The organism is Pantoea coffeiphila, from assembly GCF_016909495.1.
Taxonomy (GTDB): Bacteria; Pseudomonadota; Gammaproteobacteria; order Enterobacterales; family Enterobacteriaceae; genus Erwinia; species Erwinia coffeiphila.
Genome location: NZ_JAFBFW010000006.1, coordinates 401,895 through 459,173, shown reverse-complemented (window position 1 = coordinate 459,173; position 57,279 = coordinate 401,895). Strand labels below are relative to the sequence as shown.

At 57.1% G+C, this 57,279-nt stretch carries 49 protein-coding genes (1 of these 49 cut by a window edge); 20 read left to right on the top strand and 29 right to left on the bottom strand.

Annotated elements, in window-relative coordinates; translation table 11 throughout:
- On the top strand, positions 1 to 218 hold a 218-nt coding region (locus tag JOE09_RS20845; RefSeq protein ID WP_205067126.1), incomplete at its 5' end, for a hypothetical protein.
- A 554-nt stretch (positions 219 to 772) separates the two neighbouring features.
- On the opposite strand, the gene JOE09_RS20840 is transcribed toward JOE09_RS20845, so the two are convergent.
- The gene (locus JOE09_RS20840; protein WP_205067125.1) at positions 773 to 1,744 is read right to left on the bottom strand and encodes a ParB family protein; all 972 of its coding nucleotides are present in this window, start codon (positions 1,742 to 1,744) and stop codon (positions 773 to 775) included.
- A gap of 8 nt (positions 1,745 to 1,752) precedes the next feature.
- The gene (locus JOE09_RS20835; protein WP_200545069.1) at positions 1,753 to 2,946 is read right to left on the bottom strand and encodes an AAA family ATPase; all 1,194 of its coding nucleotides are present in this window, start codon (positions 2,944 to 2,946) and stop codon (positions 1,753 to 1,755) included.
- A gap of 774 nt (positions 2,947 to 3,720) precedes the next feature.
- Here JOE09_RS20835 and JOE09_RS20830 point away from each other — a divergent pair.
- Positions 3,721 to 4,746 carry a RepB family plasmid replication initiator protein gene (locus JOE09_RS20830; RefSeq protein ID WP_105591681.1) on the top strand — a complete coding sequence of 342 codons (1,026 nt, stop codon included), beginning with the start codon at positions 3,721 to 3,723 and terminating at the stop codon, positions 4,744 to 4,746.
- A 513-nt stretch (positions 4,747 to 5,259) separates the two neighbouring features.
- On the opposite strand, the gene JOE09_RS20825 is transcribed toward JOE09_RS20830, so the two are convergent.
- Both JOE09_RS20825 and JOE09_RS20820 read right to left on the bottom strand, forming a co-directional pair.
- Positions 5,260 to 6,156, bottom strand: coding sequence for a substrate-binding domain-containing protein (locus JOE09_RS20825; protein WP_239553206.1), 897 nt, complete (start codon positions 6,154 to 6,156; stop codon positions 5,260 to 5,262).
- 329 nt (positions 6,157 to 6,485) lie between these two features.
- Positions 6,486 to 7,574 (bottom strand): oxidoreductase, encoded by a 1,089-nt coding sequence (locus JOE09_RS20820; RefSeq protein ID WP_205067124.1) that lies wholly within the window; start codon positions 7,572 to 7,574, stop codon positions 6,486 to 6,488.
- Positions 7,575 to 7,748: 174 nt separating this feature from the next.
- On the opposite strand from JOE09_RS20820, the gene JOE09_RS20815 reads away from it, so the two are divergent.
- The gene (locus JOE09_RS20815; RefSeq protein ID WP_200545007.1) at positions 7,749 to 8,813 is read left to right on the top strand and encodes a sugar ABC transporter substrate-binding protein; all 1,065 of its coding nucleotides are present in this window, start codon (positions 7,749 to 7,751) and stop codon (positions 8,811 to 8,813) included.
- Between the two features lie 49 nt (positions 8,814 to 8,862).
- Positions 8,863 to 10,068, top strand: coding sequence for an LVIVD repeat-containing protein (locus JOE09_RS20810; RefSeq protein ID WP_205067151.1), 1,206 nt, complete (start codon positions 8,863 to 8,865; stop codon positions 10,066 to 10,068).
- 203 nt (positions 10,069 to 10,271) lie between these two features.
- On the opposite strand, the gene JOE09_RS20805 is transcribed toward JOE09_RS20810, so the two are convergent.
- The 8 genes from JOE09_RS20805 to JOE09_RS20770 form a co-directional block, all read right to left on the bottom strand.
- A complete protein-coding gene (locus JOE09_RS20805) occupies positions 10,272 to 11,114 on the bottom strand; it encodes a VOC family protein (protein ID WP_205067123.1) in 843 nt (280 codons plus the stop codon).
- Positions 11,115 to 11,157: 43 nt separating this feature from the next.
- Complete coding sequence (locus JOE09_RS20800; RefSeq protein ID WP_205067122.1) at positions 11,158 to 12,261, bottom strand: alkylhydroperoxidase domain protein; 1,104 nt, start codon at positions 12,259 to 12,261, stop codon at positions 11,158 to 11,160.
- A complete protein-coding gene (locus JOE09_RS20795) occupies positions 12,258 to 13,289 on the bottom strand; it encodes a putative FMN-dependent luciferase-like monooxygenase (protein ID WP_205067121.1) in 1,032 nt (343 codons plus the stop codon). The genes JOE09_RS20800 and JOE09_RS20795 overlap by 4 nt, the downstream gene beginning before the upstream one ends.
- The gene (locus tag JOE09_RS20790) at positions 13,286 to 14,908 is read right to left on the bottom strand and encodes a dipeptide ABC transporter ATP-binding protein (RefSeq protein ID WP_205067120.1); all 1,623 of its coding nucleotides are present in this window, start codon (positions 14,906 to 14,908) and stop codon (positions 13,286 to 13,288) included. Before JOE09_RS20790 ends, JOE09_RS20795 begins: the two co-directional genes overlap by 4 nt.
- Entirely contained in the window at positions 14,905 to 15,765 is an 861-nt protein-coding gene (locus tag JOE09_RS20785) for an ABC transporter permease (protein ID WP_205067119.1), read from the bottom strand. Before JOE09_RS20785 ends, JOE09_RS20790 begins: the two co-directional genes overlap by 4 nt.
- Positions 15,762 to 16,706 carry an ABC transporter permease gene (locus JOE09_RS20780; RefSeq protein ID WP_205067118.1) on the bottom strand — a complete coding sequence of 315 codons (945 nt, stop codon included), beginning with the start codon at positions 16,704 to 16,706 and terminating at the stop codon, positions 15,762 to 15,764. Before JOE09_RS20780 ends, JOE09_RS20785 begins: the two co-directional genes overlap by 4 nt.
- Before the next feature lie 11 nt (positions 16,707 to 16,717).
- On the bottom strand, positions 16,718 to 18,346 hold the full coding sequence (locus JOE09_RS20775) for a TIGR04028 family ABC transporter substrate-binding protein (protein WP_205067117.1): 1,629 nt from the start codon (positions 18,344 to 18,346) through the stop codon (positions 16,718 to 16,720).
- Between the two features lie 114 nt (positions 18,347 to 18,460).
- On the bottom strand, positions 18,461 to 18,907 hold the full coding sequence (locus JOE09_RS20770; protein WP_200559269.1) for a winged helix-turn-helix transcriptional regulator: 447 nt from the start codon (positions 18,905 to 18,907) through the stop codon (positions 18,461 to 18,463).
- 93 nt (positions 18,908 to 19,000) lie between these two features.
- Between JOE09_RS20770 and JOE09_RS20765 the strand changes: the two genes are divergently transcribed.
- Entirely contained in the window at positions 19,001 to 20,206 is a 1,206-nt protein-coding gene (locus tag JOE09_RS20765) for an MFS transporter (protein ID WP_205067116.1), read from the top strand.
- Positions 20,199 to 21,554 carry a pyridoxal phosphate-dependent decarboxylase family protein gene (locus JOE09_RS20760; protein ID WP_205067115.1) on the top strand — a complete coding sequence of 452 codons (1,356 nt, stop codon included), beginning with the start codon at positions 20,199 to 20,201 and terminating at the stop codon, positions 21,552 to 21,554. Before JOE09_RS20765 ends, JOE09_RS20760 begins: the two co-directional genes overlap by 8 nt.
- A gap of 544 nt (positions 21,555 to 22,098) precedes the next feature.
- On the opposite strand, the gene JOE09_RS20755 is transcribed toward JOE09_RS20760, so the two are convergent.
- On the bottom strand, positions 22,099 to 22,503 hold the full coding sequence (locus tag JOE09_RS20755; protein WP_205067114.1) for an H-NS family histone-like protein: 405 nt from the start codon (positions 22,501 to 22,503) through the stop codon (positions 22,099 to 22,101).
- Between the two features lie 879 nt (positions 22,504 to 23,382).
- On the opposite strand from JOE09_RS20755, the gene JOE09_RS20750 reads away from it, so the two are divergent.
- The gene (locus tag JOE09_RS20750) at positions 23,383 to 24,543 is read left to right on the top strand and encodes an MFS transporter (protein WP_205067113.1); all 1,161 of its coding nucleotides are present in this window, start codon (positions 23,383 to 23,385) and stop codon (positions 24,541 to 24,543) included.
- On the opposite strand, the gene JOE09_RS20745 is transcribed toward JOE09_RS20750, so the two are convergent.
- Positions 24,475 to 25,413 carry a DMT family transporter gene (locus tag JOE09_RS20745; RefSeq protein WP_205067112.1) on the bottom strand — a complete coding sequence of 313 codons (939 nt, stop codon included), beginning with the start codon at positions 25,411 to 25,413 and terminating at the stop codon, positions 24,475 to 24,477. The genes JOE09_RS20750 and JOE09_RS20745 overlap by 69 nt on opposite strands.
- Positions 25,414 to 25,553: 140 nt before the next feature.
- On the opposite strand from JOE09_RS20745, the gene JOE09_RS20740 reads away from it, so the two are divergent.
- Both JOE09_RS20740 and JOE09_RS20735 read left to right on the top strand, forming a co-directional pair.
- On the top strand, positions 25,554 to 26,117 hold the full coding sequence (locus JOE09_RS20740; protein ID WP_420830689.1) for a helix-turn-helix domain-containing protein: 564 nt from the start codon (positions 25,554 to 25,556) through the stop codon (positions 26,115 to 26,117).
- 220 nt (positions 26,118 to 26,337) lie between these two features.
- Entirely contained in the window at positions 26,338 to 27,444 is a 1,107-nt protein-coding gene (locus tag JOE09_RS20735; protein WP_200559295.1) for a tyrosine-type recombinase/integrase, read from the top strand.
- An 8-nt stretch (positions 27,445 to 27,452) separates the two neighbouring features.
- Here the strand turns inward: JOE09_RS20735 and JOE09_RS20730 are convergent, their stop codons facing one another.
- Positions 27,453 to 28,631 (bottom strand): MFS transporter, encoded by a 1,179-nt coding sequence (locus JOE09_RS20730; RefSeq protein ID WP_205067110.1) that lies wholly within the window; start codon positions 28,629 to 28,631, stop codon positions 27,453 to 27,455.
- Positions 28,628 to 29,815: a serine hydrolase domain-containing protein gene (locus JOE09_RS20725; protein ID WP_205067109.1), complete on the bottom strand. Its 1,188-nt coding sequence runs from the start codon at positions 29,813 to 29,815 to the stop codon at positions 28,628 to 28,630. The genes JOE09_RS20730 and JOE09_RS20725 overlap by 4 nt, the downstream gene beginning before the upstream one ends.
- 115 nt (positions 29,816 to 29,930) lie before the next feature.
- On the opposite strand from JOE09_RS20725, the gene JOE09_RS20720 reads away from it, so the two are divergent.
- Positions 29,931 to 30,827 (top strand): LysR family transcriptional regulator, encoded by an 897-nt coding sequence (locus tag JOE09_RS20720; protein ID WP_205067108.1) that lies wholly within the window; start codon positions 29,931 to 29,933, stop codon positions 30,825 to 30,827.
- A gap of 50 nt (positions 30,828 to 30,877) precedes the next feature.
- Here JOE09_RS20720 and JOE09_RS20715 read toward each other — a convergent pair whose 3' ends face one another.
- Positions 30,878 to 31,762: a PfkB family carbohydrate kinase gene (locus tag JOE09_RS20715; RefSeq protein WP_205067107.1), complete on the bottom strand. Its 885-nt coding sequence runs from the start codon at positions 31,760 to 31,762 to the stop codon at positions 30,878 to 30,880.
- A 4-nt stretch (positions 31,763 to 31,766) separates the two neighbouring features.
- Positions 31,767 to 32,576 (bottom strand): YggS family pyridoxal phosphate-dependent enzyme, encoded by an 810-nt coding sequence (locus tag JOE09_RS20710; RefSeq protein ID WP_239553205.1) that lies wholly within the window; start codon positions 32,574 to 32,576, stop codon positions 31,767 to 31,769.
- A 69-nt stretch (positions 32,577 to 32,645) separates the two neighbouring features.
- Between JOE09_RS20710 and ptsJ the strand changes: the two genes are divergently transcribed.
- From ptsJ to JOE09_RS20685, 5 genes are all read left to right on the top strand, one after another.
- Positions 32,646 to 33,974, top strand: coding sequence for a MocR-like B6 salvage transcription factor PtsJ (gene ptsJ / locus JOE09_RS20705; protein ID WP_205067106.1), 1,329 nt, complete (start codon positions 32,646 to 32,648; stop codon positions 33,972 to 33,974).
- 36 nt (positions 33,975 to 34,010) lie between these two features.
- Positions 34,011 to 34,736 (top strand): type 1 glutamine amidotransferase, encoded by a 726-nt coding sequence (locus tag JOE09_RS20700; protein ID WP_205067105.1) that lies wholly within the window; start codon positions 34,011 to 34,013, stop codon positions 34,734 to 34,736.
- 120 nt (positions 34,737 to 34,856) lie between these two features.
- Positions 34,857 to 35,855 (top strand): ROK family protein, encoded by a 999-nt coding sequence (locus JOE09_RS20695; protein WP_205067104.1) that lies wholly within the window; start codon positions 34,857 to 34,859, stop codon positions 35,853 to 35,855.
- 121 nt (positions 35,856 to 35,976) lie between these two features.
- Complete coding sequence (locus JOE09_RS20690) at positions 35,977 to 37,131, top strand: MFS transporter (RefSeq protein WP_205067103.1); 1,155 nt, start codon at positions 35,977 to 35,979, stop codon at positions 37,129 to 37,131.
- Between the two features lie 70 nt (positions 37,132 to 37,201).
- Entirely contained in the window at positions 37,202 to 38,014 is an 813-nt protein-coding gene (locus tag JOE09_RS20685; protein WP_205067102.1) for a Cof-type HAD-IIB family hydrolase, read from the top strand.
- Between the two features lie 61 nt (positions 38,015 to 38,075).
- On the opposite strand, the gene JOE09_RS20680 is transcribed toward JOE09_RS20685, so the two are convergent.
- Positions 38,076 to 39,062 (bottom strand): aldo/keto reductase, encoded by a 987-nt coding sequence (locus JOE09_RS20680; RefSeq protein WP_205067101.1) that lies wholly within the window; start codon positions 39,060 to 39,062, stop codon positions 38,076 to 38,078.
- 162 nt (positions 39,063 to 39,224) lie between these two features.
- On the opposite strand from JOE09_RS20680, the gene JOE09_RS20675 reads away from it, so the two are divergent.
- Positions 39,225 to 40,181: a LysR family transcriptional regulator gene (locus tag JOE09_RS20675; protein ID WP_205067100.1), complete on the top strand. Its 957-nt coding sequence runs from the start codon at positions 39,225 to 39,227 to the stop codon at positions 40,179 to 40,181.
- Here JOE09_RS20675 and JOE09_RS20670 read toward each other — a convergent pair.
- Positions 40,096 to 41,199, bottom strand: coding sequence for a glycosyltransferase family 9 protein (locus JOE09_RS20670; protein WP_205067099.1), 1,104 nt, complete (start codon positions 41,197 to 41,199; stop codon positions 40,096 to 40,098). The genes JOE09_RS20675 and JOE09_RS20670 overlap by 86 nt on opposite strands.
- A gap of 255 nt (positions 41,200 to 41,454) precedes the next feature.
- Positions 41,455 to 42,705, bottom strand: coding sequence for an alpha/beta fold hydrolase (locus tag JOE09_RS20665; protein ID WP_205067098.1), 1,251 nt, complete (start codon positions 42,703 to 42,705; stop codon positions 41,455 to 41,457).
- A gap of 136 nt (positions 42,706 to 42,841) precedes the next feature.
- On the opposite strand from JOE09_RS20665, the gene JOE09_RS20660 reads away from it, so the two are divergent.
- Positions 42,842 to 43,729, top strand: coding sequence for a LysR substrate-binding domain-containing protein (locus JOE09_RS20660; RefSeq protein ID WP_205067097.1), 888 nt, complete (start codon positions 42,842 to 42,844; stop codon positions 43,727 to 43,729).
- Between the two features lie 169 nt (positions 43,730 to 43,898).
- A complete protein-coding gene (locus tag JOE09_RS20655; RefSeq protein ID WP_205067096.1) occupies positions 43,899 to 44,918 on the top strand; it encodes an alpha/beta hydrolase family protein in 1,020 nt (339 codons plus the stop codon).
- 460 nt (positions 44,919 to 45,378) lie between these two features.
- Here the strand turns inward: JOE09_RS20655 and JOE09_RS20650 are convergent, their stop codons facing one another.
- Genes JOE09_RS20650 through JOE09_RS20625 form a run of 6 tightly spaced genes read right to left on the bottom strand, consistent with a single transcriptional unit; the run spans position 45,379 to position 52,389 of the window.
- Positions 45,379 to 46,719, bottom strand: a complete 1,341-nt coding sequence (locus tag JOE09_RS20650) for an LLM class flavin-dependent oxidoreductase (RefSeq protein ID WP_205067095.1) — start codon at positions 46,717 to 46,719, stop codon at positions 45,379 to 45,381.
- A 17-nt stretch (positions 46,720 to 46,736) separates the two neighbouring features.
- Positions 46,737 to 48,335: a dipeptide ABC transporter ATP-binding protein gene (locus tag JOE09_RS20645; protein ID WP_205067094.1), complete on the bottom strand. Its 1,599-nt coding sequence runs from the start codon at positions 48,333 to 48,335 to the stop codon at positions 46,737 to 46,739.
- Entirely contained in the window at positions 48,332 to 49,162 is an 831-nt protein-coding gene (locus JOE09_RS20640) for an ABC transporter permease (RefSeq protein WP_420830688.1), read from the bottom strand. Before JOE09_RS20640 ends, JOE09_RS20645 begins: the two co-directional genes overlap by 4 nt.
- A 12-nt stretch (positions 49,163 to 49,174) precedes the next feature.
- On the bottom strand, positions 49,175 to 50,170 hold the full coding sequence (locus JOE09_RS20635) for an ABC transporter permease (RefSeq protein ID WP_205067092.1): 996 nt from the start codon (positions 50,168 to 50,170) through the stop codon (positions 49,175 to 49,177).
- 10 nt (positions 50,171 to 50,180) lie between these two features.
- Positions 50,181 to 51,776 carry an ABC transporter substrate-binding protein gene (locus JOE09_RS20630; RefSeq protein WP_420830687.1) on the bottom strand — a complete coding sequence of 532 codons (1,596 nt, stop codon included), beginning with the start codon at positions 51,774 to 51,776 and terminating at the stop codon, positions 50,181 to 50,183.
- A 52-nt stretch (positions 51,777 to 51,828) separates the two neighbouring features.
- A complete protein-coding gene (locus JOE09_RS20625; RefSeq protein ID WP_205067090.1) occupies positions 51,829 to 52,389 on the bottom strand; it encodes a GNAT family N-acetyltransferase in 561 nt (186 codons plus the stop codon).
- Positions 52,390 to 52,766: 377 nt separating this feature from the next.
- On the opposite strand from JOE09_RS20625, the gene JOE09_RS20620 reads away from it, so the two are divergent.
- Positions 52,767 to 54,401: a Na+/H+ antiporter gene (locus tag JOE09_RS20620; protein WP_205067089.1), complete on the top strand. Its 1,635-nt coding sequence runs from the start codon at positions 52,767 to 52,769 to the stop codon at positions 54,399 to 54,401.
- A gap of 123 nt (positions 54,402 to 54,524) precedes the next feature.
- Here the strand turns inward: JOE09_RS20620 and JOE09_RS20615 are convergent, their stop codons facing one another.
- On the bottom strand, positions 54,525 to 55,916 hold the full coding sequence (locus tag JOE09_RS20615) for an aminotransferase-like domain-containing protein (RefSeq protein WP_205067088.1): 1,392 nt from the start codon (positions 55,914 to 55,916) through the stop codon (positions 54,525 to 54,527).
- Positions 55,917 to 56,060: 144 nt separating this feature from the next.
- Here JOE09_RS20615 and JOE09_RS20610 point away from each other — a divergent pair, with 144 nt between their 5' ends.
- Complete coding sequence (locus JOE09_RS20610) at positions 56,061 to 56,921, top strand: DMT family transporter (RefSeq protein ID WP_205067087.1); 861 nt, start codon at positions 56,061 to 56,063, stop codon at positions 56,919 to 56,921.
- On the opposite strand, the gene JOE09_RS20605 is transcribed toward JOE09_RS20610, so the two are convergent.
- Positions 56,918 to 57,279, bottom strand: the 3' end of a protein-coding gene (locus JOE09_RS20605) for an MFS transporter (RefSeq protein ID WP_205067086.1). Its footprint extends 847 nt past the window's final position; only the last 362 of its 1,209 coding nucleotides appear in the window; its start codon lies beyond the right edge, outside the window; its stop codon occupies positions 56,918 to 56,920. The two genes, JOE09_RS20610 and JOE09_RS20605, sit on opposite strands and share 4 nt — an antisense overlap.

The window sequence follows — 57,279 nt, the reverse complement described above, 5'->3', positions numbered from 1 at the left end:
TCTTCAGCTCTTCAGCTCTTCAGCTCTTCAGCTCTTCAGCTCTTCAGCTCTTCAGCTCTTCAGCTCTTCAGCTCTTCAGCTCTTCAGCTCTTCAGCTCTTCAGTATTTTCGCCCAGCCCGCTCAATTTACTATGCACGTAAGTGTTTTTTTAACGTTAATATTTCCATCCTTCAAAGCTTGCAAGGGTGTACATCTATCAATGTGGGAAGAGTTCTGAGCGGCTTGAGATAAGCCCATGGCGTAATGCGATTTACTCGTTTACTGGAGCTATATGCTCACTTGCTCAGTCAGGCAGTCAGGCAGTCAGGCAGTCAGGCAGTCAGGCAGTCAGGCAGTCAGGCAGTCAGGCAGTCAGGCAGTCAGGCAGTTAATTTTTATGTTTTTACATGCAAGAACTTATAATTAAATCTGCGCATGAATCCTTACGCTCGATGCTTGGTGTTCGATACTTAGTACCTCAATATTAAAAACCTGATACCTGATACCTGATACCTGATACTCAGCTCCATCTTCTTTGAGGCTTGAGGCTTGAGGCTTGAGGCTTGAGGCTTGAGGCTTGAGGCTTGAGGCTTGAGGCTTGAGGCTTGAGGCTTGAGGCAGTGAAATTATGGAGATTTCACCGTGAAATTCAAAATGAAATTCCTTTAAAAACAGTAAATTAATAGTGAAATCGATGGGGAGAAAGGCGTGAAATTCAATGACGGGAAATCAATAGAAACACCCTGCATCATTGACCCTCTCTGGAGTTGCCGATGCAGGGAAGAATGAAAATCAGCCCTTCAAATGCTTAGCCAGTACCGCAGCGATGGCGCTGTCTATCGCACTCTGTAAATCTGTTGGCAGGCGATTGAACTCATAGCTAAAGGTGCGTCCACGCGTCTTTTTGCGCGCATAGCGGTTCTTGTCACTGAAGTCCCACAGCGGCGTGGTGACAACTTTATCCTTCTCAGGGGTCATCACCAGTAAGGCGGCTTCCTTTCTGATTTCTGCGATGATTTTATTCTTCACTTCATCTTCAGCCAGAGATGACTGAGCGCGGATGCTTTCCACCGCGCTACCGATGTTATCGAGCAGCTCCGGCACGGAAATATCCATCGTGGTCAGCATCTCTTCCGCAGCCAGCAGGTTCTTGTAATCGCCGTAGGTCAGCTCAGACTGCACCGGGAAAATCGACAGCAGCTCAGCGGAAACGCTGGCGGCCTGCAGTGCTCGGGTGACTTTCGCCTGAGAGAGATTTTCGTCTTCGGCGATCTCTTTCTGCGTCAGCCCGCTCTCTTTGAGCGCCAGCAGACGGAGACCGACTTCGCGAATGTTGTGCTCGCGCGCGGTCTGAATATCCTGCGCCAGGTTCCGGGCTTCGGCAGCGGTCAGCGGTACATCAGTGACCAGTACATCCAGCCCGACGTTACATAGAATGGCAGAAGCACGACGGCGCGATCCGTCGAGGATCTCAATCGTCTCACCTTTGCGCACGCCAATCGCCGGGAAAAATTGCTGTAGGCGCAGTGTGCGGGTAATGCCTTCCAGGGACTCAGGCGTCAGCGCGGCCTGGTCACGCCCGTTGGTTTCCTGAACCACGAACGTTTTGCTGGCGACATCCGCTGCCGCAACGGTAACGCGGGTAAAAACGGCTTTTTTGCCTGATGACAGCGTAAATATTTGTTTGACCGGTTCTGCTTGCGGTTCGCTGTTTAATACCGGCGCACTGAAGGTGCGCCCGATAGTATTTCGTTTAATGTTCATCAGGCACCTCAGTTAATGCGAATAAATTCAATGCGATCAAAGACCGCTTTGGCGAAGTCTTCGGCTGCGGCACGGGCATTTTTTAACGCCTCGCTGCTGCCGATGTAGGTCGCCGGGTTGGCAGAAATAACGGTATCGAAGGATTCGCCGCAGCGTTCGAAGCCATCAAGGCGGGGAAGGGCAACGTCCAGCATATCGCCGCCGAAGATCTCTTTTGCCAGGCTGTGACAAACTTTGTGATCCGGTTTGTTAGACAGTTTGGACATAAAGCCAATATTGCCGAGCAGGCGGCAACCGCAGCCGGAGGATTCAATAATGCTGACGAGCTCTGGCAAACGTGTCAGGTATTTAAGCGTTGAGTGAAAATCAACCTGCGCCGGTGGCACTGGAGTCATTAACAGATCCGCAGCGGCAATAGCATTTTTCAGAAACGCATCAAGATGGGGTCCACTATCAACAAAGATAAAGTCATAATCTGACTTTAATTTGTCGATGACATTTTCCCGCAGAACGGCGTGCGGATTCTGACCTGGCAGATGTTCACTACACAGACCTTCCCAACCGGAAGCAATGAAAGCATCGTCAATCGAGGCGGGCAGTACATCGACACCGGGTACGACCGAGCTGACGATAAATTCTTCCAGCAGCTCTTCACGGCTGACGTTCTGTAACATCGCCTGTGCGGAAGTGGTTTCCACAATACCCACAGCTCTTGTGTGGTTAAGGAACATGGTGGCTGAAGACTGAGGATCGAGATCGATAACCAGAATGCGCAGATCTTCAAACAGAAGGTGAGGGTGAGCACGCATCGCATGCGCCAGAGAAACGGTGGAGACGGTTTTTGACACGCCGCCTTTCAGGTTGCCGACGAATACGGTCAGCGCTTCTGCATGACGGTCACGGTATTTTGGTACACCGCGGTGCTGATAGATATCCACAATATTCTGGATAGTCATCGCATACTTCGTTGACGATCCTGCAGCGCGTTTATCAAAAACATAACCGCTTTCTTCCATTTCACTGACGGCATAATCAACGTTTGCACGAGTCAGTTTAGGCAGTTTCGCCAGTGCGGCTTTGGCGTAGACCTGAAAGTATTCGTTCTCACGCATTTCTTCTTTCTGTGCCTGAATGTGTTCAGTCAGAGAAGTCAGCATTTTACCTGCCCGCTGGGCGATCTTTTCAGTCTGATGCGAATCCATATTCATCAATGTCTCCACTTATGTAGCTTATCGTCTTAAAATCAATAATCCTACATACGAAGATAATTATCAACATAAAGGTGGCTTTTATCTCTAAATGGATGACTGAAAGAAAAGATCGTTGTTTTACTCATATTCACACCGGGATTGTGTATTTTTTCCCCGTTATTCACAGGCCAGATCCAATAATTAGATCCTCAATAGATCATAAATAGATCCAAGAAGATCCCCGCACCCTCGCAGCCCTTGTCCTGTCTGGCCTCAGACCCGATCGTTATCCACTGTAAGGAGTAAAATAACCGCTACGGTAAGTAAAACAACCGCTGTAGAGAGCCGGACAACGGCTGAAGAGAGTAGATCAAAACCACTGTAGTGAGGAAAGGAGTGAGATCGCGGTGAATAACCTTATCGGGTCTGAATTCGTTCAGAAATGCGGCGGTGGCGGGATGTTAAGTGAACAGACAAATCCGGATCTGTCGTTACCGGATCTTTTCCACAGTTTTCAGACCTGAAATAACGTAATTTTATCCACTGCTTAGATCCAGTAACAAGATCCATAAAGAACCTTATAAGAACCATAAAGATCCCTGCATGCGCTCAGGCCGCGCTACACCTGCTCCTGGAAGGGGTTGTTATCCACTGTGGTGAGTAAACTAACCACTGTGGGAAGTAATAAAACCTCTGTAGTAAGTAGAACATCCGCTATAGTGAGTGTTAGTATCCACTGTAACCAGTAATCGCGATCCTCGCCTGTGAGTTTACGGAATGTGAAAAATGCCGGATAAAGATCCAGAAAACAAAATGATAGCCGACGCTTTCAGTGAAACGGATAAACGCACCGGCGAAGTTATCAACCTCACGCCTAACACCAACAATACCGTGCAGCCCGTGGCGCTGATGCGGCTGGGGCTGTTTGTTCCCACGCTGAAATCCACCGCGCGCGGGCGTAAGAACCAGATGTCGACGATGGACGTCACGGAAGAGTTAAAGCAGCTGTCGATCGTCAAGTCGGAAGGGTATGAGAATATAAAGATCACCGGTGCCCGACTGGATATGGACAATGACTTTAAGACCTGGGTCGGGATCATTCATGCGTTTGCTAAATACAAGGTGCTGGGAGACAGCGTAACGCTGCCCTTCATCGATTTTGCCAAACTCTGTGGGATACCCTCGGTCAGGTCCTCTGCGCGGCTCAGAAGCCGTCTGGATGCGTCTCTGACGCGCATTGCGACCAACACCATTGCTTTCAGCAGCAAAGAAGGGGAGTACTACGTGACTCACCTGGTTCAGTCGGCGAAGTACAGCACCAAAAATGACTCGGTAACGCTTCAGGCCGATCCGAAGATCTTTGAGCTGTATCAGTTTGATAAAAAGGTGCTGCTGCAGCTCAGGGCGATCAATGAACTTTCGCGTAAAGAGTCCGCGCAGGCACTCTATACGTTTATTGAAAGCCTGCCGCCTTCACCGGCACCGATCTCTATGGCTCGCCTGCGGGCAAGGCTGAATCTGACCTCGCGAACGATCACGCAGAATGCCACGGTGCGTAAGGCGATGGAGCAGCTGAAAGAAATTGGCTACCTCGACTATACCGAAGTGAAGCGCGGCAAAGTGGTGTACTTTGTTATCCACTACAGACGGCCAAAGCTGCGCCCGGCGGACATCCCGCTTAGTCTGCCTGACATTGGCGAAGACGAGTTTGATGACATCCCGGACAGCACAGAGAAAGAAGGGGAGATGGTGATGCTCTCCCGTGAAGAGCTGGAGCTGCTGGAGAAGATCCGCAAGGGCCGCAAATCCTGATTAATTAACCACTGTAGAGAGAAGATCGTCAATTCACTATCCACTGTAGTGAGCGATCTTACTTCCTCCCATCAATAACCACCACTGTAGAGAGTAGGGTAACCACTGTAATGAGTGGTGTTACTCTCTACAGTGGTTATTCCGCGCCGCCCTGGTGACCACTAACCTGTAATGCCTTGTTATATCGCATGTTAGTAATTACTAACATTTAAGTTTCCACCTCTTTAAACCCACTTTATTTCGCCGTTACTCATCATAGTGGATAGTGCTCTCACCACAGTGGTTATCTACTCGTTGCAGTGGTTATCACTCTCTATAGTGGTTAATACTCTCCACAGTAGTTATTTCAGCGTACTTCTCTCTACAGTGGATATTCAAAGTGAATCCTCTTACTACAGTGGATGTTAAAAGGATCTTTAGCCGGGATCGGTTTTGGTATGAAAGAAAACAGCCCGGAATCGGCTCCGGGCTGTTTTTCAGGATGGAAAGGATCGTAGCGCTGTCATCGTTGGATCAATGACGGCTGGCGCAGCCACACTGCGAGGGCTCACTGAAGGTTTCGCGGCTCAGGTGTGAATGTCGGACTTTCAGTTCTCCATGACGCCATGCGCCTTCCGGATCGCTGTGGTTATCCAGCAGGCGGCTGAGCGCTTCGCCAACCAGCAGATCGCTGCGCTGTGACAGACTGGTGAGATGCCAGGTTGCGGAGTGCGCTTCACTGGTGTCGCCAGATCCAACAACGCCAACGTGAACTCGTTCGCCAAAGTCACGCACTGCCTGTAGTGCGCCAAACGCCAGCTCGTCGTTGTCACAGAACAGGGCATCGATACGTTCGGAAGCCCAGGTTTGCTTCAGGTATGCCAGCGTGGCGCGCCAGGCGTGTTCACGATCGAAGCCTCCGGCGGTCAGCACCTGTTTGACGGAATGATGTGCTGCCGTCAGCCCTTCGCTGTAGCCTGCCTGTTGCGGCAGCGGTGCGGAGTCCTGCGCCTGCAGATAACCGAAACGGGAATAGCCCTGTGAACTTAGCAGCCTGGCAACCTGCTTACCGGCGGTGTGGCCATCAACGCCGATGCTGTCTGCCGTAGCGTCTGGTGCAGCACTGCCGATATAAATGGCCGGAACCTGTGGCAGAATATCGGCGGCAATACGCAACTCGTCGCTGAAAAGGGAAGAGAGGAAAATCAGTGCATCAGGCTTTAACGCGGCTGCACTGCTCAACGCAGCCTGCAAGCCGTCACGTGAGTTAACGTTCAGCAGCAGCGTAACGCAGCCGCGCTGGTTTAACTGACGGCTCAGCTCATTCAGCAGGGTGACGGTGTAGGGATTGGTAAATTCATCGCTGACCACGCCGATAATTTTGGTTTTATCTTCACGGGACTGCGCCATATCTGTTCTGTCCTTCATCATGGTTTACTCATTAGGCTTCTGACGGGAAAGTCGCGCTGACAGAATAGCAAAAAATGCCTTTGTCTCCATGCCCCATCGCGCAGCATGATTTTCGTGACATTGTCACGCAGGGTTCCCGGATTAGTCTGAAATATCGGTGATAAAATCGGCCACGGCGTTCGTTCACCCCTGGCCGATTCACAAATAAAAAAAACCACCAGCTATCAAATCGTTAATGATTTTTACGAGGTGTTTCTTCTCAGGTTTAATACAGTTACTCACTGAATTATCCCCCGATTCTGTGGATAAATATCTGGCTCACCCTGGGTAAGATGAGCCGACTCTGCGTTTTACTGACCTAAGGACTCAACGTGAAGGAACGCTGCACGCAGGCTGTCCGGCGTAACGGGGATCGGCAGCGCATGGATCGATTCTTTCGGACGCAGGGTGTGCGCGATGACCGGATCGATCTGGGCCGGATCGTTGACGTCCACGCCCAGCGCCGCCAGCGTGGTTGGCAGATTGAAGCGCTGATAGGCCGCAATCAGCTGACGCGTGGCGGCTTCTTCGGACAGCAACGCGCACTGCACGAGAATACCGTAGGCCACTTTAGTACCGTGCAGATAGCGTGCCGTTTGCGGCAGAATGGTCAGACCGTTATGCACAGCATGCGCTGCCGCGATACGCGTATAGCGTTCGCCGAGGCCGCCTACCATGCCGCCGCCGGCGATGATGGCGTCAATCACGTCCATGAAATCCTGACTCAGCACGCCTTTCTGCTGGTCAGCCAGCGCGGCTTCACTCTGCCCCAGCAGCACATCGCGCAGGGTGGCAGCAGTATCAATGCCCAGACGTACGGTCAGCGGCAGTTTTTTGGGTTCGGGTGCCAGCACCACGGCTTCATACCACTTCGCCAGCGTATCGCCGATCCCGGCCAGCAGATATTCAACCGGGGCCTGCAGCAGGATTTCCGGCTCCACCAGCACCAGGTGATTCGCATCGTTGAATATTTCGTAGTGCGAGGCCTGGCCGGCTGCGTTGTACCACACCGAAAGCGGCGTCCAGGCGGCGCAGGTGGCGGCGATGGTAGGAATGGCAACAAACGGCAGATTAAGGCGGCGCGCCAGCGCCTTGGCGGTATCCAGCAGCGCACCGCCGCCCACGCCAATCACCACCTGGCGATCGTCACCGGCAGCCTGTGCCAGCTCGGCAAGATCGGGGTCGGTACAGTGACCGCCGTATTGCAGGTGTCGCGCGCCGTTCTGTGAGAATGCCGCAGGCAGGAAAGGTCGCGCGGCATGAATTGCTCGCTCGCCGTAAAGCCACACGGCATGTGAAAGTTGTTCTTCGCTATAGAAATCTGCCAGACGCGTCAGTGCGCCGGGATGGGAATAGTAGTTAGCGGGGCCGGGAACGACCTGAATTGCAGTAATGTCCATGATAATCCTTAGTGTTTCTTTGCCTCTATCCTGCTGTAGAGCCTCTGCCACAGGCTAATACTTTTTTTATAGTTACTTATTCCTTTTACTTCTTTGTCAGTCAGTTACAGGCATGAAAAAGTGACATATCGTGCCGTTTATTCTCCAGTTTACTTTTTGCCACAGGGATCTCTGATGAAACCAATTTTTTCCGTACTGGCTCTGTTAGTTGCCAGCGCTCTGCCCGTTCATGCCGCCACGCCGACTCCGGTACCGGAGAAAATTGCCAGCCATGATGGCCCGGTGCGTATCGCCGTGATCCGTAACCTCGGTTCTGACGATAACACCACACAGTTCGTTCAGGGCGCGATCCAGCAGGGTAAAGCGCTGGGCTTTAAGGTCAGTACTTTTTTAACCAACGGTGACGACGCGAAATTCCAGGATTTCGTCAACCAGGCGATCAGCCAGAAGTATGATGGGATCATTCTGTCACAGGGGCGCGCGCCGTATGCCGCACCGCTGATTAAAAAGATCGTCGACAGCGGCATTGCGGTGTCGGTGTTTGATACCTCCGTTGACGGCACTATTCCGGGCGCGACCGTTACCCAGCAGGACGATGCCTCGCTGACCAAACTCTCCTTCGGTCAGCTGGTGCAGGATCACAACGGTAAAGCCAACATCATCAAACTGTGGGTTGCCGGTTTCCCGCCGATGGAACGTCGTCAGGCCGCTTATAAGCAGCTGCTGCAGGAAAACCCGGGTATCCACGAGCTGGAATCCGTCGGTGCTGTTTCCTCCGATGTGCAGGGTGATACCGCCAATAAAGTGGGCGCGCTGCTGGCCAAATACCCGAAAGGCAAAGTGGATGCGATCTGGGGAACCTGGGACGCCTTCAGCCAGGGTGCGATGAAGGCGCTGAAAGAGAATGGCCGTACCGAAATCAAACTCTACAGCATCGACGTTTCCAACCAGGATCTGCAGCTGATGCGTGAAGCCGGCAGCCCGTGGAAAGTCACTGCGGCGGTCGATCCAAAACTGATCGGTGCCACCAACGTGCGCCTGGTGGCGCTGAAACTGGCGGGTGAAGCCACGCCGGACAGCTACGAGTTCAAAGCCACCACTATTCCGCAGGCGCTGCTGGCAGCCCAGCCTGGCCCGGTTAACGTGGCGGGCCTGAGCAAAATCATCCCGGGCTGGGGCCAGACCGAAGACTTCGTGGCACCGTGGTTCGCCACCCTGGAAGCGAAATACAAAAAGTAAGGACGATACCGTGTCAGACAGTTTACCGATCCCGGAATTCAGCCGGAACATGCGCCTGATTGGTCACAGCGACCAGGGTGGGCGACCGGACGGTGTACAGGTCATGGTTCACCGTGGCTACGCCTACGTGGGCCATATGGTTTCTTCCGGTTTTTCGATTATTGATGTCCGTGATGCGAAAAACCCCCGGCCGGCAGGTTATATTGCCGCGCCGCCGGGAACGTGGAATGTGCATCTCCAGGCGCATGACGATCTGCTGCTGGTGATCAACGCCCGCGACCTGTTTGCCGACGTGCGATTTGCCGATGAGAAGGTGTATTACACCCGCTCGGTGGGGGAGACGGTCAGCGATGTGCAGGATAAGGGCTGGAGCGCCGGTCTGCGCATTTTTGATATTTCCATCCCCGATCGCCCGCGTGAAATCAGCTTCCTGCCGCTGAACGGTATTGGTATTCACCGCATCTGGTATGTGGGCGGCCGCTGGGCCTACGTGTCCGCGCTGCTGGACGGTTTTACCGACTATATCTTCCTGACCATCGACCTCGCCAATCCGCAAAAGCCGGAGGTGGCAGGCCGCTGGTGGCTGCCGGGCATGAACGCCGCAGAAGGCGAACAGCCCGACTGGCCGGAAGGTAAACGCTATGCGCTGCATCATGCGATTATCAGCGGCGATACCGCCTACGGCAGCTGGCGTGACGGCGGCCTGACGCTGCTGGACGTCAGCGATCGCAGCCAGCCGACGCTGATAAGCCACCGCAACTGGAGCCCGCCGTTCGGTGGCGGAACGCATACCGCGCTGCCGCTGCCGGATCGCGATCTGCTGGTGGTGCTGGATGAAGCGGTGCTGGATAACCAGGAAGACGGGGAGAAGCATATCTGGCTGTTTGATATTCGCGAACCGTCCAATCCGATCAGCATTTCGACCTTCCCGCAGCCGGGTGAAATCGACTACGTGGCGAAAGGGGCGCACTTTGGTCCGCACAACCTGCATGAAAACCGCCCGGGAAGCTTTGTCAGCTCATCGCTGATCTTTGCTACCTGGCAGAATGCGGGCGTGCGTGCCTACGACATCAGCAATCCGTATCAGCCGGTGGAAACCGGTGCGCTGGTGCCTGCCGCCCCGGAAAAAATGATGGATACAAGGCCGGGACGCCCGCAGGTGATCCAGTCGTGTGATGTGTTTGTAGATGCCGCGGGCATTATCTACAGTACCGACTATAACGGCGGCCTGTCGATTATCGAGTATCTCGGCTAAGCACCGTTTTTTTGCCGACGGGTAAAATTAAACAGCGGGCCAATGCCCGCTATTTTTACGACCGGTCTGAGCGATTCTGACCTGCCTGACCTGCCTGACCTGCCTGACCTGCCTGACCTGCCTGACCTGCCTGACCTGCCTGACCTGCCTGACCTGCCTGGTCCGTGTGACCCATGCCGCTGTACTGACCTTTTCGCCTCGGTTTACTGCGTAAAGCGCAGCGCCAGCTGGAATGCGTGCCGGGCATCAACGCGAACGCCCTGCCGATCCTCATGGAAGAGAATACCGCTTTGGGACAGGCTGTTTTTCACCTGTTCCAGCGAGGTGCTGTGCAGGCTTAGCGCCACCATTCTGGCCGAACCGTTGTAGTCGTCCGGCAGCGTGCCGAACTCGGCTTTCGCCGCCTCGGTCGGAACAAAGCGTATCCGCGCCACGCCTGCATCAATGACCCGTTCACCGCTTTCCGTTTCCTGTAGCGCCACGGAAGGGAACAGCTGAAGATAAACCTCGGCGGCCTGTCCGGGATGATCCGCTGCGATAACGAATTCACGGATCTGCGTGACGCCGTTCGAATGTACCTGCCAGTCTTTCTGCCAAACCGCGTCTGGAGTCAGATGCTGGCAGAAGAAGCTGCGGCCGTTCGGTACGCGATCGGCATGCAGTCTGACGGTACGAAAACGGGCTTCCGTCTCACTGCCGTCCGGCAGGGTGACCGGACGGAAAAACGACCCCGGTGGCGTATCGGCCAGCTGCTGCTGTTGCAGATGCTGGTACACCGCATCGGCATCGTTGGTTTTCCACACCAGCCCGGAAAGGCCAATCGGCGATTGCCACAGATCGCGGCGCAGATTGCCGCGATCCGGTTCATAACCGAGCAGTTCAAGGTAGTTATTGTCGAAAATCGCCAGGTGATTACTTGAACCCAGCGAGTGGTGGCCGCGTGCGGTAAGCTGGAAACCGAGACGCTGAAACAGCGCTGCCGCCTCATCCAGCTGTGGGCCGACGTTGATCACCACGTGATCCAGTGCGGGTTGCAGTTGTGACATTTATCGCTCCTGTGAAAAGGGGAGCGTGCGCTCCCCTGTCAAGTCAGACGGTTTCGGTGTACGGCTCGCCGAGAGTCAGCATCAGGCGGTTAGCCCAGGCGAAGAACGCCGTAGACTGGATCAGATCCACCAGTTCCAGTTCGCTCAGCCCCTGTTCACGCAGGGTAGCCAGCTGCTTAACATTGGCCGTTGGCGGGGTGGCGGAAAGCGAAGCGGCCAGGTCGATCAGCGCCAGCCAGCGCGGGGACTGATCCACCGCCAGTGGTTTACCGGGGGCGGTATCAATCAGGCGCTGAATGTCTTCCGGTTGTTTCGACAGCTGCGCGGCCTTACGGGCGTGAACTGAGGCGCAAAAAATACAGCCGTTGACCTTACTGGCGACGGTGGCGGCCAGCTCTCGCTCCTTGCGCGGCAGCCCGCCGGAGGTGAAGAAAATCCCCTTATCGGTCAGCGTGCGCTGTTCCAGCAGCGGCAGATTGCGCGCCAGCAGGCGGAAGTAATCAGAATCAGTGTGGCCGAACTTGGCCAGCGTGGCTTTTTCCAGCGCATTGAACTCGGCCAGCGGTTTGGCTGCCAGCCATGGCTCCCAGCCCAGCTCTTCACGCGTAAAGGCCGGTGGCGCATTTTTCCCGCTCAGGGTCTGTGGTTCGGTGCGCCAGGCGGCCGCAGTAACCGGCTGTGAGCTGGCCGCCGAACCGTTCTCGCCGTTCAGCAGGCGGTAACCGCGCAGCAGTCGGCTCTGGAAGCTGACAAACGCCACCAGCTGAGAAAGGGTCACAATGGCTTCTTTACTCCAGCCCGCCTGTTCCAGCGCCTGCAGGTGTGCCGGTTCTGCGCAGGCCGGTTTAAAGGTCAGCAGCTCGGAGTGTGCCAGTGCGGAGGCCAGCCGATCCTCTGCCGGGGCTGTGGTGATCCGCCCGGCATAGTGCGCTGCCAGCGCTTCTTCGCCGTGCCAGCGGGCAATCTGCTCTGCCAGAGCCAGGCGCAGAGAGAGCGGGAAATCGCCCGAATCATTGCCGCTAAACAGCACATCGTAGCTGCCCTGGGTATGGGTAGTCGCGGCTTCCCGGGTCAGGCGGGCTTCCGCAAGCGGGCTGTCTGCCGCAATATCGGCCAGTTTTTGCAGTAAATCCTGAGACTGAGTCATACGGTTTCCTTGTAGTTCTGTGCGCTAACGGCCGGTCGCCAGCCCAGCGCCGGGGCGACCTCGGTGGCCAGCAGTTCGATAGAGGTTAAAATGTGCTGATGCGGCGGATCGATAGAGTGCACCTGGAACGAAATATCGGTGACGCGCGGTAGGGTGCTGTCCCTGCGCAGCGAGGCGACAACCTGTTCCGGCGTGCCGAGATGGGCATCAAAGGCGGTAATATAATCATCCAGCGTATCGCCCGGTACGACATGCCCGGCGGCACGGTGTTGTTCCGCCTGTGCGGTGAGCCCCGGCAGGGCCAGGCGGCGCGCTTCACTGCCGTCGCGGCTGACGAAGGCGGTGCGCGAGGCCAGAATGCGCGGTTCAACACCGGAAGGCAGTGCCTCCAGATAGGCATCGATCAGCGGATTCTGAATGGCATCCAGCGGCAGGTCCGGCTGACCTGCCGGGCGCGGCTGGGTGCGTGACAGCATCAGCCCGTGCCCGGCGGCCCCGGCACGGGCGGCTCCGGCAACCGAGAACGTGGCCTGCCACAGGCGATCGGCCAGCTGGGGCGCGGCCGGATACAGTCGGTTGTCCTCATGAGCCAGCGGTGCGTTGCCCCAGGCCTGCAGCAGCGTATCCAGATTGGCCGAGAAGGCGTCGGCACGCTGCTCAAAGGTCAGATCGAACGGCAGGAATGAGGTGGGCGTGCCGCCGGACCCCAGACCCAGTTCCAGGCGATGATGGCTGAGCAGATCGAGTACGGCGGCATCTTCCGCTACCCGCAGCGCGTTTTCCATCGGCAGGGTGATAATCGCCGTGCCAAGACGAATGCGTGACGTCTGCGCAGCCACGCTGGCGAGGAACAGCAGCGGGGAGGGCAGACCGCCCTCGTGTTCGTGAAAATGGTGCTGGGCGACCCAGGCGGTGTCAAATCCCCAGCGTTCCGCATGCTGAATTTGCAGCGTGGCCAGGTGATAGCGTTCCTGCGCGCTGGTTTTATCCAGCAGGCGGGTGAAAAATCCAAGACGTTTAGCGGTCATGCGGTGTCCTTAGCGCGAGTCAAAACGGGGATCGCGGCAATCAGTTCGCGGGTGTAGTCGCTGGCGGGGCGATTAAACACCTCGGCGGTGTTGCCGTAATCGATCTGCTGCCCGGCACGCAGCACGGAAACGCTGTGCGCCAGCTGCCGGACCGTGGCGAGATCGTGTGAAATAAACAGATAGCTCAGACCCAGTTCCTGCTGTAGCTGAAGCAGCAGGGTGAGGATCTGCGCCTGAATGGTGACATCCAGCGCCGACGTCGCTTCATCCAGTACCAGGATCTGCGGGCGCAGGATCAGCGCACGGGCAATCGCCACGCGCTGGCGCTGGCCGCCGGAAAGTTCATGCGGTTTGCGCTCCAGCAGGGTAAGCGGCAGCGCCACGCGGGTCGCTGCTTCTTCCACGCGCTGACGGCGTTCCTGCTGGCTCAGCGGTTCGTAGTTCAGCAGCGGCTCTTCAATCACCCGGTACAGCGTTTGTGACGGATCGAGCGAGGCAAACGGGTTTTGATAGACCAGCTGGATCTTGCGGCGCAGCTGGCGCAGGGCTTCGCCACGCAGCGATGAGGCATCAATACCGTCAATCACCACTCTGCCGCTGTCTGCCTGCTGGAAGCCAAGCAGGATGCGGGCGAGGGTGGTTTTGCCCGACCCGGATTCTCCGACCAGGGCATGCGTCGTACCGCGCTGAACGCTGAACGACACGTTGTTCAGCGCCTGGAAGCCTTCGCCTTTACCCAGAGAGAAATATTTGTTCAGGCCAATAATCTCAACCGCCGGCTGGGAAAACTGCTGCCGCTGAGTCGGAGCGAAACCGCTTCCGGAAAGCGCGGGCGCATCGGCGAACAGCTGCCGGGTATAGGCATCCTGCGGTGAATGGACAATCGCTTCCGCGCTGCCCTGTTCACGGATCTCACCGTGGCGGAAAACCAGAATGCGATCGGAACGCGCCGCCGCCACGGCCAGGTCGTGGGTGACAAACAGCACTGCGGTACCCGACTCACGGCGCAGCTCGTCGATCAGATCGAGAATGCGCTTCTGCACGGTGACATCCAGCGCGCTGGTCGGCTCATCGGCGATAATCAGCGCCGGTTTCAGCGCAATAGCAATGGCGATCAGCACCCGCTGCTTCATGCCGCCGGAAAGCTGATGAGGATACTGCTGCGCACGCTGTTCGGGATGCGACAGCCCGACGCGCTTCAGCAGTGCCACCACGCGCTCGCGGCGCTGCTGGCGTGATAATGGTTCATGCAGCAGCAGGATCTCTTCCACCTGCGCACCAATGGTTTTCACCGGGTTCAGCGAGCTGCCGGGGTCCTGCGGGATCAGGCTGATAGCGGCACCGCGAATGCCGTCCAGGCGCTTCTGCGACCAGTGGGTGATCTCCACGCCGTTCAGCCAGATTTGCCCGGCTTCGCGCACCGCATTGTCCGCCAGCAGGCCGATAATCGACTGTGCGGTGGTGGTTTTACCGGAACCGGACTCGCCGACCAGCGCCACCACTTCGCCGCGCTCCACGCTGAATGACACATTGTGGATCACGCGTTTTTGCTCGCCGCCGCTGCGGTAGGCGATGCTCAGATTGTTCACTTTGAGCACCGGTTGGGTCGATTCGCTCATCGGCGGCCTCCTGAATAATGATGGCTGATGCGGTTGGCGGCCAGTACCACCAGTACCACAACAATCCCCGGGAAGGTGGTCAGCCACCAGGCGGTAGAAATATAGTTACGTCCTTCGGCGATCAGTAACCCCCACTCCGGGGTAGGCGGCGGTGTGCCGTAACCCAGGAAGCTGAGTGTGGAAATCGCCAGGATTGCACTGCCGAATTGCAGCGCGGAGAACGCAAGCACCGGCGTCAGCGAGTTCGGTAAAATGTGCCGCCAAAGCACCGCGAAGAAGGTGCCGCCGCTGCCGTAAGCCGCCTCAACGTATTCGGAATGGCGCACGCGAACCACCTCAGAGCGGGCCAGGCGGGCGAAGTTGGCAATGGAGGTGATCCCCACCGCAATTGCGGCGTTAACGGTGCCGAAGCCCAGCAGAATGATGATGCTCAGGGAGAGCAGCAGGCCGGGAATCGCCAGCAGCACGTCCACCAGCCGCATGACCACGCTTTCGCTGCGACCTCCCAGTGCCCCGGCGATCACGCCGAGCAGCGTGCCCACCGTCAGACCCAGCGCCACGGCCACCAGCGCGCCGCTCAGTGAATGGGATGCGCCCCAGACGATACGCGCATAGAGATCGCGCCCCAGCTGATCGGTGCCGAGCCAGTGCCCGGCCTGCGGTGCCAGGCGCTGCGCCCCGGCCACCCCTTCGGTTGCGCTCCAGTCAGTAAACCAGCCGGGAACCAGCGCCCAGAGAATGGCGATGGCAATCACCAGCCAGGCAAGCACCAGCCCCGGACGAAACTGACGTGGCAGAATGTTGCGCCAGTACAGGCGGGTAGATTTGTGTGTGCTGTTCAAATCGGCGAGGCTCATGATGCCGCCCTCTGATAATGCTTAAGACGTGGGTCGAGTAACGGAGAGAAGACGTCGACCAGTAAATTGATCAGCACGAAGCCGGTAGCGGAAATCATCACGATCGCCTGCAGCACCGCCACGTCCTGATTGTTCACCGCCTGCTGAGTCAGCTGGCCCAGCCCGCTGAGGCCGAACACCGTTTCGGTAATCAGCGCTCCGGCAATCAGCTCGCCCAGCAGCAGACCGGCAATAGTCAGCACGGGCAGCAGCGCATTTCGCGCCACGTGATGCCACAGCACCTGCCGCTGGCTGGCTCCTTTGGCGCGGGCAACGGCGACAAAGGGCTGGGTCTGCACCTGATCAATACTGCGGATCAGGATCTGCGCCAGCGGCGCTGAAATCGGCACCGCCAGGGTGATCACCGGCAGGATCAGACCGACCCACTCGCCGGGGTTGATCACCGGTATCCAGCGCAGCTGGAAGGAGAAGACCTGAATCAATGCAATCCCCAGCCAGAAGGTGGGGATTGAGATAAACAGAGACGGCAGCGACTGCAGGGCGTTACGCAGCCAGCGCAGCCCGGTGAGGCTGGAGCTGAAGGCAATCACCACCGCCAGCAGCGTGGCCAGCACAAAGCCCGGCAGCGCCAGGTGCAGCGTGGCAGGGAAGTTTTCGGCCAGCAGTTCGCTGACCGGCACCCCGGCCTGCACGGAGAAGCCAAAGTCTCCGCGCAGCATACTGCCGAGAGAGTGCAGATACTGCTGCCACAGCGGCGTGGTGGCCCCGTAAGACTGGCGCATCTCTTCGATCTGCGCCGGGCTCAGTCCTAAATCAGGGTTCTGAAATTTAATCAGAATCGCATCGCCGGGCAGCACCTGTAGCAGCACAAAGGAGACGGTAAACGCCACCCACAGCACCAGCAGAGCCTGTCCCAGTCGCTGAGTGAAATATCCCGTCATCGCTGTTTACCTCAGTGTTTTTCCAGCCATGCACCGTAGAAGCTCGGGCGACCCACGGCTTCGAAGGTCAGACCCTTGAGCCACGGTGCGCCGGCAAACACCTGCGGTTCTTCAAAGATCGGAATGTTATAGGCCTGCTCGATCAGATAGCGCTGCGCATCGCCGGTCAGCGCCAGGCGTTTCTGCGGATCGGTTTCGGCCGCGATGCCTTCAAGAATGCCGTTGAGCTTGTCGTCGCGGAAGGTTTTCACCAGGCTGCTCGAACCGCCTTTCTGCAACAGGCCATCGCGGTTGGTCGGATAGAACTGGCTTTTCACCACGTCCGGATCGGCACGACCCACTTCGGTGACGGAAACCGGGGTTTTCTGCGGGTCGAGGTTATCGACGGTTTTACTGCCCGCATCGCCCGCTTTCACCGCCAGAGAGACGCCGACCTGTTTCCACTGCTGTGCCACCAGCTGTAAGACCTCTTTGTTCTGCGGCTGCGGCAGGGATTCATACACCGTCAGCGCCAGCTTCTGGCCGTCTTTCTGACGGATGCCGTCGCTGCCCGCTTTCCAGCCCGCTTCGTCCAGCAGTTTGTTGGCCAGCGCCGGGTCAAATTTTAGCTGGTCACTGAGGTCAACGAAGCCCGCGGCCGAGCTGGCCAGCACCGACTTCGCCACCGGATAGTTAGGAGAGAACAGGGTGTCGACGATCTGCTGGCTGTTGGTGGCGTGGAGCAGGGCTTTACGCACCTTCACATCGGCGACCAGCGCGTTGTCCGGGCGGAAGCTCAGGCTGTCGTTAATCCCGCGAGTTGGTGCCGCGTAAATCGGGAAGTTTTGCTGTTCTGCCTGCTTTTCATCGTAGGCCTGCACCTGGCGAATGGCTCCCGCCTGGCCTGCCAGCAGTGCGCCGATGCGCACGCTGTCTTCCGGGGTGACGATAATTTTAATCGCGTCCAGATTGGCGCGGCCCTGCTGTGAACCGTTCTTCGGTCCCCACTGGTAGTCCGTGCGGACCTTCAGATCCACCTCGCGGCCCAGCTTCTCATCGCTGACCACAAACGGACCGGAACCAATAATGTGGCGGGCATCGCCCAGCGCCTCAAAATTGCGCGCCAGCGTGCTGAGGGAAACCAGGCCTGAACCGATGGTGGCGGTGCCCTGCAGGAAGCCCGGCGACGGTTTTTTGAAGAAGAACTTCACCGTCAGCGGGTCGATCACTTCACTGTGGTCATAGTTGTTGATCACTTCCGACACCGGCAGGCGCTGGGCTTTATTGCCGAGGCCGTAGGTATCAAAGTTTTTCGCGACCGCGTTGGCATCCAGCGGCGTGCCGTCAGAGAACGTCACCCCCGGGCGGATTTTAAAGGTGTATTCGGTTTTGTCCGCGTTGCTGCTCCAGCTTTCCGCAATCCACGGTTCCACTTGCAGCGTTTTCGGGTTCTGCCAGGTCAGTTTATCGGTGATCTGATTCAGGATGCCGCCGTTGGGATAGAAGCCACCGGCCGGCGGATAAAGGTTGGTATGTGCCTGCTGCTCAAGGTAAACCAGCGTGCCGCCCTGAACGGGTTTATCGGCGGCCTGTGCGGCAATCACCCCGGAAAATAACGCCAGTGCGCCGGCGAGGGCGTTGAGGCGGAAAGTCGTGCGCATGAGGAATTCCTTTATTGTCAGTTTGTTTTATCTGCTGACGATAAATATCAATCCTGACAAGGGGTTTGGTGAACCAAGGAATTCATCTAGCTATTTGCGTTTTTTGCATAAGGCTCAGCCGAGCTTCTGCACCCGGGTCATTTCCGGGGTGATCTCGTCACCCTGGTGGTTGAGTATCCGCAGGGGGGAAAGCGTTTTCCCGCTGGCGGCTTCCAGCAGTTCGGAGTGCGCCTCACCGGCACCGAACAGCTGATTCTCGCCAAACTGCCGCAGCGCTACGATCAGCGGAAACGTGGCCAGGCCGCGCTCGGTCAGCACATATTCCTGCCACGCGGTGCCGTCCGAGGCGGGCTGCACCTTGAACAGATCGGCTTCCACCAGTTTTTTCAGGCGGTCCGCCAGAATATTGCGCGCCACGCCGAGGCCGCGCTGAAATTCGCTGAATCGCCGGCTGCCGTCAAAGGCGTCGCGCAGGATCATCAGCATCCAGCGATCGCCGATCAGATCCACGCTCCGCGCCACCGGGCAGGGTGACTGGCTGAACGAAACAGTTGCCGCCATCGTTTCATCTCCTAAAAATTATTCAGTTGCATTTTAAAACCATTTCACGCAGGCTGCAATTGGTTTTAATTTGAAACTAATCAGGAGGCAGCAGTGAGTCACATTATTCCGGCCTGCGGATCGCCACAGAGTTTGTCCGTCTGGCAGGTCACTCTGTTTACGGCGACTACCGGGCTCAGCGTCGCCAACGTTTATTATGCCCAGCCGCTGCTGGATACCCTCGGTATCACCTACGGGCTGCGTTCCGCCTCGCTGGGCGCGATAATTTTCGCCACGCAGCTGGGCTGCCTGTTGGCGCTGCTGTTCGTGGTGCCGCTGGGCGACAGGCTCAACCGCCGTTGGCTGATGCGCGGCCAGCTTCTGGCGCTGATCGCTTCACTGCTGCTGGTGGCGGTTTCCTCCTCCGCCACGATGCTGCTGCTGGCGATGCTGCTGACCGGACTGACCGGCACCGCAATGACTCAGGGGATGATCGCCTTTGCTGCGGCAGCGGCACCGGAGCATTCGCGTGGCCAGACGGTGGGTGCCGTTTCTGCCGGAGTGGTGATCGGGCTGCTGCTGGCTCGGGTGTTTGCCGGAGTGGTCAACGATATTGCGGGCTGGCGCAGCGTCTATTTTGCTTCTGCACTGATGATGGCGCTATTGGCGGCCGTGCTCTGGCGGCGGCTGCCCGTTCTCCCGCAGCAGAAGACAGACGGTGGACGCGCACCGCTCGCTGCGCTCTGGCATCTGCTGCATCACCATAAACAGCTGCAGATACGCGGGGTGCTGGCGCTGCTGATGTTTGCCAGTTTCGCGATTTTCTGGAGTGCGCTGGTACTGCTGTTAACGCCATCCCCCTGGAGTTTCAGCCACGCACAGACCGGCGCGCTGGGGCTGGTGGGGGCAGCCAGCGCGCTGATTGCCAGCCGGGCGGGCAGGCGAGTCGACCGTGGGCTGGCTCGCAGCAACACCCGGTTTTCACTGCTGATACTGCTGCTTAGCTGGCTGCCGCTGTGGCTGGGGGAGAGTTCGCTGCTACTGTTGATTATCGGCATTTTTCTGCTGGATGCCGGCGGACAGGCGCTGCACGTGACCAGCCAGAGCCTGTTACTTAGCGGCATGAACGCGTCAGGTTCGCAGCTGATCGCTGCCTATATGCTGTTTTATTCCGCAGGCAGCGGCATGGGGGCGCTGATTTCAACGCAGGCGTTCGCGTACGGTGGCTGGTCGGCGGTGTGCCTCGCCGGGGCAGCTATCAGCCTGCTGGCACTAATTTTTGGCTTATCGACACAATCACACGAGGTGAAAAATGGATGAACTTGCACTGCTGGCGGCGGCTGACCAGCGCGCGCTGGAGTATACCCGTTCGCTGCCTGCGCGCCGGGTCTTTCCCGATGCCGAAGCGATTGCCGGACTGAAACGCTTTGATGAACCTTTGCCACTGGACGGTTATCCGCCAGAACACACGCTGGCAATGCTCGATGACGTTGGCTCGCCCGCAACTACCGCCTCTAACGGGGCGGACTATTATGGCTTTGTTATTGGCGCGGCTCTGCCGGTGGCCAGCGCCGCCGAGCGGCTGATGATTGCCTGGGATCAGTGCGCTTCCGGCTGGGATAATTCGCCGGTGTCCGCCACGCTGGAGCGGCAGGCCGCGCGCTGGCTGCTGGAAATCCTCGACTTACCCCGCGAAAGCGCGGTGGGATTTGGCACCAGCGCCACGGCCTGTACCCTGAGCTGCCTGGCGACCGCCCGGCGCGAGCTGCTGAAGCAACAGGGCTGGGACTTTGACCAGGACGGGCTGATCGGTGCGCCGGAGATCCGCGTAGTGGTGTCGGCGCTGGCGCATATCACGGTGATTAAGGCGCTGCGGGTGCTCGGTTTTGGATTGCGCCATCTGTTAATCGCGCCGGTGAATGAACGAGGACAGGTGGATATAGAGCGACTGCCGGAGCTGAACGACCGCACCATTCTGTGCCTGCAGGCTGGAGAGGTTAACAGCGGTGAGTTTGATGATTTTGCACAGCTTATTCCGCTGGCAAAGGCGGCAGGAAGCTGGGTACACGTTGACGGTGCATTCGGTCTGTGGGCCAGAGCTTCATCACTCAACGAGCTGACTTCGGGCATTGAGCTGGCCGACAGCTGGACTACCGACGCGCACAAATGGCTGAACACACCCTATGACTGTGCAATGGCGATTTGCCGCCATGCGTCGGCTCTTTCGGCCACCCTGCGCGGCGATGCGGTTTATTCCGCGGCGGCAGAGGATGCGCAGAAAAATCTGACGCTGGAGTTCTCTCGACGCCCGCGCGGTATTCCGGTCTGGGCTGCACTGCGTTCGCTGGGGAGGGTGGGTGTGGCGGAGATGATTGAACGTCACTGTCGGCTGGCAAAGCGAGTTGCCGAAGGCTTGTCATCCTCGGGCTATCGGGTTTTAAATCGGGTGGTGCTAAACCAGGTCCTGTTCCGTGCTGATGATCAACAGCAGACGCTGCGTATTCGCGATGCGGTTCAGGCGTCTGGAGAAACCTGGTTTGCTGCGACGCAATGGCAGGGGCAACCCGCTTTACGTATCAGCATTTCCTCATGGCGAACGGAAGACGCCAATATTGACCGTCTGTTACTGCTGCTGGATCGCATAAAGCGGTCTGACGCTGTGGAATAACGAAGCTAACTTTACCGCTGGGTTTCCGTCAGTCAGGTGTCGCATATTTTCAAAACAGGAGTAATCAATGCGCAGCGCCGGTGCGAATATTAACACTGGTCCGTTTTACCGCGATGAGGGCGATAAGAAATTTCGCGGCGGTATTTTTGTCTGAACGGGCATCCGGTGCGACGGGTTGACCCGGCTAAAGTGAGGTTACTACTCATGTTAGTAATGAATAAGGTTATCCCGGCAGCGGCTTTATGTCGGTCAGACACTCAGAATGTCGCTATTATTAGGGCCTTGCTTTCGCCAGGTTGCACTAAACCGAATCGGCCGTCAAAAGCCAGGTGCTATATTGTGGGTATGGATCAAATTCAACCTGCACATACAGATTTTTCTGTGTTCGGGATTATCCAGGACGATCAAAGCGTCAACGTTAACGCGTTGGGCAGGAAAAAAAGGTCGGTGTTTTGCGGTGGGTTTTAAATAGAAAGAGATTAAAAAGTCAGCGATTGCCGAAGTGGAAAAGTAAAGGGTCACTCAAAAGAGTGACCCTTTATCATTACTTGATCAGGAAATCATCCAGTGATTTACCCGCATCCAGCGCCTGCTTGATCACAGCCGGGGTGCGGCCCTGGCCGGTCCAGGATTTAGTTTCGCCGTTTTCATCAGTATATTCATACTTAGCCGGACGAGGTGCGCGCTTGGTACGGGTTTTGCCAGCGGTAGTATCAGCGGCGGTCAGTTCGCTTAAATCAATCCCGTCTTCCAGCAGCATCTGACGGTATTTAGCCAGCTTCTCTTCTTTCTCTTTAATCTCAGAAGCGATAGCGGCTTCTGATTCACGTCGTTCGTTCACAACCGCTTCAAGTTTTTCCAGCATCTCTTCCAGTTCAACTAAAGAGACTTCACGAGCCTGGGCACGAAGGGTGCGAATGTTATTTAATACTTTCAGCGTTTCACTCATAACGGAATCCGTAACCTTTGGGTTGGTTTAAATTTAGTCAACTAATGTTTCGAAGACAAGTGTACAGACAAATGAATCACGAAAAAACACTAAATCAAAAAAAATGTTTCTTTAAATGTTTCTTCAGTGCAAGTTTAGTCACTAATGTAGTGAATGGCAAAAGGACTATATTTACAACATATGGGATAAATCTTAACACTTTCTTTGGTGACTCATCATTATCTGATGAAACTTTACCCCGCAGGCAGGCGGATATCATAATCAACGCTGGATAAACAGGTGGGAATTTATAATCCACTATGCCTCAGATTGCTTGTGCTCTGCCGTTGCCGTCATCACATTAACGACCGCATTAATAAACTATTCGCGTTACCCTGTCACCCGAGATTTTACAAAATTTGTAAAAAATCCATTTATCAACCAAAGTTCTGAGAAGAAATCTGATGTCTTCCACACTTTTGTGCATTTTAATAAAATGCTGTACCTGACGAAGCGATTTATCCGGGCGTAACGCAATTGCAGATTAAACAGTTATCGATACGGTTTCGTTATTATCGATAAACAGGACAACAGTATTGACCGCGGACTCACCCCTGCGTGGCCCTTTTTGCCTAATAGATCCTGATATCAGTTTTGATGCGACGGGATTATTATCGGTGGCGATTATAGTTACAACATACTGTAAAGCATGCGGCTAACGGTGCCCTCTTCAGCCCCGGTGAACAGGGGTTTTCACCAGGCCGGGGTTATGCTACTTTCATTGTCGATACATTCGTACGCGTTAACGTCATTCAACGCACAGACTCCACTTTTTATCTTAAGCGGCGCTGTGTGTTGTTCTGCATTCCATCTCAACATGCAGTGCCCGGGTTAACGTTAATGAAAATCTCTCTGAAATTTCCCGTTTTATTTCTCTTAATCCTTGCCGGGTTTTGTTTACGCCCCGGGATATCCTCTATTGCACCGCTAGCCGAAACGCTGCAACGGCAGTTTTATGACGTCGGTGCCACGGGGATTGGCTTGCTAACCAGTATCCCGGTGGTCTGTATGGGGGTTATTTCTCCGCTGGCGTTTCTGCTGGAAAAAAGAGTTGGTCTGAAACAAACGCTGATGATCGGACTGGTGCTGGTATTTTTCGGTGAACTACTACGCTGGTTCGATAGCTGGTTTGGCTTACTGTTGTTGACCGCGGTGCTGGTAGGCGTGGGTGATGCGCTGATCCGGCCGATGATTTCCGGTTTTATCAAACTCCGCTGTGCCGATCGTGGCCGACTGGCCGTGAGTGTGTATGCCGCATCAATGGGTGCCGGAGCGGGGGCGGCAACCTTGAGCACGGCGTCGTTAGCAGATATCAGCGGGCACCCGGGCGGCGGGTTGGCTTTCTGGGCATTGCCGACGCTGCTGGCCTTGATCTGCTGGAGTTTATTTTCACTTCCTGTACAACGCGAACAGCAGCAGGCAGTCAACAAAGGGCAATCAATGTTCTGGCTCGCCGCCGGCCTGTCATTATTTTTTGCTTTGCAGGCGGGGATCAATTACACCCTGATCGCCTGGCTACCCACGTGGCTGCGGTATGATGGGTACAGTGCATCCACTGCCGATTCACTGACTACGCTGCTGATTGTGTTTTCAACGCTGGTCAGTCTTTTTTATCCACTGTTCGTTCGTCTTTTTTCCGGTCGGGAATATTTCACTATGCTGGCTGCCGCTATCGCAACGATGATGGCGGCAGCACTTTACGCCGTCGGAGTGCCAGTTGTCGTTCCCGTGTTGCTGATGGGGATCGCCATCGGACTTTGTTTTCCGCTGGCGCTGCATCTTCCGGTTGCGATCAGCCCGGATGCCGCCTCGGCGGTCAGACTGTCGGGATGGGTGCAGACCGTCGGTTATCTGGCAGGGGGACTGCTGCCTTCGATCGCCGGGATGGCGATGACGGGCCGGTTACCCTCGGCGGCGCTGTCTGCGATCGTTTTAGTGCTGACGGTTTTGCTGGCCCTGACCTCGCTGGCGTTTGGCTTTAGCCGTATTCGCCATCAGTGAGATTTTTTCCGGCGTCCAGTTGAAATGGCTGGCCGCCGCGGCCAGCAGGATCGCCAGCCCGCCGAAAAATTGCCAAAGGCCGAGCCGGTGACCAAACACAGCCCAGTCAACGACGACGGCGATGACCGGGTATAAGAATGAGAGCGCAGCCACCAGATTTCCGGGCAGTTTGCCGATGGCTGAATAGAGCAGTGTCGACATCAATCCGGTATGGACTGCACCCAGCGCGATCAGAACCAGCCATGTGTTCATTTGATATTCGCTAACGTTCAACCGGGCTAACGGTAGCAGCAGTAGTGCGCCGAGCGTCAGCTGGATCAGAACCAGCAGCTGAGGCGCGACCTGTTTCAGATAGCGTGCGGTGATTGCCACTCCGGCGTAACAAAATGCGCCACCCAGAGCCAAAAGTATTCCGCGCAGATAATGATCGCCGACGCCCTGACTGTTTTCACCACCGGCAACGATCATCAGCAAACCGACAAAAGCCAGCAGCAGCCAGCCCGCTCTGGTCAGGGTAATTTTTTCTGCAAACAGCAGGGCGCTGAGTGCGGTCAGCATAAACGGCTGAGTGTGATAGGTCACGGTCGCAATGCCGATCGACGCATCCGAATAGGCGGCGAACAGCAGAACCCAGTTCATAACCAACGCCACGCCTCCGGCCAGCGCCAGAAAAAATTGAGGTAAGGTCATTGCACCGCGGCGAAGTTGCCCACCCACGATACAGACGATCAGCATCGCCGCCGCGCCAAACAGACAGCGCCAGAAAACGGCGGCGATCGCATCCTGCCCGGAAAGTATCACCATCCATCCGGTTGTTCCGGCAATGGCCATTGCCAGGGTCATCTCAATTGTTCCGCGTGCCGACGTCATTTGTTTTCCTTTTTTTCTCCGCATGCTGTGCAAACGGAGTGAATACGATAAAATGAACAGATGACTATTATGATGAACATAGTGTGTCTGTTCGTCAAGATGAACAAACGACCGATATAGGAAACAAAGCCGTGTCTGAAGTGATTTCAAACCTTAACCATTCCCCGATTGCTCTGCTGGCACAGGCGCTGCGGCGGGAAAGAGAAAAAGCCGGTATCACCGTTACCGAACTGGCGAAACGGGCGGGAATTGCAAAGTCCACGCTTTCGCAGCTGGAAAGCGGTCTGGGAAATCCGGGCCTGGAAACGCTGTGGTCGCTGGCGATGGCACTGGATGTTCCCGTCAGCCGGCTGATCGCCCAGCCGCGTCAGCAGGTACAGGTGATCCGCGCCGGAGAAGGCACGCCGCTGGTTTCCGGTCAGGCGAACTATGTTGCAACGCTGCTGGCCGCATGCCCGGTCGGGGCGCAGCGCGACATCTATCGCCTCAGCGTGCAGCCCGGCGAGCCGCGCCTGTCGGAATCGCATCAGCCGGGGACGCTGGAACATGTGATCCTTTGCAGCGGCCGCGCACGGATCGGTCCTGCGGAGCAGTGGGTTGAACTCAGCGCGGGCGATTACATCAGCTATTCTGCCGACTGCCCTCACATTTTTGACGCTCTGGAAGCCAATACCACCGCCGTAATGCTGATTGAACTGGCCTGAGGATTGACCCGTCATCCTCATCAGATTTCGTTCTGCGTTATTTTTGTGACTCCAGACCTATTAAGTCTGGAGTCATACTGCGCTACGAGGTAAAATATGCTTTGAAATCACCGATCTATCCCTCTGCGTAAGAGAAGATAACGGGCTGGAATGAACATCATTAACTGCGATCGTTGCCGGATAAGCCGATCGTTGTTGGGAAATATCGCCGGAACCGCGTATGGCTGAAAAACAGAAAACACCGCTTTTGCATTCGCCTCACGTTGGCCGCCACGTTTTGATCTGGCTGAACGAGGTACAAAACGCCTCGCTGATCCAGCTGGAGTCCGGCGAAGATGAGGGCAGCGTGCAGCAGGTGATGAAACTGTGGGTTCGCCTTTCACTGCTGCAAACCCGCCGTCGTCCGGAAATCGCCGTTTCGTCTTTGCTGAAGCACGTACTGCCGGTTATTGGCCATCGATCTCTGAGCGGGGTGACCCGCCTGCAGCTCAACCGGCTGTTTAATATCCTGATTGCCGACGGTAAAAAAGAGGAAGCGCGGCGCGTTTTTTCCCTCTGTAAGCAGTTTCTCAGCTGGGCGGAAATTCAGGGATATCTCGACCATTCACCGCTAAGTGCAATGAAAAAGCGCGATATTGCCGGAAGAAGCACGCCGCCGGGAACCCGTACATTAAGCGATGCGGAAGTGTGGGTGTTCTGGCACGGGCTTGATGAGTGGGAGCTTTCCGAGCAGTGCCGCTGGGCACTCAGGCTGTGCCTGCTGTCGGCGCGACGGCCGGATGAGGTGGTGCAGGCGCGCAAGCAGGAGTTTAATCTGGAGTCCGGCATCTGGCGGCAGGGCGATCGAAATAAGTCGCAGCGCGAGCATATTCTGCCGATCACCCCAATGATGCGCACCTGCATCGATGCACTCTTGCGGGCCAGCCCGGAGGATTCCCCCTGGCTGGTGCCGTCACCGGTGACAGTGTCACGTCCTTTATCTAAGGGAGCCATTACTCAGGCGCTGCGACGAATGATCCGTGCCGATCGCGGGCTGGGCCTGGAGCCGTTTACCACCCGCGACCTGCGCCGTACCGCGCGATCCCGGCTGGCGGCGCTGGATACGCCAAACGATGTGGCGCGTAAGATCATGAACCACGCGCTGGAAGGGATCGACCGCGTTTACGATACGCATAACTACCTGCCACAGATGCAGCAGGCGTTAAATGCGCTGTCCGACAGTATCAAGACCATTATTGCCGCGCCGTCTTATCATGCGCTGACTCACCGCTATCAGGGGGAAAAGCTGCATCTCAGCGAGCGCGCGCTGCTATTTATGGAGCCTTAATCCACTCGTTACGCCCTGAATCCGTGGCGTTTTGCCCGCCAGATCGTCCCCCAGGTGAGTGCCAGCAGGGCCAGTAACGTGGGGGCAAACAGACCCGGGCCGAACCCGGTCAAAATCGCCGCGCCCGCCGCGCCGCCTCCCGCAATCGCGATATTCCATGCGGTGACCAGCATCGACTGCGCTACGTCGGCCGAGTCATCGGCGGTTTTCGCCAGCGCCGTCTGGAACAGTGAAGGTGCGCCGCCAAATGCCAGCCCCCACAGCACGACCGCCGAATATATCACCGCCGGGCTGCCGCCTCCCCACTGCAAAAGCACCATCGCCAGCGCGAACAGCAGCGTTGACAGTAGCGCGCCCGCCCGCAGCCAGCGGTCGATGGTAATGCCAACCAGCCAGATCCCCAGCAGGGATGCAACGCCGAACACCAGCAGCACGGTGCTGATGCGATCTGCCATCCGTACCGCCTGTAAAAACGGGGCGATATAGGTATAAAGAATGTTATGCGCCAGCACGAAAATCAGCGTGGCCGCCAGCACCGAACGCACTCCGGGCAGCCGAAGTACGCCGGACAGCGGCAGCCTTTTTGCGGCGGGCTGGGCCGCAAAATCGGGTACGCTGACCGCAATCCACAGCATCAGCAGCACGCTGAGTGCGGAAATCGCCATAAAACAGCTGCGCCAGCCGATAATTCCACTGATAAACGTACCCAGTGGAATACCGATAGACAACGCCAGCGGAGTACCGACCATCGCCAGCGAGATCGCGCGTCCTTTCAGCGACGGCTTGACCATTCTGGCGGCATAACCAGCAATCAGCGCCCACAGTAATCCGGCGGAAACACCGGCCAGAAATCTTGCGGCCAGGGTCAGCAGATAATCGCCGGACAGCGCCGTTACCGTATTGGCGACAATAAAACCGGACACCGCCGTCAGCAGTAGCGGCCTGCGGCGCAGGCTTTGGGTAGCGACCGTCAGCGGAATCGCCGCCAGCAGCGATCCCAGTGCATACAGCGTCACCAGCTGGCCTGCGCTGGCGGTGGAAACGGACAGGCTGCTGCCGATCTCAGGCAACAGTCCGGCCGGTAACGCCTCGGTCAGAATGGTGATGAATCCGGCCAGCGCCAGGGCGAGCAGGGCGGAAACCGGCAGCCGATCGCGTTCGATATACGCGGTGATCTCGCTGCTCATGCTGCCTCCCGGCCGGTAGCGGAAACACCATAAACCGCATCGCGCAGATCGTTGACGAACTGCCCGGACATCCCTTCGCCCAGCGTATTGGTAAAGGCAATCACGCTCAGGCCCTGCTGCGGATCGACGAACCACGAATGGCCGTAGGCTCCCCCCCAGCGCCAGGTACCCGGTGACTCCGGCGAGGCGGCAAGTTCGGGGTCACGCAGCACCGAGAAACCGAGGCCAAAACCGATGCCGGGCGCATCTTCCCGCTCCAGCCCGTGCGTCCAGTCGCGGGACATTTCATCAACCAGCGTACGCGGCAGCAGCGTTTCTCCATCGCGCAGCGCTTCCAGCAGGCGCAGAAAATCATCTGCCGATCCGACCATTCCTGCACCCGCTGAAGGGAAAGCATCGGCATTGAAAATGCGTGCCGGGCTGTAATTAATGCCAACCACGTCGGGGAACGGCGGTACGATTTCACCTTCCTGCAGCAGATGCGGTTGGGGCCGATCATTGACGTAGGCGCACGCGACGCGCTGTGGTTCCGTACTGTAAAAAGCCGTGTCACGCATCGCCAGTGGTTCGGTAATCAGCTCGCTAACTGCCGTATTCAGCGTGGTTCCGTGGACGCGAGCGACCAGCGCGCCCAGAACATCGGTCGCCAGTGAGTACGCCCAGCTGCTGCCCGGTGCAAACTGCAACGGCACGCGGGCAATGCGCCGCAGGTTTTCGTCCAGCGATATATCAGAAGAATCCATGCCGTCGGAAACGCCCGCCGTCGCATAAGGACCCTGTTCATCGCTTTCAAAAAAGCGATAGCCCAGACCGGCGGTGTGGCTCAGCAGCTGGCGGGCGGTGATGGTCGCAGGGCTGCCGTCTGCCAGCGTTGGGGTAAACTCCGGCAGCCGGCGGTTGACCGGGCTGTCCAGATCGAGCTGGCCACGCGCAACCAGCACCAGCGCGGCGGCGGAAACAATCGGCTTGCTGACCGAGGCCAGGCGGAATAGCGTTCCCGGGGCCATGGCGCGGTTGTTTTCCCGGTCGGCCAGTCCGGCGGCCTGGCGGTAAATAATGTGGCCATGTCGGGCAATCAGCACAACCGCACCCACCAGTCTCTGCTGGTCCAGGGCCTGTTGAATGACCGCGCCAACGCGATCTGAAAGCGATGCCGAAACCGGCGGAATAAGGCTGTTGCTCATCTGGAATTCCTTAAAACAGTGAATGTCCGACTACCTTAATCAGTGACGTATTAAAGAAAAAGTGGGGTATAGTTCAGTAAACCCGTGAATAAATTTCGTTAATCGGCAGGTGAAAATGGACAGCTTCAGCGGCGTGACGGTGTTTGTGCAGGTGGCGGAAAGCCGCAGTTTCGTGACGGCGGGTCGCCAGCTGGGGCTTTCTGCTTCGGCGGTCAGCAAAAGCGTTGCCCGGCTGGAGGAAAAGCTGGGCGTCCGGCTGTTCCATCGCAGCACGCGTAGCATGACGCTGACGGCTGAAGGGGCGCTGTTTCTGGAGCGAAGCCGGCGCATTATCGGTGAGATGGAGGCCGCGCAGCTTGAGCTGTCGCAGGTGGCGGGAAAACCGGCGGGACGCCTGCGCATCAGCCTGCCGCAGGTCAGCCCGCTGCTGCTGCCGGTGCTGGGCGATTTTATGGCACGCTACCCGGACATCGAGCTGGATCTGGATTTCAGTGACAGAATGGTGGAGGTGATTGAGGAAGGGTTTGATGCGGTGATCCGCACCGGGCAGCCGATGGATTCCCGTTTGTCGGCCAGAAAGCTGGGTAATTTCACCATGAAAATCGTTGCCTCTCCCGCCTATCTTGCCCGCTACGGCACGCCGGAAAATCCCGGCGATCTGCTGCGTCACCGCTGCATGCACTATCGTTTCCCGTACAGCGGAAAGCTGGAAAAATGGGAGCTTGGCAGCGAAGTGGAGATGAACCTGCCGATTTCCATGGTATGCAATAATATCGAAACCCGGGTGTGCTTTGCCCTCAAGGGGTTAGGTATTGCTTTTCTGCCGGAGTTTGCGATTAACAACCTGATTGCGGAAGGGCAGCTGGTGACCCTGTTGGACGATATCGATAAACGCAGAGGGGTGTTCCATATCCTCTGGCCCGCCAGCAAGCACGCATCGCCGAAGATACGTGCGCTGGTTGATTTCCTGACCGACAGGGTGTTTGCCCAAGGTAAGGCTGAGAGTCTTTAGCGCCGACGATGGCTATCGCCAGCCGGTCAGAATATCACTGCCTGTCCGCTTCAGTCAGTCTCATTTCCCGCCGGACCGATCGACATATTCGGCCGTGGATTCAGCAGTCCTGTTCCATCATTCAGCGAATCCAGTACGCTGCGGCGGGTCAGCTGGCAGGCGAGTTCTGCCGCGTCGAACAGCGGTAACCCCTTCAGCAGCAGGGCGGTCAGCTGCGCGGTAAACATATCGCCGGTGCCTTTAGGCGCACCGTCGTAGGCCTCGTGCTCGATGATATGTACGGCCTCTGCGGTCACGCAGATAACACGCAGTGTTTTCCCCGCTTCGCCGCGTGCGGCACTGGTGACGATGATCCACTGAGTTTGCTGGTTTAGCAGCGTTCGGGCCGCAGAGATTACATCATCGTCGTTTTTCAGCGTTTTTCCACTCAGGCAGGCCAGTTCAAAGCGGTTGGGCGTCAGGCCCGTTGCCATCGGTGCCAGACTGTCGCGATACCACTCCAGCAGCGCCGGATCGACATAGTAACCGCAGTCGTCGTCACCCATAACCGGATCGATAATCACCATCGCATCCGGATTGCTCCGCAGCGTATCAGGAAGCCAGCGGCTGACTTCCCCGGCTTTGCCGGTGCTGCCCAGGTAACCGGTAATAATGGCGCGCAGCTGGGCATCCTGCCCGCGATCGTGCAGCCCCTGAAGGAAACCATGGAACCAGTCTGATGAAATCTCACCGCCGAAGCAGCTGGGATAGTCGGGCGTATTGCTGAGTAAAAAAGTAGGTACGGCCAGAACCTGCCAGCCGTGGCTTTCCAGCACAGGCTGGGCAATGCTGTTGCCGACGGTGCCGTAAATGACCTGCGACTGGATCGAGATAATATCCGCGTTTTTTTCCGGGCGGCGCTTTTGCAGCTGGGCCGGAGTGATGCCTGGTATCATAAGATTATTTCTCCGTTGGCCAGAAGTGATCGTCAGGCAGTGACCGCGCGCCGAAAATAGCCTGTCCGACCCGAACAACGGTCGCGCCTTCTTCTATCGCGATTTCGAAATCCCCGGACATACCCATCGACAGCGCCAGCTGCTGTGCATCACCGAGGCGATCCCGCAGCGTTCGCAGCCGCACAAAACAGGCCCGCACGCGTGCGGCGTTGGAACTGAATTCGGCGAGAGTCATCAGACCGCGCACGCGCAGGGTATCCAGGCCCTGAATTTTCTGCATAAATTCGCCAGCAGCATCGGGATGCAGTCCGTATTTGCTCGGTTCATTTGAGGTATTCACTTGTATAAATACATCCAGTGCCCGGCCTTCCGCCTGCAGGCGGCGGTCAAGTGCCTCTGCGGTATGCAGACTGTCCAGCGCCTGAAATTCACTGGCAAAGCGGGCAACCAGCTTCGCTTTATTGGTTTGCAGATGACCGATAACCGACCATCTGAGATCGGTTAAGTCGGCCATCGCCTGCGATTTTCCCCACGCCTCCTGAACTTTATTCTCGCCCAGCAGGGTGCAGCCTGCCTGATGCGCCAGGCGAATGTGGGCTTCATCCATGGTTTTACTGACCGGCAGCAGCCGTACTTCGGAAGGATCGCGCCCGGCGCGCAGGCAGGCGCTGTCGATCCGCGCCTGAACCGCTGCCAGGTTATGGCGGAAATCCTCAACGCTTTCCGCCTGCGGCCAGCGGTTATGCATCTCATGGCGCGGCTGCGTGTGCTCCGCGACAGCCGGATCGAGAGGGGGACTCTGGTGTGTTTTCATAACGGATAGACAACTCATCGGCAGTGAATTAACATTGTCCTAGGCTAAACTTAATTTTGTCACAGTTCAATGAAGATAAACGGTAAAACAGCAGGTGAAATTTTCGACAGCATTCGATCTCTGGTACATGCCCGCGAGCTGACACCGGGAATGCTGCTTCCTTCCGTCCGGGAGCTGGCAAGCGAGCTGGGGGTCAATCGCAATACGGTTGCACTGGCTTATAAACGGCTAACCGATGCGGGGTTTGCGCTCTCGCAGGGGCGTAACGGCACCATTATTCGCGACGCCGTATCTGACGTTGAGCTGGAGGGGAGCACCGTCGGCCTGACTTTAAAGGATCTTGCCAGCGGCAATCCTTCCCCCGACGTTCTGCCAAAACTTCATGACCTCGTGACCTTTATCCGCAGTTCGCCAAGCCTTTACGGTGAAGCCACTATTCGCCCTGAACTGGAAGAGGCAGGGCGTGAATGGTTACAGGCTGACTTATCAACCCGCTTCGAACTGAATCTGACCAGTGGTGCGGTCGATGCGGTAGAGCGCGTGCTGGCAACCTGGCTGATTGCCGGCGATCGGGTGGCCGTGGAAGATCCCTGCTTTCTCAGCAGTATCAGCACGCTAAAACATAACCGTCTGCAGGTTTGCCCGGTGCCGGTCGATACTGAGGGAATGCAGCCGGAAGCGCTGGCGAGCCAGCTGGAAACCGGCGTGAAGGCGGTCATTATTACCCCGCGCGCGCACAATCCTACCGGTTACGGCTTAAGTTCTGGCAGAGCCGCACAGATCCGTAGCCTGCTGGAAAGCTACCCGCAGGTGCTGGTGATTGTGGACGACCATTTTTCTCTGCTCTCCACGCAGGATTATCATCATGTTATTCCGGTTAATACGCAGAACTGGGTGCTGATCCGCTCGACGTCGAAATTTCTCGGGCCTGATTTGCGGCTGGCTTTTGTCGCCAGCGATGGCGAGACGTCCGCCCGCCTGCGGCAGCGGCTTAATACCGGCACCAACTGGGTCAGTCATATTCTTCAGGACCTGGCCGGTGCATCCATAACGTCACCACAGTTCCGCCAGACGATTGAGCAAGCGCGCCAGCGCTATCAGCAGCAGCGGGAAGGATTAGTGACGGCATTAAAACGTTACGGTGTCACTATTTCGTCACAGCATGACGGACTGAATATCTGGGTTCCGCTTGTCGGTGACACATCGGCCATTGTCATGCAGCTGGCCCAGCGCGGATGGCTGGTCAGGGGCGGGGATTCCTTCGCGCTCGGCGGCAGCAGTAGCGGTTTGCGGATTACCGTCTCCGATCTTAACCCGGCGGAAACCGAACAGATTGCGCAGTCTCTGGCAGCGATCCTCTCTGCATCGCGCCAGACCTTTATCCCTCAGCTGGCCTGAAACGGGCCTGTATAACGATCAACGGAGTTACCTGCAATGCGCGTACATTTCATCGTACATGAAAGTTTTGAAGCCCCGGGCGCTTATGAAACCTGGGCCAGAGAGCGTGGCCATGATGTGACCTTTTCCCGGGTCTACGCCGGCGATCCGCTACCGAAGGCCATCACCGATATTGATTTTCTGATCGTGATGGGCGGCCCGCAGGACCCGGCAACCACACCGGAAGCGTGCCCGCACTTTGATTCCAAAGGTGAACAGGTGCTGATTGCGTCGGCTTTCAAAGCGGGCAAAGCGGTTATCGGTATCTGCCTCGGTTCGCAGCTGATTGGCGAAGCGCTGAGTGCGCCGTTTGCCCACAGCCCGGAAAAAGAGATCGGCAAGTTCCCCATCTTCCTGACCGATGCCGCAGCGGATGATGTGCTGTTTTCACATTTCGGCCAGACGCTGGAAGTCGGGCACTGGCATAACGATATGCCGGGCCTGACGCCCGATGCGCGCATCATCGCCTACAGCGAAGGGTGCCCGCGACAGATTGTGGCCTATTCCGATCGCGTCTTCGGCTTCCAGTGCCATATGGAACTGACACCCGAAGTGGTTGAATTGCTCATTGCCCACTCTGAAAACGATCTCAGCCGCGCGGCTGAATTTCGTTTTGTGAATACACCGGATGAGCTGCGCGCCCATGACTACCGGGCGATGAACCAGGTGCTGTACACCTTCCTCGATAAGCTGGCCGAGCGTTATACAACAGTGAAAGCCTGATACACCCGCCCGGTTTGGATAAATACCGGGCAGATTCTCCCGCCCCGGGCGAAGCGCAGCCCGGAACGCGGCCATCTGTGTTAAATTACTGCCGTTACCCGCTACAGCCGAAGAGAAAAAATGAATACGCCGCTCAGCCGCACCACCCGTGAAATGAAAAAGAGCAATATCGCGCTGGTGATCGGCATGCTGAAATCCCTTGGCACGGCAACCAAGGGTGAGCTGGCGCAGCAAACCGGATTGAGCAGCGCTACCTGCGGGGCGGTACTCAATGAGCTGACCCTCACCGGTGAAGTGCTGGCGCTGGAGTTTGAAGCATCGCGCGGTGGTCGCCCGGCACAACGCTATGCCTGCAACCCGGATTTTTTCTCCGTCCTGAGCCTATACGCGGCGGGAAGCAATGCCCGTGCTGAACTGGTATGGGCGGTCAGTTCGGCCACCGGCAATCTGCTGACTCAGGGAGATATGCCGTTTCTGCCGCAGACGGTGGAAACCTTCGATACCCTGATTACCTCTCTGCTGGCGCAGTACCCCGGCGTGCGGGTCATCGGCATCGGGCTGCCCGGCGTGGTGGTGGACGATGTGGTGGGATACTGTGATATCTCGCTGTTTAGCGGGTTGCCGATTGCAGCGCGCACCGCGCGGCAAACCGGCTGCTTTACCCAGGCGGGCAACGATCTGAACTACACGGTATGGGGCTTTTACCGCAGCAGCTGTGCGGGCGTCAGCGCACCGGTAGCCTATCTCTATAAACCCGATGTTCACTACCCCGGCTGCGGCATGGTGATTGATGGCAAAGTGCTGACCGGCGTCAGTAATTTTGCCGGTGAGGTGCTGCATCTGCCGTTTAACGTCGAAGGCGAACCGCCGCTGGTGGAAGGCATGGCCAAAACCCTGGTTTCGCTGACGGCGCTGATTAACCCGCGTACCGTCGCGGTGGCGGGGGATAACATTCGCGCTGACCATCTGCCGGAAATGAGAGAAATCTGCCTGCGGTACGTTCCGGAAAAACATCTGCCTGAACTGATTTACCGTGACTCAATTCGCCAGGACTATCTGCAGGGCATTGCCGATCGCACCCTGCAACAGTACAACTACCATCGTTTGTACGCGGAGTAACGCCGCATTTCTTTCCGATAATTTCCCGTTCCTCGATTGACATTTTTTTCGCCATCGTAATAATACCGAGTTATTAAAAGACTTTTAATAAGTATAATCACAAACGAAGGAACCTCTGATTATGTCGATGCAAAACACGCTGGTGGGGGTGGACAGCTCTGCACGTCGGGCCTCCACGCGGGCAATATTTCTTGTCACCGGGATGGCAATGGGTCTGTGGGCGGCGCTGGTTCCCTATGCGCAGCTGCGTACGGGGGCCGAAGCCGGGGACCTGGGTCTGCTGCTGCTGTGCCTCGGGGGCGGTTCGCTGATTGCGATGCTGGCTTCCGGGCGGATTATCGGGCGGCTGGGCTGCCGCGCGGTGATCGTCGCCGGGGTGCTGCTGTATTGCCTGACGCTGCCTTTACTGGCGGTATTTAGCGATATCCGTCTGCTGGCGCTGAGCCTGTTGATTTTCGGCATGGGTGTCGGCCTGACCGATGTGGCGATGAACGTGCAGGGTACGCTGGTGGAGCAGGCGGCAAATAAGCCGTTGATGTCGGGCTTCCACTGCCTGTGGAGCGTTGGCGGAATTGCCGGGGCGGGCGGTGGAGCGCTGCTGCTGGGGTCCGGCTTCTCGCCGCTGGGGGCAGCGCTCTGCACCGTGGCGCTGGTGGTACTGGTGACGCTGGGCTTCCTGTCGTCACTGCTGCCGACCGGTGGGGAGGAGGAGCAGTCTGAGGGCGGTAAAGCGCGGCCTAATTTCCGCCTGGTACTGATGGCGGTGATGGCGATGATTTGCTTTATGGCCGAAGGCGCCATCCTTGACTGGAGCGGTATTTTTATCACCCAGGAGCGCGGCATGGCGGTTGAGCATGCGGGTTGGGGCTTCGCGGCGTTTGCTATCGCTATGTCTCTGATGCGCCTGACCGGCGATGCGGTGGTCACCGCGCTGGGCCGCAAGCGGGTGCTGATAGTCGGGGGTGTGCTGGGTATCGTTGGTTACCTGCTGACGGTATTGACTGCCGGCTGGGCGATGTCGCTGTTTGGCTTCGCGCTGGTCGGCATTGGCGCGGCGAATATTGTCCCGGTGCTGATTACCCTGGCGGGTCAGGAAAAAGTGATGCCGGTTAACCGTTCGGTGGCGATGGTGGCCACACTGGGTTACTTCGGCGTGCTGGGCGGACCGGCGCTGATTGGCTGGGTGGCGCATCTTTCCAATCTTTATGTGGCGTTCTCGCTGGTGGCACTGAGCTTCCTGATTATCGTGCTGGGCGCCCTGAAACTGAAATATTAACGATTACCTGAGTGGCAACGTGCCAGCCGGGTCTTTCGTACCGGCTTTTTTTAAATTGCAGGGAGATAAAATGATTAAGCTTGTGGCCGTGGATATGGATGGAACTTTCCTTAACAGTCAGGGGGATTATGCACGTCAGCGTTTTGCCGAACAGTACCAGCAGCTTAAAGAGCGAAATATCAAATTCGTTGTCGCCAGCGGCAATCAGTACTACCAGTTAAAAAGCTTCTTCGCCGATATTGATGCCGAGCTGGCCTACGTGGCGGAAAACGGTGCCTATATTGTTGATAAGCAGCGGGAGATCTATTGCGGAAGCCTGCCGGAGCCTGAGGTTAAACGCGTGATCGAAGTGATAAGTCGGATTGAGGGCGTGAACTTCCTGGTCTGCGGTCGGAAATGGGCCTGGATGCTGGCCAGCGCCGGGGAGGCGTTCTTCAATGAGATGCGGGTTTACTATCATATGCTGGAGAAAATCGACAGCTATGACCAGATTGACGACACCGTGTTTAAATTCGCGCTCAGCTACGTCGAGGATGACGTCAGCGCGCTGATGGCGCGGATTACTGAAGAGGTGGGGGATATCGTCACGCCGGTCTCCAGCGGCCACGGCTCCGTTGACCTGATTATCCCCGGCAATCATAAAGCGAACGGCATCCGCCGTATCCAGCAGATTTACGGCGTTGCGGATAACGAAGTGCTGGCGTTTGGCGACGGCGGCAACGACCTGGAAATGCTGAGGCATGCCGGATTTGGCTTTGCCATGGCGAATGGTTCACCGGCGGCAAAAGCGGCTGCGCGCTATGCGGCACCGGCTAACGATGAAGAGGGTGTTTTAGCGGTCATTGATGACATGCTGCTGGGGCATGCGCCGTTTAACGCCTGAAGGTGAAAATACGGGAGCCGCAATGCTCCCGTTTCACCAATCTGAGATTCGATAATCCCTGCTACCAGCGTTGATGCACCCACGGTGCGATTTTTTCCTGGTAGAGCTGTTTCAGCGCGGTCATGGTTTCCGCTGACAGCGGGTCGACGCCGCTGGCCTGGGCGTTAGCCTGTGACTGTGCTCTGTTTTTAGAGCCTGGGATCACCACGGTGACATCTTCATTCATCAGTATCCAGCGCAGGGCAAACATCGCCATCGTCACGTCACCGGTAATGAAACGGCGGATGTCCTCTACGGCATCCAGCGCGACCTCATAAGGCACGCCGGAGAACGTTTCCCCTTTATCGAAGGCTTCACCATTGCGGTTAAATGCCCGGTGATCGTCGGCGGCAAACGCGGTGGCGGCGTTCATTTTACCGGTCAATAAGCCGGAAGCCAGCGGTACGCGGGCGATGATGCCGACGTCACGTCGCTTCGCTTCCCGCAGCAGCAGTTCGGCAGGGCGCTGTCGGAAGATGTTATAAATCAGCTGAATAGAGGCAACGTTTGGGTATTCCAGCGCCTTCAGACCCTCTTCGACTTTTTCAACCGATACGCCATAGCTGCGTATTTTCCCGGCGGCAATCATCTCATCCATCACGATAAAAACTTCCGGCGTGTAGTAAATTTCCGTCGGCGGGCAGTGCAGCTGCACCAGATCCAGCGTATCCATTTGCAGATTAACCCGTGAACGGTCAACAAACTCGTTGAGGTTTTTTTCGGTATAGCCGGAAGCCTGATGCGGAGAAAGCCGGCGGCCGAGCTTGGTGGCGATAAACGGGCGTTTGCCGCCGCGCTGGTTCAGCACGCTGGCGATGATTTTTTCCGAACGCCCGTCGCCGTAAACATCGGCGGTATCAATAAAGTCGATCCCGGCGTCCAGCGCGGCGTTCAGCGCTTCTTCCGCGTCCTCAACGCTGACTTCACCCCAGGTTCCGCCAATCGCCCAGGCACCAAAACCAATTTCCGACACCTTCTGGCCGGTTTTTCCCAGCGTTCTGTGTTTCATCTTGTTATTCCTTACCGTTATTGACTGAAAAGGGCGGCTGCAACTCGGCAAGCCGGGTACAAAATTGGGTGTGTGAAGGAGCTTAGCGTTTACCCGCCGGGATCTCTCGTGGTAAAAGATGAATAGGGTTCATTCAAGCAGTTAATAGAGTTCATTATTACTATGGAACGCATTGATTTCGCAGACCTTCAGGTTTTTCTGACCGTGCTGCGCTGCCGCAGCTTTAAGCTGGCGGCGATTGAGCTGGGTTTGACCTCGTCGGCGGTCAGCCATGCAATACGGCGGCTGGAAGCGCGCCTTGATGCCCGCCTGCTTAACCGCACCAGCCGGGCGGTATCATCAACGGCGTTAGGCCAGCAGCTCGCTGAAAAACTGGGTGAGGGATTCGACACCATTTCTGCCGCAATTGAAACGCTGGATGCGCCCGGACGTAACAGCTTCGGTGCCCTGCGCGTTAACGTTTTTGCCGATGCGGCAAGGCTGCTGGTTGCTCCTGCCTTACCGATATTCTCCGAGCGCTTCCCGCAGGTCAGGCTCAGCATTGTGGTGGAGGACAGACCGGTTGATATCACCGCCGAAGGTTTTGACGCCGGTATGCGCTACGGTCATCTGGTGCCGGAGGATATGGTCGCCGTGCCGCTGACCGGTGCGCAGCGCTGGATCGTGGTCGGTTCACCGCAGTACGTTAAGCAGTACGGCGTGCCCGCATCACCGGCAGAGCTGGTAAAACATCGCTGCATCCAGCTATTACTGGGGAATAACGCGCGTTATCGCTGGGAATTTGATTCACCTGAAGGCGGCATCAGTATCAATGTTCCGGGCCATATCACCATCAAGGATACGGAAACCACAATTTCGGCAGCCAAAGCCGGGACAGGCCTGGCCTATGTGCTGGAATCGCGCGTGAGTGACGAGCTTGCTGCGGGTGTGCTGGTGAATGTCATGCCCGCACACTCATCTTATGGCGAGCCTTTTCATATTTACTACAGCAGCAGGCGATACGTTCATCCGGCCCTGCGAGAATTTATCAATATTATTCGTTCACAGCATGGCCTGCAGGCACTTCCCGATCTTCATGAGGCAGGTCAAGACGCGTCTGCAGGCTTCGTAAGGCCATAGAGAACTCATCGAGATTGAGATCGTTAATGTGATTTCCAACGACGATCGTTTCTGAGATATCCTGCATGGCCGGCCAGCGCGTTTTGTAATTGGCGTAAATGGCAAGGGTCGGTATATTAAACGCGCTGGCAATATGTAATATCGACGTGTCCGGCGTGATGACGATAAACGCGTCTTTAATCACCGCAGCGGAGCGTTTTATGGATGGTGCCAGGTTCAGGCGATAAACATGATCGCACATCTGTTCTAATTCAATGGCGGTATTCATTCCTTTAGGACTGTGGACAATTACCACCGGAATTTTTAGCTGCTGCCTGATTAATATTATTATTTTTTTAATCATTGCCGCTGAAAAAGTCCGTTCATCAACGCTGCCTTCAAAATTGAGTGCAACATATTTTCCCGTATAATCGAGATCTTCCCGCACTTCATTTTGCACATCCTCACCCAGAGGAAATTCGAATCGGGGCCGCACCAGCGGAAATCCGGCTTCGCGCATCATAATTGACCATGTTAACGGCACCGGTGCGCGAAAAACCTGATCCATTCTGGACGGGATTTTGCATGCTGGCGAAAAGCATTTCAGGGATAATCCCACCACCTGAAAGTTAGTTTTAGCCTTCAGGTTTTTTATGAAACACATTGTTTTAAAATTGTTTTTACGCATCGCTTCAATGCAGAGATCGGGTGTGCCAAACTCTTTACGTATCTCCAGCGCCACCGCCTTCACTTCCGCCAGGCCTGCGTTATCCTGAAAGGTCATCTCAATAACGGTGAGTCTGGTCGAAGCTAAAATCAGATCGTCGAAGACCGTTTTGTTCAGCGTGGATGCCACAATAATAAGATGGTCGACTTTTTGCCTTTCCAGCGAACGTATCACCGGAAAAATTGACATCGCATCTCCGATTTGATCTGGAATATGAATAACGACCAGACTGACTTTTTCCGGATTAATATGAGTGGCTTTATAGTCATAGGGACTGAATGCAATGCGCCTTAATAGATATTTCCAGGACATGCTTCAGGCCTCACTTTTCGTTAGTTATTAAAAATGGGCGAATTTTAGCAGCGGCATGTCGGTAAGTATAGGATGCAGGATGGCAATCATGTAAAGAATGATGTTGAGGCGTAATTAATTATGTTTTATTAATTCTGTGCCTCTTAAAATAACGATAATATGGATTTTTTATGATTACCTTTTTTTAAATATTTACTTTGTGTTATTCATACTCAGAGGTCGCGGTACATGATGTACCGCAACCGGCCGTTAGGATCATTCCTGCTGGTGCTGAGATAAAAATGCGGCAATAGCATCGGTCACCGCTTCAGCTGACTCAAGCGTGGGATGGTGCCCCGTTTCGGGTAACAGTCGCAGCGTTGAGCCGGGTATCGCTTGCGCCATCTCATGGCTTAATTCAGGTGGAGTAGCCCGATCGCTTTCACCGCTGATAATCAGTGTGGGCACGGTAATCATCGGCAGCAGCGCTCGGATATCGCCTCGGGTGAATACGGCGGCATCGAGCGCAAGTGCCAGTCCGGTTCGGTTATGGCTCAGCATCACGGTACGTTCACGCAGGGCTTCATCCGGGCGATCTGCAAGCCAGCGATCTCCGTTAAGCCGGTGCTGAATATCCCTGAACAGCGATTCACGCGACTCATCGCTGCCGTTGAGTATCACCTCGCGCTGCGCTTTCCAGCTATCGAGCCGTTCCGGGAACTCAGCCCTGGCGCTGGTGCCGATCAAAACCAGTCCCGATACGCACTCCGGCTTCCGCGCTGCCAGCCGTATTCCCACCATCCCGCCCTGGCTCTGTCCCACAAAGGTCACTTTGCCTAACGACAGCTCACGGATCATTAATGCCAGGTCGCTGCTGATATCATCCAGCGTCCAGCCATCGGGGCGGTAGCCGCTCTGCCCGTGGCCGGGCATATCCAGCACAATGCAGCGATGGGTCTGGCTGAGTACGCGGACCTGTGCCGCAAAGACATCGCGATCGACCAGCAGCCCGTGGGCAAAAAGCAGGGTAGGGCCTTCACCGCAGTCGCGGTAGCGATAGAGAGTGCCGTTAATTCTGACCTGCTGATTCTGCCAGCTGTCGTCGGCATCAAAAGCGCGCTGCAGCAGAGCCGAATCTTCATATATCTGATAGCGGGTAATTTTCGAATGTTCGACGGTGAAATGAATAATCATATCGCTACCGATGGTATTACCGCGGCTTAACACAGTATGGCGAAAGCGACCGATAGCCAGCACGCTGGCGTTGTGTTCAATAAGTTCATTTATGGCAAAGACCTTTGGCTTGAAGTTTTCAGGAAAGCGCTCCAGCCAGTTTTTGACCTCTTTCTGCCCGCACAGCAGACCGGTGGTAGAAACGCTCGGATCGCCGTCGATATGCCAGACAACATTCTCATCCAGCAGGGCGATAGCGTCCGCGATATTGCCTCTGGCAAATGCAGCGAAATAGCGTTTGACCACTTCAGTGGCAGTCAAATTTGGTGTGCTTAGGTTATTTTCCTGTGCCATATAAAAACCCTCTTTATCTTTAAATCATTAGGTTACGTATCATTTCAGGCAGTATAGTTATGGAGGATTTGGGAAAAAACAGACAAAACAGGACAATCATTTTCTATTAATAGAAAACGGTAACGGGGAGTTTACTGTGGACTGGAACGATTTGCGCTTCTTTCTTACCGTCGCGCGTACGCAAAGTTTGACGAAAACGGCCGCCGCGCTGAGGGTCAGTCAGTCAACCGTAGCAAGAAGAATTAGTGCGCTGGAAGGCAGCCTGAAAACCCATCTGTTTGTTCATCATCAGACCGGCTACTTCTTAACGGATGCGGGTCAGGACGTGCTGCACTATGCCGAAGAGGTGGAAGGCAAAATTCTGGCGCTGGAGAGTCATATCTCCGGCACGGATATGCGCCCGGCGGGAAAGGTCAGGCTGGCAACGGCAATGACGCTGGCCAGCTATCTGATTATTCCTGCGCTGACGCGATTCAATGAAAGATATCCCGATATCGTGCTGGAAGTGATAACCGGGATAAATACCGTCTCGATGTCCCGGCACGATGCTGATATCGCACTCCGCCTGGTGCGGCCGGAGCAGCAGTCGCTGAAAATTCGGAAAGTGGGCCGCATTGATTCGGCGGTATACGGTTCGAAAACGTATCTCGAAAGGCATCCGGCCACTGACGATTTTCCGCTGCAGGGGAGGGGGGTTATCACCTGGGAGCCGGCCTACGGGCACCTTCCCTCGGCGAGATGGTTAGCTGAAAATTACCCGAATGCGCCTTCCGTACTGGTCACGACCAGTCTGGTGGCACAGCTTGCTGCGGTAAAAGCTGGCCTGGGCCTGGCCGTATTGCCAGGTTTTATTGCTGCGCAGGAGAGTGAATTGAGAATAGCGATCCCTGCCGATCGCGTCTTTAGTGAAGACCTGTGGCTGGTGACACATACCGAGCTGACCGCATCGGCACGGGTCAGGGCAGTGGCGGATTTTCTGGTGGAGATTGTAGCCGAGGCGGGTTTGCGGTCATCCACCCGTTAAAGACACCGGCACTGACCATACATTTTGAGGATCGTGAACGATCCTGCTAGTGTTATATCCAGTTTATTAGGAAACCCGCAGTCGGGAAGCTCATCGCTGGCTACGGAACGACTTGAAAAGTATTCGGTCGGCATGGATATGAAAGGATGATATGTCTCGCGGAAAATGGATGTTGAGAATTGTTCTCCCGGTCATCGCATTGCTAATGGTGATGACAATAGCGGTACTGAGCAGGCTTCAGGCATTTGAACTGCCCGATTCTGCCCGGCAGCGCCATGTTGTTTTCAACCAGGGCGCAGACCGACTGGATGGAACGCTGCTGTTGCCGGATGGCATATCTTCACCGCCGGTGGTTCTGCTGGTTCATGGGGATGGTGCGCAGGATCGCTGGTCGGCCGGGGGCTATCTGCCGCTGGTGAATTATCTGCTCTCGCAGGGGATCGCGGTTTTCTCCTGGGATAAACCTGGCGTAGGTAGCAGCAGCGGTAACTGGCTGGCGCAAACCATGGCCGACCGTGCCGATGAAGCCACGCGGGCGCTGGAAAAGTTGAAAGCGCTTCCCGAATTGCAAAATAGTCCCGTGGGTTTTCTGGGATTTTCCCAGGCTGGCTGGGTTGTTCCGCGCGCCAGTCGTCAGAGCCGCGCGGATTTTGCCGTGCTGATTGGGGCCGCGATTAACTGGCGTAGCCAGGGCTTTTATTTTATGCGGCAAAGGCTGCTGTCGGAAGGCGTGCCTGACGGTGAAATAGCAAAAGCGCTGGCCGATGAAACAGAAGCTTTCGATAAACAGTATTCACGCCAGGCAGTGGAGCGTCCCTGCCTTTCTCACTGTAACCGGCAGGATTTTGAGCGACGGAATGCACTGGCGGATGCCCGTGAGGATATCCGCCAGATGACCACGCCAGTTCTGCTTTTGATGGGTGAAGCGGACCGAAATGTTGATTCCGATGAGTCCGTCGAACGGTGGAAAGAATCGCTGCCGGCGAAAACGCCGAGATGCCTGCGGCAGGTGAGCGGGGCAACTCATGGATTGCTGCGGAGTGCACTGTTCGATTATCAGCTGACGTCGCAGTGGCCCTGGTGGAAGCAGGGGGCTTTTTTGATGCTCGGACAGAAAGCCTATGCCCCGGGAGTGCTGCCAGGTGTGGCGGACTGGATTCACCGGCAGCGGTGCCATGTTGAGTCATAACCAGTTGGCGTTTAAGGAACTGCGCCAGTTTCAGCCCTTTAATTTCTGCTGAGCTGGTACATGTTTTGCCGATCGTGATTTAGGCTTTGTAGTTACAGATATGTGCTGATTGATTTGATGCGCATATTGTATGTTGTAACTATTTTGATCAATATGACGCTCTTTTAACCTCGCTGAATGGTGGGCGACGGGAAGTGTGACGAGGTGCAGTACGTCCTCCCCGGGCGACATTCCCCAGGGAAAACAATTGGATTTACTGCAACGATGTTGACTCCCCCGCCTGCCAGCACCTGACGGAATGACCGTTGGCCAACTTTCGCAGCGGCTGAATTTCACTGCACCGGGCTGTCGCATAAGGGCAGCAGCCTTGATACAGACGATTACTGTATTCCAGTGTGAATGCTTACCTCTCTTGCCCGGCAAAAGCGATCTGCCGGGCAACGGGGAAGAAGGCGTCAGATCAGGCGCTCAGCGCCTGCTGCTCCTGCACAGCAAACTGATTTTCCGGCTCGCTCAGACCAAGGTTTTCACGCAGCGTGTTGCCCTCGTACTCGGTGCGATACAGTCCGCGCTGCTGCAGGATCGGAATCACCTGTTCAACAAAATCATCAAAAGCGGTCGGTGTACCGCCGCGTACGATAAAGCCATCCGCTGCACCGGAACGGAACCAGTGCTCCAGCCCGTCGGCAACCTGTTCCGCCGTGCCGAAGAAGCCCGGCCTTGGCGTTGCCGCCTCCAGCGCCGTCTGACGCAGGGTCAGGCCACGCTCGCGGGCATCGCGCTTGATGGTGTCGGTGGTACTGCGGAAACTGTTCTGGCCGAGATCGCCAATATCCGGGAACGGTTCATCCAGCGGATGCTGGCTGAAATCGTAGTGTTCGAAGTAGCGGCCCAGATACTCCAGCGCTTTTTCCACCGTCACCAGCTGGGCGGTTTGCTGGTAGCGTTCCTCAGCCTGCGCCTCATCCTCGCCGATAATCACGCTGATCCCCTGGAACACGCGAATATCATCGGCGCTGCGGCCGCGTGCCACCAGCTGGCGGCGCACGTCTTCACGGAACGCCCGCGCCAGTTCCGGCGTTTCCTGGCGGGTGTAGATGCCATCGGCCGTTTCGGCGGCAAAAGCCTTACCGGCATCCGACGCCCCGGCCTGGAAGATCACCGGTCGGCCCTGCGGCGAACGCCCAACGTTAAGCGGCCCCTGCACGGAGAAGTAATGGCCCTTGTGGTTCAGGGTGTGCAGTTTGCTGGCGTCAAAGAATTCCCCCGTCTGCTTGTTGCGAACAAAGGCATCGGCCTCCCATGAATCCCACAGCCCCTTCGCCACCTGCAGGTACTCGCTGGCAATGCGATAGCGCTCGTCGTGTTCAGGATGACGATCGCGGGAAAAGTTCTTCGCCGAGCCTTCCAGCGGTGAAGTCACCACGTTCCAGCCCACCCGACCGCCGCTCAGCTGATCGAGGCTGGCAAACTGCCGCGCCACGGTAAACGGCTCGCTGTAGGAGGTGGATAACGTGGCAACCAGTCCGATTTTATTCGTCACCAGCGCCAGTGCGGAGAGCAGGGTGATCGGCTCGAAGCGGTTGAGGAAATGCGGTATCGACTGGGCGTTGATGTACAGGCCGTCGGCAACAAACAGGAAATCGAATTTTGCCTGCTCCGCCTGTTTTGCCAGCTTCTGCACAAATTCAACGTTAATACTGGCATCGCTCTGCGCTTCAGGGTGACGCCACGCGGACATATTGCCGGAAGGCCCCTGAATAATCGCACCCAGACGCAGCTGGGATTGGGTCTGACTCATGATAGTGCTCCTTTATCTCAGGCAGCGCGGCCGGGCATCGCCGGCAGCGCATCAAGTAGCTGTTGCGTCCAGGGATGAACAGGGTGCTTAAATACCTGCTCCACATCCCCGCTTTCGACAATCCGCCCTTCTTTCATCACCAGCACCCGGTCGGCAAGATGGTGAATCACCCCCAGATCGTGGGAAATAAACAGCAGGGCGGTACGATGTTCAGTTTGCATATCGGCCAGCAGATCGAGGATCTGCGCCTGCACCGAGACATCCAGCGCGCTGACCGGCTCATCGGCCACCAGTAGCGCAGGGTTCGGCGCAAAGGCACGGGCAATCGCCACGCGCTGACGCTGCCCGCCGGACAGTTCACGCGGATAGCGATGCAGTAATTTATGGCTGAGGCTGACCTCATCCAGCAGCTGTAGCACGCGCTGACGACGTGCCGCGCCGACGATTCCGGCGGTATCCAGACTCTCGCCAATCAGCCGTTCAACGTTGTAACGCGGGTCGAAGGAGCTGAGTGGGTCCTGCGCGATCAGCTGAAGCCCTGCGCGGCGGCTGCGGCGCAGCGTTTCCGGCTGTTGGCTCCAGCGCTCACCGGCAATATCAATGCTACCGCGCTGCGGCTCACTCAGTCCGAGCAACAGCCGCGCCAGCGAGCTTTTGCCCGAGCCGGATTCGCCCACCACGCCTAATGTTTCACCGGCGCGCAGCTGGAAAGAGACGTTATTCACCACGTGGCGATCGCCGTAGTATTTATGTACGTTGCTGACGTTGACCAGCGGTTCACCGCTGACCGCCGGGCGGGGAGGCAGCGCCTGCGAGCGTTCACTGGCGAGTCGGAAGCCGCGCGTCTGCGGCGTTGGAATGGCGCGCAGCAGTCGGCGGGTCCACGGATGCTGTGGCGCGGTTAACACCTGCCGGGTTTCACCGCTTTCCACCACCTTACCGTCACGCATCACCAGCACGCGATCGGCCAGCTCGGCCACCACCGCCAGATCGTGACTAATCAGCAGCAGCGCCTGGCCGTTTTCCCGCCGCCGCCGGAGCAGCGTCAGGATCTGTTTTTGTACCGTCATATCCAGCGCGGTGGTCGGCTCATCGGCAATCAGCAGCGCGGGCTGCCCGGCCAGCGCGCAGGCGATCAGTACACGCTGGCGCAGCCCGCCGGAAAGTTGATGCGGGTAGACCGCCAGCCGCTGTTGTGCATCGGCCATGCCCGCTTCATGCAGCAGCTGCAGGCTGTGAGCCGGAATATCGCGGGGGGAAACCCGGCCGCTGGCCTTCAGCGCGTCGGCCAGCTGTTGACCCACCGTTCGCAGCGGGTCCAGCGAGACCAGCGCATCCTGCAGAACATAGCCAATCTCCCGGCCGCGCACCTGACGCCAGTCGCGCTCGCGGTTTCCCAGCGCGGGCTGCCCCTGAATCGTGAAACGATCGGCCTCGATCGATGCGCCCTTCGCCTGAAGCCCCAGCAGCGCGCGGGCGGTAACGGTTTTACCCGACCCCGACTCGCCAACCAGCGCCACCGACTCACCCGGGTAAATGCTGAGGTCAAGCCCGTCAACCACCGTCTGAGCGCCAAAACGAATCGAGAGATTTTGAATATCGACAATCGCGGTCATCGCTGTTTTCCTTCAAATCGAGCCTGCCAGTGGCGGCCAACGATACTCACCGCCACCACCGTCAGGGTTATCGCCACACCGGGCCAGACGCCGGTCCACCAGGCGTTACGCAGATAGTTACGCCCCTCGGCCAGCATCAGTCCCCATTCCGCCGTCGGCGGCTGTGGGCCCATACCAAGGAAACTTAATCCCGCCGTACCAATAATCGCCGTACCGAGACCGAGGGTTGCCAGCGCCGGAACCTGAGCAATGGCGTGTGGCAGCACGTGCCGCCACACCAGCACCGGCCAGGGCTGGCCGAATGTACGTGCCTGTTCAACGTAGCCGGAGCGGGCAATCAGAAAGGTCTGCGCACGCACCACACGGGCAAAGCGGGGAACAGACGCCACGCCCAGCGCGATAATCAGATTCGTGGTTCCGGGACCGGTGAAGGCGATCAGCATCAGAGCCAGCAGCAGGTCGGGGAAAGCGGAGATCACATCCACCGTGCGGCCAATCACTTCATCCACCACGCCGCGCGCCAGCCCGGCCAGCAGCCCCAGCGCGGTGCCGACAACCAGGGCCAGACCGATAGCCGCCACCGAAATCAGCAGAGAGTAGCGGCTGCCGTAAATTACCCGACTAAGCAGATCGCGACCCAGCTGATCGGTCCCCAGCCAGTGCTGCCAGGACGGCGGCTGCATGGCGTTTAACGGATCGGCCAGCAGCGGATCGCCCGGAGCCAGCCAGGCGGGGAACGCGGCGGCCAGCGCCAGCACGGCAAGAAAAATAAAGGACAGCAGCAGAGCAAAGGGAATGCGTCGCGGCTGGCGGAGGATTATCAACATCGTAGACATCGCTTACTCCTTATCTGCCTGGCTGCGCAGGCGCGGATCGATCAGCAGGCCGAGAATATCGACCAGCGTGCTCATCACCACATAAACCAACGCCGAGAGGATCGCCACGGCCAGCACCACCGGCATATCCTTTGCCAGCACCGCATCAACGGTCACCTTGCCGAGCCCCGGGCGGCTGAATACCTGCTCGGTGATCACCGCGCCGCTCAACAGGCCACCCACCAACCAGCCGGTCAGCGTCACCGCCGGCAGTGCGGCATGCCGTAGCGCATGGCGCAGGCGCACGATCACCCCGTGAATCCCCCAGGCGCGCAGCGTCAGGGAGAAGGGCTGGTCCAGTGCATCTTCCAGCCCGCGCCGCAGCACCTGCGACACCACCGCACCCTGAGCCAGCCCCAGCGACAGAGAGGGCAGTACCAGCGCGGCAAAATTGCGGTCGCCGGCCACCGGAAACCAGCGCAGCGTAAAGCTGAAGATAAACAGCAGCACAATCCCCAGCCAGAAAGAGGGAGTGGAAGCCAGCAGCAGCTCCAGTCCGTTGGCAACGCTGCGTCCCCAGCGGCGGTGCGCGGTCAGAACGGCAACCAGTACCGCAAACACCACACTGACCAGCAGCGCCGCACCGGCCAGCTTCAGCGTGGGCAGCAGTTGCGAGGTGACCAGCTGGCCCACGTCCACGTTCAGCATGTAGGAGCGACCAAAATCACCGTGCATGATGCGCCACAGATAGCTGAGATACTGCTGCCACAGCGGGCGATCCAGCCCCCATTCAGCGCGGATAGCCGCCTCAATTGCCGGGGTACGCACCTGTTCACCGACCAGCAGGCTGACGATATCACCCGGGGCCAGCCAGACGGCAATGAACGACAGGCTGACGGCTGCCCACAGCACCATCACGCCGCCGCCGATACGCCCGGCAATACGCCAGGTCAGCGATGATGACGACTTCGGTCGTGGTTGCCCGACGCTTTTAATCAGGGGGGTGGTTTCGCTACTCATGGCTCACCTGTTAATGTTCGCTCAGCCAGACGCTATAGGCGTTTTCCGGCATCTGTTTAAATGGACGGAAGCCAATACCGTGGACGTAGCTGGCGGCGGCAATCTGATCTTCCGGCTCGTACAGCGGGATCGCCACGGCCCGGTCGATAATCGCCAGCTGCTGTAACTGCGCGTAGAAGCCACGGCGAGCCGGAACATCAGCGGTCGCGGAAGCGCCTTTCAGCAGCGGCAGGATCGCCGGATCGGACGTGCGGCTGTAGTTGATAGCACCGCCTGCATTCACCGGCAGATAGTGGTTTTCAATGTCAATGCCGTCGGTTTCGGTATTCGAGTTGGCGATGGAACCAAACTGGCCGCTGTTGCGCAGTTCCGTATACGTGCCGGAGTCCACGTAGCGCAGCTTCAGCTCCACGCCCAGACGCTGGCGGGCCTGCGCCTGAATGGCCTGGAGCAGCACATCGCGCTGATCGCGCACCGTCGCCTGCGCCTGAATGATTTCAATACTCAGGCGCTGGCCGTCCTTAGTGCGGAAACCGTCGGCATCACGCGTGTTCCAGCCCGCTTCATCCAGCAGTTTATTGCCCAGCTCCGGGTTATTACCGTATTTGCCCTCGACACCGTTGGTGTACAGCGGATCGACCGGGGAGGTAATGCCCCAGGCGCGGGTGCGTTCGCCGCGATAGATGGATTGCAGGATCGGCGCCACGTCCAGCCCCTGTAACAATGCCTGGCGCACTTTGAGTTCTTGCGTCGGGCCGTATTCCACGTTGAGGAACAGCGAGTACGGCGTACCGGTATTTAGCGCGTGCTGATAGGTGAAGTCCGGATTGTTTTTAAACTCACCGGCATCGTTACCGGAAACGCCTTCAATCGCATCAACCTGGCCGGAGAGCAGCGCTCCCACGCGCACTGAGGATTCCGGCAGGAAGCGATAGGTCACGCCATCCAGATACGCCGGTCCCTGATGGGCGGCGTTGGCCGGTGCCCAGTTGTATTCCGGGTTCTTCACAAAGACAATCTGCTGGCCTTTTTCATAACGCTGCAGGATAAACGGCCCGGTTCCGGCCACGGAAGCGCCGCCCGCTTTCAGATCCGGCGACTGCCAGGATTTCGGTGAAATCAGTTTCAGACCGGCGGCAAAGGCGAGGAACGGTGAGTAACCCGCCTTGAGATTCAGTACCACGGTACGTTCATCCGGGGTCTCGATGCTGTCAATATGGCGGCTTAACGCGCAAAGACTGGAACCCGCGCAGTAGGACGGGTCCTGGATATGGCGGAAGTTTTCTGCCACCGCTTCAGCATTCAATTTAGCCCCGTCGGAGAATTTTACATCCGGGCGCAGGGTGAAAATAATGCGCTTGCCGTCCTGCTCCACGCGGTAACTTTCCGCGAGCCACGGAACGAAGCTGCCGTCGGCATTACGTGCCAGCAGTGATTCATAGGCTACGCGCAGGATCAGCTCGGCTTTTGACTGACCATTCAGTTGAGGATTTAACGGTTTAGGTTCGGTTTCAACCCCCCACGTCAGGGTGCCGCCCGCGCGGGGTTCAGCGGCGGCAAATGCCGATGAGACGGATAAAGCCAACAGCGATACCGTAGCCATCATGGCCACTTTATTATTTAAGCGCATAGTTTTCCCAGAAAGGTAATAAAGACGACTAAGCAGTCAGTGAGTTTTCAATAAAATCGTGTACGTACTCTTTAATTTTCGCCTGCTGATAGCGCTGCTGATCGAGCACGCGGGTTAAATAAACCAGCTCTACGCCCAGCGGATTGACCGCACGATGAAACGGCTGATAGCCACGGCGTAAATAGAGCTGCGACAGCCACGGATGTTTAATTGCCGTCGCCAGGTAAACCGCCGGGGATTTCAGCGTATCGCGCAGGAAGCTTTCCTCAACGTAACGGATAATCCGGCTGCCGAAGCCCTGGCCTTTGAACTCCGGATCGACGGCAAACCAGTGCAGGAAGGGCCACGGAGATATCTGCCTGCTGTCGGCAGCCCAGGGAAAGCGGACGGTCAGCGTGGCAACCAGACGCCCCTCATTTTCCAGCACGAAGGTTGATTCGCTGGCGATCACCGCGCGAACATCTTCCACGCTGGAGCGGGTAATGGTGAAATGAATACCCTGGGGAATAAGCGGCGCGTAGGCGCGCTGCAATAATCCGTGGAGTAATTCTGCCTCTTCCGCTTTTGCTAAACGAATACGTTCAGTCATGAGTTCCACCGCCAGACAATTAAGTTATTACGATTATTAACAGCGCGGGGGGAAACTGTGAAAGATAAATATCTGATAACGATGCGCAGTTAAAATCTTAATAGGTTGACTATCGCATCTGATGTTAAAAATCACCGCCTTCAAAAGTGGGGGTATTTTGACCACGTGAGCAGCGCTCGCACGGCGCGCCATGAATGCATCATTTTCGCATCGGATATTTCCTGTATCATCCCTCCGGGCTGATAGCCAAAATGACGCTTCATTCAATGACGAGAGAACCGTTGTTCCGTGAATATCAGTCATTTTTTGTTGTTTATTTCAACCAGGGAGATGGTCTGTATGCGTGACGCCATTTTTACTAAAAGGGGAGGCTACGAATGTCACTGATCACCATTGTATTAGTTTTTATGATGGCCATTGTTGTTACTGTGTTTATCTCTCACCTGCTTTCCGCCAAAATCCCGCTGCCGCTGATCCAGATTGCGGCCGGTGCGGCGCTGGCAGCCAGCGGTTTTCAGGTCGATTTTGATCCCCACATTTTTCTGCTGCTGTTTATTCCTCCTCTGCTGTTTCTTGACGGCTGGCGCATCCCGAAGGATGCCTTTTTCAGCGATTTAAAACCTATTCTGTCGCTGGCCATCGGGCTGGTGCTGTTTACTATTATCGGTATCGGTTTGTTTATTCACTGGCTGATCCCGGCAATTACCGTAGCGGCCGGGTTTGCGCTGGCGGCGATTCTGTCACCGACGGACCCGGTCGCCGTATCGGCGATGACCGCCAGCTCGCCGCTGCCCTCCCGAATGGGGCATATCCTTGAGGGCGAATCGCTGCTCAATGATGCTTCGGGACTGGTGGCGTTTAACTTTGCCGTCGCCGCCGTACTGACCGGCAGTTTTTCAGCCAGCGATGCCGTTACGCGTTTTGCCGTGATGGCCATCGGCGGCATCCTCAGTGGGCTGGTGGTGGTCTGGGCCACCGGCAAGTGCAATAACTTCCTGATCAAACGCACCCGTGAAGAACCGGCAATACAGATCCTGATCAGTATTCTCATCCCGTTTGCCGCCTACATTCTGGCTGAAAGCTTCCACGTGTCGGGCATTCTGGCCGCGGTTGCCGCCGGGATTGCCATGCACTACGAGCAGCTCTCCGGTCCGCGTCTGCCTGCCACACGCATGAAAAGCAGCGCGGTATGGAACATGTTACAGACCATTCTGAACGGGATGATCTTCCTGATGCTCGGTGAGCAGCTTCCCCGCATGTTGCAAACGCTGCCGGACGTTGCCAGCCAGGCGGGCGTCTCCTCCCCCTGGTATCTGCTGCTGTATGCGGTAGTGATTACCCTGGCGCTGGGTGCCATGCGCTTCTGCTGGGTATGGCTGTCCATTACGCTGACGGTGTTTCGCCAGAAGCGTAAGGGCAAAGTGGTCACCAGCCGCCCACAGTTCAGCGCGATGGCGGTGATGGCGCTGGCCGGGGTGAAAGGTTCAATTACCCTTGCCGGTATCCTGACGCTGCCGGTGGTGCTCACCGATGGCTCACCGTTCCCGGGACGGGATCTGCTGATTTTCCTTTCCATGTCGGTGATCCTCCTGTCGCTAATCGTTGCGGCAATCGGCCTGCCGATCATGACTTCTTACCTGGCCGATGACTTACCGCATGATTCAGGCAAGGGGGCAATAGGCGCGGCGCTGACCGAAGCGGCGATTGCCCGCCTGAACGAACTGCTCAGCCAGCCCGTTGACGATCCGGAAGAAGAAGCGATGCGGGCAGATGCCGGAAACCTGCTGCTGGAAACCTACCAGCGTCGCCTGCACTATAACGACAGCGACGATCGAAACGATGTGGGCCAGGAGCTGAAAATGCGTGCACGGATTGAGAAAGAGATGCAGCGCGAGGCGATCGTGGCCCAGCGCGCCGAGCTGTTCCGGCTCAAGCGTGCACGGAACATCACCGACACAACCTTCCAGCAGGCGCTGAGGGCGATTGATTTGAAGGAAGAAAGCCTGCATTAACCGGTTAAGCGTCAGTGCTGGCGGTATCTCATTCGTGAAGTCAATGAGACCGCCAGCTGAACACGCGGCCCGGCGAGGCAGTGTTAAACATCAGCATGCATTATTTACTGCCCGACAGGGGTGCTAGCCCCCTGCCGGGCACGCAGCCATGACCTCCTTCAGCACGCTATACACGCGCTCATCGCTCAGATGCGCGACGTTAAAACGTAAAAATTCCCCCGCCGACTGCGACACGCTGAAGACATTACCCGGTGCCAGCACCACGTTGTGCAGTCGGCAGCGGCGGGCAATTTCCGTTGAATCTAATCCCGCAGGCAGACGACACCACAGATAAAACCCACCGCGCGGCACCAGCCACGGCGTTATGCCGAGCGCGGCCAGACGCTCGACCGCGTCTTTACGCGCTTTTGACAGCCTGCGGACAACCTCATCAAGATGTTTACGGTAGCTCCCGCCGGAAAGCACAGCAGCCAGCAGTTGAGTGGTCATCGGGCTTGGGCCACCGAAGCTGGTGGCAATTTGCAGATCGGTCAGCCCCTCGATCCATTCAGGACGACAGGCGATATAGCCACAGCGAACCGAAGCCGAAAGCGTTTTGGAAAAACTGCCCATGCGAATCACCCGCTCCAGGCCGTCGGGGATCGCCAGCCGTGATGACAGTTCAGGTTCAAACTCGGCGAAGATATCATCTTCAACGATAATCAGATCGTGCTCGCGGGCCGCGTTAAGCAAGCGCCAGGCCGTTTGCGGGGAGAGACTCGCGCCTGTCGGGTTATGTAACGCCGAGTTGGTGATATACAGCCTGGGGCGTGACTGGCTGAGAACCGACTCAAATACGGCCACGTCAGGGCCGGTCGGCGTAAAGGGAACGCCCACGATAGTGACCTGATGTGCACGGAGCAGGGCCTGAAAATTGAAATAGCAGGGATCGTCGACCAGAACCGTGTCACCGGGCCGCAGCAGGAAGCGACAGATTAAATCCAGCGCCTGGGTTCCGGAGCCGGTCAGCATAATCTGCTCCAAGGGCATCGTCAGCCCTTCGCTGGCAAAGCGCGCCAGCAGCAGACGCCGCAGCGCCGTCGCACCGCGTGTCGTACCGTAATCACATAGCAGGCTGGCATCCGAACGGGCCAGTTGCCGCATGGCTTTCCGCAAGGCCTCCACTGGCATCCAGTCGGCAGGAAGCCAGCCACAGCCGGGTTTCAGCACATCGCGATCGGCATCCAGCGCCTGGCGAGACACCCAGAACGGATCAACGTCGCGCTGATAATCGACACTCTTTTCTACCAGATTCAGCGGCGGCTGATGCGACCCGGTCACAAAGAATCCGGCCCCCCGGCGTGCACGGATCATTCCCGTCGCCGCCAGTCGTTCATAGGCTTCAACGACGGTCGACGGCGATACCTGCATCTTAGTGGCATAGCCGCGCACTGACGGCAGACGTTCTCCTGCGGAGAGTGCGCCGCCGATAATCTGGCTGCGAATGTCGGCTATCAGCATTTCAGTACGGGTCATCGCAGTTTTCCTCGCGGCAATCACAGCTGTATGGTCAATTTTATCCATACAGTTTGGTAAAATTGTACTGCATTGTATCTTCGAAACATTCCTGACGTTGCCTATTATCGTTGAAAATGTGAGGCAAAACAGAAACGAGGAACTATGGAACGGACAACGGCAGGATGGTGGAGTGGGCTGGCAGGCGTAATGATTTTCAGCGGTTCGCTCCCGGCCACACGCGTGGCGGTAAATGATTTTTCGCCCCTGTTCCTGACATCGGCGAGGGCCACCATTGCCGCGCTGCTAGGCGGGGCACTGCTGTTGCTGCTACGCCAGCGCTGCCCGGCGCGCTCGGATATCCTGCCGCTGCTTATTGTCGCTTTTGGCGTGGTGGTAGGGTTCCCCCTGCTGACCGCGCTGGCCCTGCGCCATATCAGCGCCGGCCACTCCGTGGTGTTTATCGGGCTGCTGCCGCTCTCCACGGCACTGTTTGGCGTACTGCGCGGCGGAGAACGCCCCCGGAGGGCTTTCTGGCTGTTTTCACTGCTCGGTGCCGCCATCGTGGCCGGATTCGCTATCGCCAACGGGCAGGGCGGATCGCTAAGCGGCGACCTGCTGATGATCGCTTCGGTCATCGTCTGCGGTCTGGGCTATGCGGAAGGCGCGGGTTTATCGCGTCGGCTGGGGGGCTGGCAGGTGATCAGCTGGGCACTGCTGCTCTCTCTGCCGCTGATGGCGATTATCGCGCTGTTCAGCCTGCCGCACAGCTTGAGCGCCGTCAGCCAGCCAGGCTGGTTAAGCCTGGGCTACGTTTCGCTGTTCAGTATGCTGATTGGCTTTCTGTTCTGGTATCGCGGCCTGGCGCTTGGCGGCATTGCTGGCGTCAGTCAGCTTCAGCTGTTGCAGCCGTTTTTTGGCCTGCTGCTGGCCGCCGTGTTGCTCCATGAATCCATCGCCTGGAGCATGGTTGCCTGCGCCACGGCGGTGATCCTTTGTGTGTTTGGGGCAAAGCGTTATAGCTAGAGCTTCAGAGTGACAGGGGGGTTTCTCCGCTCGTGAAGCAACAGGTAAAGTGACAGCAGCGCCGCAGCCGTCAGTATCGCGGCTGTCACCCAGAGGTTGGGCACCAGACCAAACCGGTCGACGATCTGCCCACCGAACCAGGAACCGCCCGCAATACCGATGTTAAACACCCCAACATACAGCGACGTGGCGATTTCGATTGCTCGCGGCGCGGCTTTCATCATCCAGCTCATCAAACCAACCGATACTCCGCCGTAGGCCAGGCCCCAGAGTATCAGCGCGGCTCCGCTACCGGTGTGATAGTGTCCGATGCTCAAAAAAAGCAGCGGAGTGAACATTAAGCCCAGCGAAATTGCTA

What these genes read in the sequence shown, in the direction of transcription:
- JOE09_RS20840 (WP_205067125.1), bottom strand. Translation starts at nt 1,744, where the DNA reads ATGAACATTAAACGAAATACTATCGGGCGCACCTTCAGTGCGCCGGTA.
- JOE09_RS20835 (WP_200545069.1), bottom strand. Translation starts at nt 2,946, where the DNA reads ATGGATTCGCATCAGACTGAAAAGATCGCCCAGCGGGCAGGTAAAATG.
- JOE09_RS20830 (WP_105591681.1), top strand. Translation starts at nt 3,721, where the DNA reads ATGCCGGATAAAGATCCAGAAAACAAAATGATAGCCGACGCTTTCAGT.
- JOE09_RS20825 (WP_239553206.1), bottom strand. Translation starts at nt 6,156, where the DNA reads ATGATGAAGGACAGAACAGATATGGCGCAGTCCCGTGAAGATAAAACC.
- JOE09_RS20820 (WP_205067124.1), bottom strand. Translation starts at nt 7,574, where the DNA reads ATGGACATTACTGCAATTCAGGTCGTTCCCGGCCCCGCTAACTACTAT.
- JOE09_RS20815 (WP_200545007.1), top strand. Translation starts at nt 7,749, where the DNA reads ATGAAACCAATTTTTTCCGTACTGGCTCTGTTAGTTGCCAGCGCTCTG.
- JOE09_RS20810 (WP_205067151.1), top strand. Translation starts at nt 8,863, where the DNA reads ATGCGCCTGATTGGTCACAGCGACCAGGGTGGGCGACCGGACGGTGTA.
- JOE09_RS20805 (WP_205067123.1), bottom strand. Translation starts at nt 11,114, where the DNA reads ATGTCACAACTGCAACCCGCACTGGATCACGTGGTGATCAACGTCGGC.
- JOE09_RS20800 (WP_205067122.1), bottom strand. Translation starts at nt 12,261, where the DNA reads ATGACTCAGTCTCAGGATTTACTGCAAAAACTGGCCGATATTGCGGCA.
- JOE09_RS20795 (WP_205067121.1), bottom strand. Translation starts at nt 13,289, where the DNA reads ATGACCGCTAAACGTCTTGGATTTTTCACCCGCCTGCTGGATAAAACC.
- JOE09_RS20790 (WP_205067120.1), bottom strand. Translation starts at nt 14,908, where the DNA reads ATGAGCGAATCGACCCAACCGGTGCTCAAAGTGAACAATCTGAGCATC.
- JOE09_RS20785 (WP_205067119.1), bottom strand. Translation starts at nt 15,765, where the DNA reads ATGAGCCTCGCCGATTTGAACAGCACACACAAATCTACCCGCCTGTAC.
- JOE09_RS20780 (WP_205067118.1), bottom strand. Translation starts at nt 16,706, where the DNA reads ATGACGGGATATTTCACTCAGCGACTGGGACAGGCTCTGCTGGTGCTG.
- JOE09_RS20775 (WP_205067117.1), bottom strand. Translation starts at nt 18,346, where the DNA reads ATGCGCACGACTTTCCGCCTCAACGCCCTCGCCGGCGCACTGGCGTTA.
- JOE09_RS20770 (WP_200559269.1), bottom strand. Translation starts at nt 18,907, where the DNA reads ATGGCGGCAACTGTTTCGTTCAGCCAGTCACCCTGCCCGGTGGCGCGG.
- JOE09_RS20760 (WP_205067115.1), top strand. Translation starts at nt 20,199, where the DNA reads ATGGATGAACTTGCACTGCTGGCGGCGGCTGACCAGCGCGCGCTGGAG.
- JOE09_RS20755 (WP_205067114.1), bottom strand. Translation starts at nt 22,503, where the DNA reads ATGAGTGAAACGCTGAAAGTATTAAATAACATTCGCACCCTTCGTGCC.
- JOE09_RS20750 (WP_205067113.1), top strand. Translation starts at nt 23,383, where the DNA reads ATGAAAATCTCTCTGAAATTTCCCGTTTTATTTCTCTTAATCCTTGCC.
- JOE09_RS20745 (WP_205067112.1), bottom strand. Translation starts at nt 25,413, where the DNA reads ATGACGTCGGCACGCGGAACAATTGAGATGACCCTGGCAATGGCCATT.
- JOE09_RS20735 (WP_200559295.1), top strand. Translation starts at nt 26,338, where the DNA reads ATGGCTGAAAAACAGAAAACACCGCTTTTGCATTCGCCTCACGTTGGC.
- JOE09_RS20730 (WP_205067110.1), bottom strand. Translation starts at nt 28,631, where the DNA reads ATGAGCAGCGAGATCACCGCGTATATCGAACGCGATCGGCTGCCGGTT.
- JOE09_RS20725 (WP_205067109.1), bottom strand. Translation starts at nt 29,815, where the DNA reads ATGAGCAACAGCCTTATTCCGCCGGTTTCGGCATCGCTTTCAGATCGC.
- JOE09_RS20720 (WP_205067108.1), top strand. Translation starts at nt 29,931, where the DNA reads ATGGACAGCTTCAGCGGCGTGACGGTGTTTGTGCAGGTGGCGGAAAGC.
- JOE09_RS20715 (WP_205067107.1), bottom strand. Translation starts at nt 31,762, where the DNA reads ATGATACCAGGCATCACTCCGGCCCAGCTGCAAAAGCGCCGCCCGGAA.
- JOE09_RS20710 (WP_239553205.1), bottom strand. Translation starts at nt 32,576, where the DNA reads ATGAAAACACACCAGAGTCCCCCTCTCGATCCGGCTGTCGCGGAGCAC.
- ptsJ (WP_205067106.1), top strand. Translation starts at nt 32,646, where the DNA reads ATGAAGATAAACGGTAAAACAGCAGGTGAAATTTTCGACAGCATTCGA.
- JOE09_RS20700 (WP_205067105.1), top strand. Translation starts at nt 34,011, where the DNA reads ATGCGCGTACATTTCATCGTACATGAAAGTTTTGAAGCCCCGGGCGCT.
- JOE09_RS20695 (WP_205067104.1), top strand. Translation starts at nt 34,857, where the DNA reads ATGAATACGCCGCTCAGCCGCACCACCCGTGAAATGAAAAAGAGCAAT.
- JOE09_RS20690 (WP_205067103.1), top strand. Translation starts at nt 35,977, where the DNA reads ATGTCGATGCAAAACACGCTGGTGGGGGTGGACAGCTCTGCACGTCGG.
- JOE09_RS20685 (WP_205067102.1), top strand. Translation starts at nt 37,202, where the DNA reads ATGATTAAGCTTGTGGCCGTGGATATGGATGGAACTTTCCTTAACAGT.
- JOE09_RS20680 (WP_205067101.1), bottom strand. Translation starts at nt 39,062, where the DNA reads ATGAAACACAGAACGCTGGGAAAAACCGGCCAGAAGGTGTCGGAAATT.
- JOE09_RS20675 (WP_205067100.1), top strand. Translation starts at nt 39,225, where the DNA reads ATGGAACGCATTGATTTCGCAGACCTTCAGGTTTTTCTGACCGTGCTG.
- JOE09_RS20670 (WP_205067099.1), bottom strand. Translation starts at nt 41,199, where the DNA reads ATGTCCTGGAAATATCTATTAAGGCGCATTGCATTCAGTCCCTATGAC.
- JOE09_RS20665 (WP_205067098.1), bottom strand. Translation starts at nt 42,705, where the DNA reads ATGGCACAGGAAAATAACCTAAGCACACCAAATTTGACTGCCACTGAA.
- JOE09_RS20655 (WP_205067096.1), top strand. Translation starts at nt 43,899, where the DNA reads ATGTTGAGAATTGTTCTCCCGGTCATCGCATTGCTAATGGTGATGACA.
- JOE09_RS20650 (WP_205067095.1), bottom strand. Translation starts at nt 46,719, where the DNA reads ATGAGTCAGACCCAATCCCAGCTGCGTCTGGGTGCGATTATTCAGGGG.
- JOE09_RS20645 (WP_205067094.1), bottom strand. Translation starts at nt 48,335, where the DNA reads ATGACCGCGATTGTCGATATTCAAAATCTCTCGATTCGTTTTGGCGCT.
- JOE09_RS20640 (WP_420830688.1), bottom strand. Translation starts at nt 49,162, where the DNA reads ATGTTGATAATCCTCCGCCAGCCGCGACGCATTCCCTTTGCTCTGCTG.
- JOE09_RS20635 (WP_205067092.1), bottom strand. Translation starts at nt 50,170, where the DNA reads ATGAGTAGCGAAACCACCCCCCTGATTAAAAGCGTCGGGCAACCACGA.
- JOE09_RS20630 (WP_420830687.1), bottom strand. Translation starts at nt 51,776, where the DNA reads ATGATGGCTACGGTATCGCTGTTGGCTTTATCCGTCTCATCGGCATTT.
- JOE09_RS20625 (WP_205067090.1), bottom strand. Translation starts at nt 52,389, where the DNA reads ATGACTGAACGTATTCGTTTAGCAAAAGCGGAAGAGGCAGAATTACTC.
- JOE09_RS20620 (WP_205067089.1), top strand. Translation starts at nt 52,767, where the DNA reads ATGTCACTGATCACCATTGTATTAGTTTTTATGATGGCCATTGTTGTT.
- JOE09_RS20615 (WP_205067088.1), bottom strand. Translation starts at nt 55,916, where the DNA reads ATGACCCGTACTGAAATGCTGATAGCCGACATTCGCAGCCAGATTATC.
- JOE09_RS20610 (WP_205067087.1), top strand. Translation starts at nt 56,061, where the DNA reads ATGGAACGGACAACGGCAGGATGGTGGAGTGGGCTGGCAGGCGTAATG.